At 51.7% G+C, this 57,671-nt stretch carries 52 protein-coding genes and 3 pseudogenes (1 of these 55 only partly in view); 25 read left to right on the top strand and 30 right to left on the bottom strand.

Annotated elements, in window-relative coordinates; genetic code table 11:
* Window positions 1-314: 314 nt before the first annotated feature.
* From GJ746_RS05360 to GJ746_RS25340, 8 genes and pseudogenes are all read left to right on the top strand, one after another.
* Window positions 315-575, top strand: a complete 261-nt coding sequence (locus GJ746_RS05360) for a helix-turn-helix transcriptional regulator (protein ID WP_046669769.1) — start codon at window positions 315-317, stop codon at window positions 573-575.
* Window positions 572-907 (top strand): annotated as a pseudogene (locus GJ746_RS25490) (ash family protein); the annotation flags it as partial. The gene GJ746_RS05360 and the pseudogene GJ746_RS25490, both read left to right, overlap by 4 nt.
* A gap of 27 nt (window positions 908-934) precedes the next feature.
* The gene (locus GJ746_RS25485; protein ID WP_264766564.1) at window positions 935-1,129 is read left to right on the top strand and encodes a host cell division inhibitor Icd-like protein; all 195 of its coding nucleotides are present in this window, start codon (window positions 935-937) and stop codon (window positions 1,127-1,129) included.
* Entirely contained in the window at window positions 1,126-1,347 is a 222-nt protein-coding gene (locus GJ746_RS05350) for a hypothetical protein (RefSeq protein WP_001071227.1), read from the top strand. The genes GJ746_RS25485 and GJ746_RS05350 overlap by 4 nt, the downstream gene beginning before the upstream one ends.
* A complete protein-coding gene (locus GJ746_RS05345; RefSeq protein ID WP_154679253.1) occupies window positions 1,347-1,670 on the top strand; it encodes a DUF5375 family protein in 324 nt (107 codons plus the stop codon). Before GJ746_RS05350 ends, GJ746_RS05345 begins: the two co-directional genes overlap by 1 nt.
* Window positions 1,671-1,683: 13 nt before the next feature.
* A complete protein-coding gene (locus tag GJ746_RS05340; protein ID WP_154679252.1) occupies window positions 1,684-4,005 on the top strand; it encodes a primase-helicase zinc-binding domain-containing protein in 2,322 nt (773 codons plus the stop codon).
* A gap of 105 nt (window positions 4,006-4,110) precedes the next feature.
* Window positions 4,111-5,208, top strand: coding sequence for a hypothetical protein (locus GJ746_RS05335; protein WP_154679251.1), 1,098 nt, complete (start codon window positions 4,111-4,113; stop codon window positions 5,206-5,208).
* Window positions 5,209-5,760: 552 nt separating this feature from the next.
* Window positions 5,761-5,989 (top strand): annotated as a pseudogene (locus GJ746_RS25340) (Arm DNA-binding domain-containing protein); the annotation flags it as partial.
* Between the two features lie 525 nt (window positions 5,990-6,514).
* On the opposite strand, the gene GJ746_RS05330 reads toward GJ746_RS25340, so the two are convergent.
* The 8 genes from GJ746_RS05330 to GJ746_RS05295 all read right to left on the bottom strand — a co-directional run bounded on the left by GJ746_RS05330 (window position 6,515) and on the right by GJ746_RS05295 (window position 15,237).
* Entirely contained in the window at window positions 6,515-6,808 is a 294-nt protein-coding gene (locus GJ746_RS05330) for a LysR family transcriptional regulator (RefSeq protein ID WP_154679250.1), read from the bottom strand.
* A 233-nt stretch (window positions 6,809-7,041) separates the two neighbouring features.
* Window positions 7,042-7,602 carry a hypothetical protein gene (locus tag GJ746_RS05325; protein ID WP_154679249.1) on the bottom strand — a complete coding sequence of 187 codons (561 nt, stop codon included), beginning with the start codon at window positions 7,600-7,602 and terminating at the stop codon, window positions 7,042-7,044.
* Between the two features lie 922 nt (window positions 7,603-8,524).
* Window positions 8,525-9,256: a fimbria/pilus periplasmic chaperone gene (locus GJ746_RS05320; protein ID WP_154679248.1), complete on the bottom strand. Its 732-nt coding sequence runs from the start codon at window positions 9,254-9,256 to the stop codon at window positions 8,525-8,527.
* Window positions 9,222-10,568, bottom strand: coding sequence for a fimbrial usher protein StbD (gene stbD / locus GJ746_RS05315; protein WP_154679247.1), 1,347 nt, complete (start codon window positions 10,566-10,568; stop codon window positions 9,222-9,224). The genes GJ746_RS05320 and stbD overlap by 35 nt, the downstream gene beginning before the upstream one ends.
* Before the next feature lie 4 nt (window positions 10,569-10,572).
* Window positions 10,573-13,137, bottom strand: a complete 2,565-nt coding sequence (locus GJ746_RS05310; RefSeq protein WP_195908839.1) for a fimbrial outer membrane usher protein — start codon at window positions 13,135-13,137, stop codon at window positions 10,573-10,575.
* Entirely contained in the window at window positions 13,124-13,873 is a 750-nt protein-coding gene (locus tag GJ746_RS05305) for a fimbria/pilus periplasmic chaperone (RefSeq protein WP_195908799.1), read from the bottom strand. The genes GJ746_RS05310 and GJ746_RS05305 overlap by 14 nt, the downstream gene beginning before the upstream one ends.
* Window positions 13,874-13,928: 55 nt before the next feature.
* Window positions 13,929-14,465 carry a fimbrial protein gene (locus tag GJ746_RS05300; protein ID WP_154679244.1) on the bottom strand — a complete coding sequence of 179 codons (537 nt, stop codon included), beginning with the start codon at window positions 14,463-14,465 and terminating at the stop codon, window positions 13,929-13,931.
* Between the two features lie 226 nt (window positions 14,466-14,691).
* A complete protein-coding gene (locus GJ746_RS05295; RefSeq protein ID WP_154679243.1) occupies window positions 14,692-15,237 on the bottom strand; it encodes a hypothetical protein in 546 nt (181 codons plus the stop codon).
* Window positions 15,238-16,400: 1,163 nt separating this feature from the next.
* On the opposite strand from GJ746_RS05295, the gene GJ746_RS05290 reads away from it, so the two are divergent.
* The 4 genes from GJ746_RS05290 (at window position 16,401) to GJ746_RS05275 (ending at window position 20,742) form a co-directional block, all read left to right on the top strand.
* On the top strand, window positions 16,401-17,444 hold the full coding sequence (locus GJ746_RS05290; protein WP_154679242.1) for a TRAP transporter substrate-binding protein: 1,044 nt from the start codon (window positions 16,401-16,403) through the stop codon (window positions 17,442-17,444).
* Between the two features lie 71 nt (window positions 17,445-17,515).
* Window positions 17,516-19,390: a TRAP transporter large permease subunit gene (locus tag GJ746_RS05285; RefSeq protein WP_154679241.1), complete on the top strand. Its 1,875-nt coding sequence runs from the start codon at window positions 17,516-17,518 to the stop codon at window positions 19,388-19,390.
* Window positions 19,391-19,509: 119 nt separating this feature from the next.
* Window positions 19,510-20,274, top strand: a complete 765-nt coding sequence (locus GJ746_RS05280; RefSeq protein WP_154682649.1) for an SDR family NAD(P)-dependent oxidoreductase — start codon at window positions 19,510-19,512, stop codon at window positions 20,272-20,274.
* A gap of 48 nt (window positions 20,275-20,322) precedes the next feature.
* A complete protein-coding gene (locus GJ746_RS05275; protein WP_154679240.1) occupies window positions 20,323-20,742 on the top strand; it encodes an RbsD/FucU family protein in 420 nt (139 codons plus the stop codon).
* Window positions 20,743-20,785: 43 nt separating this feature from the next.
* Here GJ746_RS05275 and GJ746_RS05270 read toward each other — a convergent pair whose 3' ends face one another.
* Window positions 20,786-21,832: a LacI family DNA-binding transcriptional regulator gene (locus tag GJ746_RS05270; protein WP_154679239.1), complete on the bottom strand. Its 1,047-nt coding sequence runs from the start codon at window positions 21,830-21,832 to the stop codon at window positions 20,786-20,788.
* Between the two features lie 405 nt (window positions 21,833-22,237).
* Between GJ746_RS05270 and GJ746_RS05265 the strand changes: the two genes are divergently transcribed.
* The 4 genes from GJ746_RS05265 (at window position 22,238) to GJ746_RS05250 (ending at window position 27,478) form a co-directional block, all read left to right on the top strand.
* Complete coding sequence (locus GJ746_RS05265) at window positions 22,238-23,464, top strand: cytochrome P450 (protein ID WP_154679238.1); 1,227 nt, start codon at window positions 22,238-22,240, stop codon at window positions 23,462-23,464.
* A gap of 333 nt (window positions 23,465-23,797) precedes the next feature.
* A complete protein-coding gene (locus GJ746_RS05260; RefSeq protein WP_227852754.1) occupies window positions 23,798-24,985 on the top strand; it encodes an ROK family transcriptional regulator in 1,188 nt (395 codons plus the stop codon).
* Window positions 24,986-25,020: 35 nt separating this feature from the next.
* Entirely contained in the window at window positions 25,021-26,298 is a 1,278-nt protein-coding gene (locus tag GJ746_RS05255; RefSeq protein WP_154679237.1) for a hypothetical protein, read from the top strand.
* A gap of 16 nt (window positions 26,299-26,314) precedes the next feature.
* Complete coding sequence (locus GJ746_RS05250; RefSeq protein ID WP_154679236.1) at window positions 26,315-27,478, top strand: MFS transporter; 1,164 nt, start codon at window positions 26,315-26,317, stop codon at window positions 27,476-27,478.
* 51 nt (window positions 27,479-27,529) lie between these two features.
* Here the strand turns inward: GJ746_RS05250 and GJ746_RS25335 are convergent, their stop codons facing one another.
* The 4 genes and pseudogenes from GJ746_RS25335 to GJ746_RS05235 all read right to left on the bottom strand — a co-directional run bounded on the left by GJ746_RS25335 (window position 27,530) and on the right by GJ746_RS05235 (window position 29,995).
* A complete protein-coding gene (locus GJ746_RS25335; protein WP_227852790.1) occupies window positions 27,530-28,276 on the bottom strand; it encodes an SAM-dependent methyltransferase in 747 nt (248 codons plus the stop codon).
* A gap of 351 nt (window positions 28,277-28,627) precedes the next feature.
* A pseudogene (locus tag GJ746_RS25330) lies at window positions 28,628-29,062 on the bottom strand (class I SAM-dependent methyltransferase); the annotation flags it as partial.
* Between the two features lie 113 nt (window positions 29,063-29,175).
* Window positions 29,176-29,727, bottom strand: a complete 552-nt coding sequence (locus GJ746_RS05240; protein ID WP_154679234.1) for a GNAT family N-acetyltransferase — start codon at window positions 29,725-29,727, stop codon at window positions 29,176-29,178.
* Between the two features lie 10 nt (window positions 29,728-29,737).
* A complete protein-coding gene (locus tag GJ746_RS05235; RefSeq protein WP_154679233.1) occupies window positions 29,738-29,995 on the bottom strand; it encodes a YjhX family toxin in 258 nt (85 codons plus the stop codon).
* A gap of 583 nt (window positions 29,996-30,578) precedes the next feature.
* Between GJ746_RS05235 and uxuA the strand changes: the two genes are divergently transcribed.
* The 5 genes from uxuA (at window position 30,579) to foxA (ending at window position 37,594) form a co-directional block, all read left to right on the top strand.
* A complete protein-coding gene (uxuA, locus tag GJ746_RS05230) occupies window positions 30,579-31,763 on the top strand; it encodes a mannonate dehydratase (RefSeq protein WP_154679232.1) in 1,185 nt (394 codons plus the stop codon).
* Window positions 31,764-31,836: 73 nt separating this feature from the next.
* A complete protein-coding gene (locus GJ746_RS05225; RefSeq protein WP_154679231.1) occupies window positions 31,837-33,312 on the top strand; it encodes a fructuronate reductase in 1,476 nt (491 codons plus the stop codon).
* Between the two features lie 136 nt (window positions 33,313-33,448).
* Window positions 33,449-34,225, top strand: coding sequence for a Uxu operon transcriptional regulator (gene uxuR / locus GJ746_RS05220; RefSeq protein WP_154679230.1), 777 nt, complete (start codon window positions 33,449-33,451; stop codon window positions 34,223-34,225).
* Between the two features lie 152 nt (window positions 34,226-34,377).
* On the top strand, window positions 34,378-35,364 hold the full coding sequence (locus GJ746_RS05215; RefSeq protein WP_154679229.1) for a helix-turn-helix transcriptional regulator: 987 nt from the start codon (window positions 34,378-34,380) through the stop codon (window positions 35,362-35,364).
* Between the two features lie 121 nt (window positions 35,365-35,485).
* Window positions 35,486-37,594, top strand: a complete 2,109-nt coding sequence (foxA, locus tag GJ746_RS05210) for a ferrioxamine B receptor FoxA (protein ID WP_154679228.1) — start codon at window positions 35,486-35,488, stop codon at window positions 37,592-37,594.
* 41 nt (window positions 37,595-37,635) lie between these two features.
* On the opposite strand, the gene GJ746_RS05205 is transcribed toward foxA, so the two are convergent.
* A complete protein-coding gene (locus tag GJ746_RS05205) occupies window positions 37,636-37,887 on the bottom strand; it encodes a zinc ribbon domain-containing protein (RefSeq protein ID WP_154679227.1) in 252 nt (83 codons plus the stop codon).
* A gap of 253 nt (window positions 37,888-38,140) precedes the next feature.
* Between GJ746_RS05205 and gabD the strand changes: the two genes are divergently transcribed.
* Window positions 38,141-39,589: an NADP-dependent succinate-semialdehyde dehydrogenase gene (gene gabD / locus GJ746_RS05200; protein WP_154679226.1), complete on the top strand. Its 1,449-nt coding sequence runs from the start codon at window positions 38,141-38,143 to the stop codon at window positions 39,587-39,589.
* Between the two features lie 118 nt (window positions 39,590-39,707).
* Here the strand turns inward: gabD and crl are convergent, their stop codons facing one another.
* The 3 genes from crl to gpt form a co-directional block, all read right to left on the bottom strand.
* A complete protein-coding gene (gene crl / locus GJ746_RS05195; protein ID WP_154679225.1) occupies window positions 39,708-40,106 on the bottom strand; it encodes a sigma factor-binding protein Crl in 399 nt (132 codons plus the stop codon).
* 57 nt (window positions 40,107-40,163) lie between these two features.
* Window positions 40,164-41,408: an esterase FrsA gene (gene frsA / locus GJ746_RS05190; protein ID WP_154679224.1), complete on the bottom strand. Its 1,245-nt coding sequence runs from the start codon at window positions 41,406-41,408 to the stop codon at window positions 40,164-40,166.
* Window positions 41,409-41,514: 106 nt separating this feature from the next.
* Window positions 41,515-41,973: a xanthine phosphoribosyltransferase gene (gpt, locus tag GJ746_RS05185; protein WP_154679223.1), complete on the bottom strand. Its 459-nt coding sequence runs from the start codon at window positions 41,971-41,973 to the stop codon at window positions 41,515-41,517.
* Between the two features lie 257 nt (window positions 41,974-42,230).
* Between gpt and pepD the strand changes: the two genes are divergently transcribed.
* Complete coding sequence (pepD, locus tag GJ746_RS05180; protein WP_154679222.1) at window positions 42,231-43,688, top strand: cytosol nonspecific dipeptidase; 1,458 nt, start codon at window positions 42,231-42,233, stop codon at window positions 43,686-43,688.
* A gap of 58 nt (window positions 43,689-43,746) precedes the next feature.
* Here the strand turns inward: pepD and prfH are convergent, their stop codons facing one another.
* From prfH to GJ746_RS05125, 11 genes are all read right to left on the bottom strand, one after another.
* Window positions 43,747-44,346 (bottom strand): peptide chain release factor H, encoded by a 600-nt coding sequence (prfH, locus tag GJ746_RS05175; protein WP_154679221.1) that lies wholly within the window; start codon window positions 44,344-44,346, stop codon window positions 43,747-43,749.
* On the bottom strand, window positions 44,343-45,482 hold the full coding sequence (locus tag GJ746_RS05170; RefSeq protein WP_154679220.1) for an RNA ligase RtcB family protein: 1,140 nt from the start codon (window positions 45,480-45,482) through the stop codon (window positions 44,343-44,345). Before GJ746_RS05170 ends, prfH begins: the two co-directional genes overlap by 4 nt.
* 191 nt (window positions 45,483-45,673) lie before the next feature.
* A complete protein-coding gene (locus tag GJ746_RS05165) occupies window positions 45,674-46,114 on the bottom strand; it encodes a GNAT family N-acetyltransferase (RefSeq protein ID WP_154679219.1) in 441 nt (146 codons plus the stop codon).
* Window positions 46,115-46,116: 2 nt separating this feature from the next.
* On the bottom strand, window positions 46,117-47,172 hold the full coding sequence (gene dinB, locus GJ746_RS05160; RefSeq protein ID WP_154679218.1) for a DNA polymerase IV: 1,056 nt from the start codon (window positions 47,170-47,172) through the stop codon (window positions 46,117-46,119).
* 143 nt (window positions 47,173-47,315) lie between these two features.
* The gene (gene nqrM, locus GJ746_RS05155; RefSeq protein ID WP_195908838.1) at window positions 47,316-47,531 is read right to left on the bottom strand and encodes a (Na+)-NQR maturation NqrM; all 216 of its coding nucleotides are present in this window, start codon (window positions 47,529-47,531) and stop codon (window positions 47,316-47,318) included.
* 2 nt (window positions 47,532-47,533) lie between these two features.
* On the bottom strand, window positions 47,534-48,757 hold the full coding sequence (nqrF, locus tag GJ746_RS05150; RefSeq protein ID WP_154679216.1) for an NADH:ubiquinone reductase (Na(+)-transporting) subunit F: 1,224 nt from the start codon (window positions 48,755-48,757) through the stop codon (window positions 47,534-47,536).
* Between the two features lie 11 nt (window positions 48,758-48,768).
* Window positions 48,769-49,365, bottom strand: a complete 597-nt coding sequence (gene nqrE, locus GJ746_RS05145) for an NADH:ubiquinone reductase (Na(+)-transporting) subunit E (protein ID WP_154679215.1) — start codon at window positions 49,363-49,365, stop codon at window positions 48,769-48,771.
* 6 nt (window positions 49,366-49,371) lie between these two features.
* Window positions 49,372-50,010 carry an NADH:ubiquinone reductase (Na(+)-transporting) subunit D gene (locus tag GJ746_RS05140; protein ID WP_154679214.1) on the bottom strand — a complete coding sequence of 213 codons (639 nt, stop codon included), beginning with the start codon at window positions 50,008-50,010 and terminating at the stop codon, window positions 49,372-49,374.
* Window positions 50,003-50,797, bottom strand: coding sequence for a Na(+)-translocating NADH-quinone reductase subunit C (locus GJ746_RS05135; RefSeq protein WP_154679213.1), 795 nt, complete (start codon window positions 50,795-50,797; stop codon window positions 50,003-50,005). Before GJ746_RS05135 ends, GJ746_RS05140 begins: the two co-directional genes overlap by 8 nt.
* Complete coding sequence (locus GJ746_RS05130; protein WP_154679212.1) at window positions 50,790-52,028, bottom strand: NADH:ubiquinone reductase (Na(+)-transporting) subunit B; 1,239 nt, start codon at window positions 52,026-52,028, stop codon at window positions 50,790-50,792. The genes GJ746_RS05135 and GJ746_RS05130 overlap by 8 nt, the downstream gene beginning before the upstream one ends.
* Window positions 52,029-52,031: 3 nt before the next feature.
* The gene (locus GJ746_RS05125; RefSeq protein WP_154679211.1) at window positions 52,032-53,375 is read right to left on the bottom strand and encodes a Na(+)-translocating NADH-quinone reductase subunit A; all 1,344 of its coding nucleotides are present in this window, start codon (window positions 53,373-53,375) and stop codon (window positions 52,032-52,034) included.
* A gap of 413 nt (window positions 53,376-53,788) precedes the next feature.
* Here GJ746_RS05125 and dpaA point away from each other — a divergent pair, with 413 nt between their 5' ends.
* Window positions 53,789-54,529, top strand: a complete 741-nt coding sequence (gene dpaA, locus GJ746_RS05120) for a peptidoglycan meso-diaminopimelic acid protein amidase (protein ID WP_154679210.1) — start codon at window positions 53,789-53,791, stop codon at window positions 54,527-54,529.
* Here the strand turns inward: dpaA and GJ746_RS05115 are convergent.
* Window positions 54,500-55,267, bottom strand: coding sequence for a class II glutamine amidotransferase (locus GJ746_RS05115; protein WP_154679209.1), 768 nt, complete (start codon window positions 55,265-55,267; stop codon window positions 54,500-54,502). The genes dpaA and GJ746_RS05115 overlap by 30 nt on opposite strands.
* A 209-nt stretch (window positions 55,268-55,476) precedes the next feature.
* Window positions 55,477-56,058: a D-sedoheptulose 7-phosphate isomerase gene (gene lpcA / locus GJ746_RS05110; protein WP_004133848.1), complete on the bottom strand. Its 582-nt coding sequence runs from the start codon at window positions 56,056-56,058 to the stop codon at window positions 55,477-55,479.
* Window positions 56,059-56,296: 238 nt separating this feature from the next.
* Here lpcA and fadE point away from each other — a divergent pair, with 238 nt between their 5' ends.
* Window positions 56,297-57,671, top strand: partial view of an acyl-CoA dehydrogenase FadE gene (gene fadE / locus GJ746_RS05105; RefSeq protein ID WP_154679208.1) — the 5' portion only. 1,070 nt of this gene lie beyond the right edge of the window; the window shows 1,375 of its 2,445 coding nt (coding positions 1-1,375); it begins with the start codon at window positions 56,297-56,299; the stop codon falls past the right edge of the window.

Raw genomic sequence — 57,671 nt, 5'->3', positions numbered from 1 at the left:
GTAAAGCCTCGTGTAGAAGTTGTTCTACCTTGCTGTATTGGCGGTGGGCCAGCACTATCAGGTGCAATGTCCCATGGGGTAGTAAACCCTGGATGAATGGTAGTTCCTATTAATGCTCCTGTATTTATAGCCCGCAGGCATGATGTTTATTATGTCGTTTTATATGGTTTGATCGGGTTTTAAGTTCCATAAAATCAATGTGTGACGCTAAATAAATAATGCGTGCGCAAGCGAGCTATATATACATAATAAGGAACTACCTGAATCCGGATGAATTCATCCGGACTGTTGTGGAAATTAAAGAGGGTAGATAAATGCGTAATATTTCAGTGTCTGCGCCAGCTCCTGCTGCGCCATTATTTCCTGTTCCGAACCAGCATGAGCGATTTTTACGCCTGCCTGAGGTGATGCACTTATGCGGGTTGTCCCGTTCGACCGTTTACGACCTGATCAGCCGTGATGCGTTTCCGAAGCAGATCCCGCTTGGTGGTAAAAATGTCGCCTGGGCACAGTCTGAGGTCAGCGCATGGATGGCGGACCGTATCAGCGCCCGTGGGCGGGGATGTGATGCATGATGATACCTGAACACATTAAATACCTTTTTTCTGGCTTGCTTACTGTCGTCATTTCCAGGTATAGTTTTTCCGCTGTCGCAAAATCGGCAGCCGGAATTGGCGTTCCGTATAACTTATTGGCGACAATTGACGCGCCTTGCGTCTTTTTTTACGTCGTAGCTCAGGCACACCCATTTTCAGGGCTGTGGTGTTTATGTGTACACCGTGGTTCTATCAAGATAATGGCAGTCCGGGCGGGGCAGCCTTCGGGCTGGCCGGTTTCCAATAAGGCCGGTTACGCCAACCCCGTTCGGGCTGCCACCAGTGAAATTGGCGTTTCCGGTGGTAGCAATAACCGCTACTTATTGGAGGCTGCCATCATGGCTACAATCCTCACCCCGTCACACCCGCAATATGTCTTTGTGTTTGCCGCAATCCGTCGAGCTGATACTCAACTCCGCATCTGTATGCTTCGCACTGTCGCCTGCGATGAGCGTTCCGCGCGCCGTTCGCTAGTCCGAGATTATGTACTTTCCCTTTCTGCACGACTGCCTGCCGGAGAGGTGACGCTATGAACCAGTTTGAGATCTCCTACGACGATGTTGTAAGGCTGAAGCATTTACGCAATGTGGGTGAATATGTAACCGGCATGGCTGCCTTGCAGGACTGTTACGAAAAGCCTGCAGGTGCTCAATGCGAACAACTGGTTTCACTCATCTATCTGATGACAGAGCAGCTGGATGGAGTGGTGCAACGTTGCCATGACGACCTGATGAATGCGGAGGTGGCCTGATGAAATCCTGTGAATCTCATCTGGCACTTCGTGCCGCTCTGTATCGACGTGCCGTAGCCTGTGCCTGGCTGACTCTCAGCAGTCAGCAGGAACGTTATTCCGGCCTGACACTCGCTGAACTTGAAGATGCAATCGCCCGCGAGCTGGAAGGGTTCTATCTGCGCCAGCATGGGCAACAAAGAGGGCTGGAAATTGCCTGCGCCCTGCTTTCGGATCTGATGGAGTCGGGGCCGCTTAAGGCCTGTCCGGTTCTCTCACTGCTCGGAGTGACGGTAATGGATGAACTTTGCTCCCGTCACCTCATTAAACCAGCGTTGCACTAAGGAGGGCCACACAATGTCAGGAATGAAAGTTAGCCAGGCTGAGAAAGCAGCTCGTGGTCACTGGTCAAGAATTTTACCTGCGCTGGGTGTAAACGTACTGAAAAATCGACACCAGCCCTGTCCGGTCTGTGCCGGGAAAGACCGCTTTCGATTTGATGACCAGGAAGGGCGGGGAACGTGGTTCTGTAACCAGTGCGGGGCAGGTGATGGCCTGGCGCTTGTAAGTAAAGTACTGGATGTGGGCATTGGTGAAGCAGCTGACAGAATAAACGGCATTACCGGCAATCTGCCACCCGTATCTCAGGAAATGCTTGAATCTGATTCTCTTGAAAAAGAGGCCGGGAAAAAAGCTGCAGCAGTTCTGGCGGCCCGTTTGTTTGAGAAATCCCGTCAGACTACTGGCAATACCTATCTGGCGGGTAAAGGGCTTTCTGCACTGCCTTGCCGGGAATTAACCGCCATGCATAAAGTTGGGGGTGTGGCATTTCGCGCGGGAGATCTTATCGTTCCATTGTATGCAGATGGAGAGCTGGTAAATCTGCAATTAATTAACGCTGATGGGGGAAAATGCTTCCTTAAAGGCGGTCAGGTTAAGAATGCCTTTTACCTAGTTGAAGGTACTGCCAAAGCAGCCAAACGGCTCTGGATAGCGGAAGGCTATGCCACTGCACTCACTATCAACCATCTGACTGGCGATGCTGTCATGGTTGCGTTTTCGTCCGTCAATTTCCTTTCCCTGGCGAGCGTTGCCTTTAGCCAGTACCCAACGCACCAGATAATTATTGCTGCTGACCGCGATCTCAACGGTGCGGGGCAAACAAGGGGCGTAGCTGCTGCCAGGGCCTGCAATTGCACAATGGCGCTCCCACCTGTGTTTGGTGACTGGAACGATGCATTCACGCATAACGGCGAAGAAGCCACCCGGCAGGCAATTTATGAAGTAATAAAACCAGCGATTGCCAGCCCTTTCGACACAATGAGCGAAGCTGAATTTACCGCGCTGAGCGTCAGCGAAAAAGCGCAGAGGGTAGTGGATCACTATAAAAATGCGTTGGCAGTAGACCCAAATGGGCAGCTCCTTTCACGCTATGAGGCAGGGGCCTGGAAAGTTATCTCTTACGCAGACTTTGCCCGTGATGTGGCAGCACTGTTTCAGCGCCTTGGTGCCCCTTTTTCATCCGGGAAAATTGCCTCTCTCGTTGAAACCCTCAAACTGATCGTTTCGCAACAACAGAATCCGGCGCGGCAGTTGATCGGTTTCCGCAACGGCGTGCTCGACACCCGAACGGGATTGTTCAGCCTGCACGATAAGAAGCACTGGTTACGTACGCTGTGTGAGGTGGATTACACACAGCCCGTTGACGGTGAGGCCCTGGAAACCCATGCCCCGGCATTCTGGCGCTGGCTGGATCGTGCCGCAGGTTACAAACCTGAAAAGCGAGACATTATTCTGGCAGCATTATTTATGGTGCTGGCTAACCGCTACGACTGGCAGTTGTTTCTGGAGGTCACTGGCCCCGGTGGAAGCGGTAAGAGTATCCTGGCTGAAATCGCAACCATGCTGGCAGGTGAGGATAATGCAACTTCGGCAACGATAGAAATGCTTGAATCACCGAGAGAACGAGCCGCATTAATAGGTTTTTCACTGATTCGCCTTCCCGACCAAGAGAAGTGGAGCGGTGACGGGGCCGGACTAAAAGCCATCACTGGCGGCGATGCAGTATCGGTTGATCCCAAGTACCAGAACGCTTATTCGACCCACATTCCGGCGGTCATCCTGGCTGTGAACAATAATCCGATGCGTTTCACTGATCGTAGTGGTGGAGTTTCACGCCGAAGGGTGATCCTGCATTTCCCCGACCAGATAGCCCCGGAGGAACGCGATACCCAGCTGAAAGAAAAAATTGCCAGCGAGCTGGCTGTGATTGTTCGCCAGCTTATGCAACGTTTCAGCGACCCAATGAGCGCCAGGGCATTACTTCAGTCGCAGCAAAATTCCGATGAAGCGCTCACCATCAAACGTGATGCTGATTCTGCGTTTGATTTTTGTGGCTACCTTGAAGTCTTACCTGACACTACGGGAATGTTTATGGGGAACGCTAACATTGTCCCACGTCAGCCTCGTACATACCTTTACCATGCCTACCTGGTCTACATGGAAGCCAACGGCTATAAAAATACGCTCAGTCTGACCATGTTTGGCAAGGGGCTGCCGTTAATGCTGAAAGAGTATGGGCTGCAGTACGAGAAGCGGCGGACCAATCAGGGAATGCAGACCAATCTGGCTCTCAGAGAGGAAAGCAATGCAGATTGGTTGCCAAAGTGCAGTGTCTAAATCACAAAATAGGTTTTTAAACCGGCGGCAGCCGGTTTTTTCTTGACATCTGAATAACCTAATCTTCAAATATCTGACCGCAGAATATAATTTAAGAGGTTATGGATGAAAACTGTATTTGTGCTTGGCGCTGGGTTTTCAAAAGAAGCTGGCGCTCCTATGCAGGCAGAAATAATGGGTGAGATATTTAAAATACACCAAGAGAATCCAAACGATTTTGATGCTTCAGATTTTCTGCTTTTTGAAAGCTTACTTACTGAACAATTATATTATAAACGTGAGCAATTTAAAGATGTTCAGATTGAAGATATGTTCACTCCTTTAGACCGGTGCTTAGCGGATAATATCCAGTTTAGAGGTCTATCTATTGAGCAAATGACAAAGACAAGGGATGCTATTTTTAATATCATTGGCGTAGCCATTAGAAGGATATTAAAAAGAAAAGGGAATAGCAAGGAGTATATTGACCACTTTGCTGAGTATTTAGTGAGGAAGTGTAGTGAGAGACTGGGTGGTAATTATAGACAGCATGATCCTGTAAGCGTTATTAGTACCAACTGGGATATTCTATTGGATAATTCATTGTATGATTATATCCAGAAAAACTATCAAGGACATGCAGTTGTAGATTATTGCTGTTATATAAGCTCATTAGAGGAAAGGGACGAAACGGTAAAGCCGGGTCTAGAGATGTTAGGAGCAGGTGGTTTTAATGTGAAACTGCTGAAGATACATGGTTCGCTTAACTGGCTACAATGTTCGCGATGCATGCGTCTTTATGTCGGATTTAATGAGAAAATAGGGGTTATTAGAGGGGCAACATGCAGGCATTGCGATAAAAATCATGACGCAACAAATAAAGAAAACAGATTGATATCAAATCTTATTATGCCTACCTTTCTAAAGGATCTATCAAATCCTCAATACAAAATAATTTGGCAAAATGCTGGTATTGAATTATCTGAAGCTGACAGAATAATCTTCATAGGATATTCGTTGCCGAGTGCTGATTTTGAAATGAGACAGCTTTTATCTCGAATGATTAAACGAAGTGTTAAAATTGAAGTCGTAACATATGAAAGAGATAAAGAAAAAGAAGAGGATATAAAAAAATATTGGCAGGCGTTTTTTGGAGAGCGCGAGGTCAAAGTTCATTTATGTGGTGCCAGTCAGTTTATTGAGCGATCCTTATATCTTCAATAAATCCTATAGGTTACGGATGGGGCTAACTTCACAGTCCTGTTCTAATGGAATAGGTTAAAATTTAGGAATAGATAGCCTAAACCTATCACTAGTTTGTTAAGAGTGGACCACCAACCCGGCGAATGCCGGGTTTTTTATTGTCTAAGACCAAATGTAGAGTTTGCTGTTCACTCTTCACTTAACGGTTAACCTCTATTGAATTGATATTTAATGTAAAAAAATGACTGTGAACACTGTGTACGCTTTTCTTAAGAAAAAGTATTTTGTTGGGTGTGGAGGTGAGTGATTTTTGAACGCCCACGCCAATGTGTATAGACATGTGTATAGAATTATTTGTCGATATTAATAATTCGATTAAAAACAATCATTTGTGGTGTGTTATTTGTTCCTATTATCGCACCATTTCAACTTCCCCAAATGTCCCTGTTCATCCATAAACCTACTGATTTATAAAACATTTTCTAATTTTTTGTCCGCGCCCGTCAGCGATTAGCCTGTAAAATCAAGTTTGATATGTATATATGTTCCTGTTCGAACCTGATTCCTGGGCATATTTCTTTAAACGATATGCAGATTCGCCTCGTTAAGCCAGAAGTTAAAGCCTGTACAAGGGCTATCACTACTTGTAGAACCTGATGGAAACAAGAGCCGACGGTTGCGCTATCGATTTCCGGTAAACCCAGCATGATCTCGCCTGGAGTTTATCCGACAGTCCTCCTTGCTGATACCCGTTCCCGTCGCGGTAACACCCACAAGCTGGTCGCGGAAGGAAAGACCCCTGTGAGGTACGCCAAGAGTAAAAGCTCGCTTGATACCGGCCTCCCGACCGCTCTCCTTAACTGTTCACCCAGTTTCAATCGATTAATCACGCTAATAATCTGATAGGCAATAAAACAGGCTCTGTGAATAGCGATCTTCTTCACTGACAGAGTGAGTATGCCGAAAGCTCTCTAGATCTGAAGGTACGATGATGCGGGCTACTTGCATTTTCAATAAAGATATACTTCTGATTGTCAGGCGCTTCACTAAGTATGTCGCGGTATTCTGGAAAATAGTCATTTTCTCAACCTGTTCTGCCAGCTGGCGATTGAGACGGGTACTTACAGCGGTAAGTTCATATTCACGGTAAGAAGAGGAGTCTATTTGGTTGAAACCGACCCCGAAAGTAATAATCTCCTACAAGATACTAAATAAATCTATTTTATTAAAACCCTTACAATAAATCAGGCTATCATCCTTGCGTTAACCTTTTTATTATTCATAAAAATCAATTGATTAGCTAAATATCTTTTACATAAAATAATTATTAACCAGAGCCATCTGGATTCTTAAGGAATATTTTCTCGTTAATTAATTCAATGGGTTGTTTAATATTGTAATATAGCAAACAGGCCTGAGGGGTGGGGATTATATTTCTTCCCTGACGAGAGAATAACTCATAACCTAACACCTTTTTTAACCGAGTTAAAGCAAAGCTAACCCCTGGCTGCGATAGTTTTAGTTTTTTTGCCGCACGAGTAACATTTTTTTCCTGCATTACCATATAAAATATCACAAGCAAATTCAAATCTATTTTTCGTAAGGAATCCAGGTTTTCCATATCCGCCCCTGATAATATGATTACTTATTTACGCCGCGTTATAAAAATGAGAATAAATTTAAACAATGAACTTATTTTGCTACTTACACATTAGATTTAATTATTTTAACCATACAGAAACCAGGGCACAGCAGCCGGACACAACCTTACTTAAAAAAATATAACTGCATGATATATCAGGAATAAACACCTGAGACATTCTAATAAGCTTTAACAACTCTGGCTTCCAAAAATTAGCCGAATATATTCCTGAGCAATAATAACCCATGAATACCAGCCAATCCACCAGCCTGTTGCATCACTTTGTCTCGCAAATTACATATTGTCTTTGGTGATAAGCCAAGGTTTATTGATAACTCACCTACTGAAACACCTTCGCTCAGTTTCTTAATTATATAAATATCATTTTTACAAGGTGTTATTTTATTTACACGTTCACTGTTTTTTATATGTTTTATAAACTCATGGTTATTTAACGTGGACGGAAGAATAAAAACAGAATACTTAGAGGAACAAGCATCACCTCTGGAAAATACGTTTTTATTCGTCATCAGAAAAATTTCAGCTTCCGTTTTTTTTAAATTCTTAAGCAATGATTTTAAGCAGTTATTATTAGCAAGGCAAATGATTACATATCGCGGATTGCTATTTTTTAGTTTAAAAAAAACAATTTCACTATTCTTCTCACTCATGAAAGAAATAGACACCTTAGTTCTGAAGCCAAACTCTCTTTTTATTAACTCGGAAACACCATATAAGAAATAGTAGTTATCAGATATAATACTAAATTCCATATAATTTCATCCATTTAACGAAAGTAAGATAAAGGCTCTCAAAAGACTAAAATGAGAAACAAAAATATTTTGCTTCTCTTGCCACTTCTCCCTCACCAGTAAAACATAGTGAAATAGCACTTATATAAAACCAACCACGATAAAACATGAACTATGAAATAATAATAAAACCGGCAAACTATTTTAGATATAAAAACGGAGTAATAATTTATAAAAGCCATTACTAAACTTTTATAATAAACAATCAATAACCCATATTAGAATTAGCTAACACAGGCACAAAACCAGTTTTCAAAAAAATATTGATGTACTAACCATTCGATTTATATAAAAACAATAAAGCATTCAAAAACATTATGCAACATATTTATATTGTGAAAACGTCTTATTTTTCATTATATTAAGCACCCATTCCATTGCATTCACAGAATAAATATCCGCTCAAAATAACCTTACAACAAAAGAGGATTTAAATTATCATTACATATTGAATAGCATAGGTATTTTTTATAATTCCATTTCTGGCCATATGATAGCTGCTGCTTAACATAAATAAAAAGCATGTTTTTTTACACCGCAATACTCAGAGGCAAAATATTAAAGTGATAGAGTCATCTTGTTACTGCTGAGTTGTGAGTAAGTTGGTTCATGACTGTTATACGGCCACTAAATCGTTGGCAAAAAAAGCTTATGGAATCTGCCCGCTGGCTACCACTCTGATAATTCATATGATTTTCCTTAGAAACTATCCCTCCCCCCGGTGAGTTTTTATGGAATGCTTCACACAGAGGAATTTTCATATGATAAAAATGCAGATTAGAGCATGACCTGTATAATGCTCGGAATATTTTCTCATCATCAATGATTAAGCACTTCAACTGCTCCAGTATGCTGATAAACCTTTTCCACCACAGCCACGGCTTTACCTGATTATCTGACGGGAATAATGCCATTGATGCCCCGTATCATTTATCACGGCGTAGTCCACCCTCGGACAACGTCCGTCCGCTTGACTTAATGGCATCAGAAAGGTGCTTTCAGGCGAGACCACCACTCCGCTGGCCCGGCTGCTGCCGCAAGACAGCATGGCCAGACTCATATGCCAGGGCGTCGGATTCTGCACTTTCAGCTGCCCGTTATCCAGTGTAAAAATCAGCTTTTCTCCATCAGCCTGGGTCAGCGGCATCACGCCATCCGGCCGGATAAACAGTTTCATCCGGATGCGCAAAGGCAGTATAACCATCTGTTTACCCTCTTTTTTATCCGGCGTAGCCGCCGGAGGGATCTGATAGATATTCAGCCAGTACAGGGTCTCAAGCCTCCGCGATAAGCTGCCGCGGTCGGTTAATAAAATCCTGACTTCCCGCATTTCACCGGGCTGCATGCGAAAAACGGGAGGCAGGATAACAACCGGAGTCTGCACCCGATCCGGTGAGATAGCCGGATCGCCCGTATCCACCCATACCTGCACCAGCGCCGGCCGTTGCTCATCGTTCAGCAAAGGCAAAGAGACGCTTTTATCACCGGCGTTAAGCACGACACGGGTGGCATCCACATTCACCACCGCCTGTACCGACAGGGTATATAGTGCGAAAAACAGGCCCAGACCGCAGCCCCGTTTACTGAAAGCTGACCACCACCTGAAGCTGTGCATATACGGATCCTTGCGTTACTGTCTGTCCTGGGATCGCTTCCAGTGAAGCGACAAATTCGCCCGTGTACATCTCTGTCGTATCGGCTGAGACCTGCTCCGTCAGCGTCTGATAACCATACCATCCCCCGTTATTGCCTGTGGCGGTTATCGCAGTGCCCGCCAGCAGGTTAATCGGCTGCCCTGAAAGCTGGTTGCTGTAGAGACGAATCCCCACCCCGGAGGCAACGCCAGCGGCGCCATAGTTATTATCCAGAAGCCAGGTATAGGCTCCACCGGACGTCATCAATCCCAGTTCGCGCGCCTTGCTGGCCGCCGTGGCATTGTTAACCAGAAATCCCATTGCCACCACTGGCCCGGAGGTGGTGGAGGCTTCCGTACCGGAAATAGCCCCGGACTCACATTCGACGCTGACAGAGAACGGCATCTCGCTGGCTGCCCCCTGCAGTAGCTCAGAAGTACTTATTGCTGGCAGGTACACCTGGGCCGGGTAGTCAGAAATCCGGCAGGCCGCCCCTCTGATATAAAGCGTTCCCTGACCGGCCAGGCTCCAGGCGCCGGGCCAGTGTGATCCATAGCCCACGTTTTGCAGCGATATATCACCGCCGGGCGTGGCGTTAGGGGTCAACCCTCCCCCTTTAAACGCCACATGCCCATTTGCGGCCCACCCGGTTGCCACATTTACATTCATAAAACTGGCATCATTAAACATGCCATAACTGGCATTATCCACTCTCAGCAGTTCAACATAGACATCGCTGAATGCGCTGGCCGGGATGTAGATATACGTCCCGTCGTTGAACACATCCTCTTCGGGAATCGGACGACGCTTCCAGTAACGGGAATAATACTCCCCGGTTCTCTGATTGGTCAGCCGCACCGCCACGTTTTTTACGGCGGTATAATAGGCCTCATCGAGCCCAGGGACGACAATCCTCCCGCCCCACTGTTCCGCAGCGCTGGTTGCGTAATACTCATCAATACTGCCCAGCTCCGCTACATCACAGCGAAACAGCACCTGATTCGCCGGATAGCCGCCCAGTATGCCGGATGAGAGAAATGTTGCGCTGGCGCTTGCCAACAGCGTGCCCTCCGGCTGGAAAGTAGCGCTTCCCCCCAGGTGGATCACAGGAGGCAACCCCAGAATTCCCCGGGTATTACCGGGATTGACAGTCCAGCTCTTCGCCGTATAGCCCGCATCCAGCGCGGCCTGAGACAGCTGTGTTGTTAATGTCACTCTCTGACACTCTGCGGATGCTGACGCCGGCAACAGGCTCACCAGCAGCAGAGCGCCGCAGGTTAATCGGATAATCATAGGGTTACTCCTGACGACATGGCAGCGTTAACTGGTGGAGTCCGGTAGCAGGAGACTGCCCCGGCAGCTGATAATAGACCCGGCAGCTCTGGGCGCGGCTTTTCCCCCAGCTGACATACAGAACGCCCGATTGCGCTGGCAGGCGGGCATAAATCTGTCCACCCTGGCCCACCATACCGACCTGCGCGCCCTCGGAATCAGCCACATCGGCTCCCATGGGAGGAGTGCTACCATCCGGTAATAGGGTATTAATTAACGCGGCCTCGCCGCTAACCGTGGCAAACGAGACGCGGCTGATTGCCCCAGCATAAGGAACCACGCGTAAACTCCCCCCCTGCAGCTCAACGCTGCTGTCCATATCACGAATATCGAGACTGACCGGGTTGTAGCGGTATGGCGTCATGGAGGGCAACAGCGCGTAGCCAAAACGGTCCACGGTTGCCCCCTGACCATTACGTACTGTCGCTCCCTGTGCTCCCGGTGCTGAAATCAGGGCAAACGTATCGCTGGTATAGGGTCCTGCCGTCACGCCTCCACTGTGCAGGAGTACGGTGCCCGATGCGCCCAGTCCGAACTGACGATAATCATGTCCCCGCGATGCGGAAGCCCGAAATGTTCCTACTGAAGAGCGCTGTTCGAGGCTGCCCCCCACTGTCGTCTGGTTCCCCTCCTGCCGCAGATGGTCCATTCCAGCATAGGCTGAATAGGAGACGCGACGCTGCTCTCCCAGAGTACCGCTTATTCCGGTCAGAGCGCCGCTGCTGTTGCGGTTCTTATTCATATCAAACGTCGCCTGAGCCCGGTTCTGGCCAAAATCCAGCGGCACGGAGAAACTGAGAGAGAAGGTATTTTCGGTATAACGACGCCAGCTGCCTTGGTTATCGTCCAGTGCGTCATAATAGCCTTGCGGTGAATACACGCTACGCTGACGGGCTGCGTTCAGATTTATGTTAATGAATTTCCAGCGGGTACTGTAACCAAGCTGAAACTGCGTGTTACGGGAGGAGTCGCCGTAGTAATCTGCAGTACTGGCGTTCAGGCTCAGCTGTCCCCAGTCATTCAGACTCTGGCTGAGGGTGGCAGAAAAACTGTTACGCTGGTGCAGAGTATCTGAGTAGTAGGCCACGTTGTCCTGCTCCTGGCGGCGTACGCCAAGCACATCCTGCAGATCGCGGTAGCCTTTAGTTGAATAACGATAGGCGGCCAGCATCAGATTAGTCCCCGTGGTGAACGTTTTACTGTAGCTGGCTTCCAGACGCCACCCCTGCTCCAGTTCGCCACGCTCGGCCTCCGCGCGTGAGTACACCGCATTAAAGCCCAGCGCGCCGACGGGCGTCGAGACGACTCCGCCCAACAACCCAGCCTGATAATCATCAGCGAGACGAGCGCCCACGTTTGTGGTCAGGGAATTATTCACCCCTCTCTGCAGCACACCCTCAAAAAACTTATTTTCCTGGTTGTAGTAATGACGAACGTATCCTAGCGCCAGTTCATAGCTCCAGTTCCCCGGACGGACGGAATCCGGCACGGAAGAATAAGGAACGGTAAACGTGGAGACCTGACCATCCGCCTCGGTCACGCTCACCTGCAAATCCCCCTGGCTGTGGGTATTGTACAGGTCGTTAATGACAAAGGCCCCGGGTGAGACCGTGGTTTCATAGATAACGCGTCCCTGCTGGAATACCGTCACGCGGGCCGTGGTGTTAGCCACGCCGCGCACTTCCGGAGCATAGCCGCGTTTACCCTGTGGCCACATGCGTGGGTCGGTTCCCAGCCGAATACCGTTAAAAGACAGGCCGCCAAACAGCGTGTTATTGGTCTGATTATCACCAAGGTAGAGCATGCTTTCGATTTCCGGCACAGGACGCTGCATCCATGTTCTGACGGCACTGTAGCGGTAATGGGCACCGTTTACGTTGTTATCAGCGTATCGCAGGTTCCCCTGGTGACGGAACTGCCAGAGCCCGAGATTCAGGCCGGAATTAATATTGCTCCACAGATAATCATAACGATAGTCAGAGGAGGTGTTTTCCGTGTGATAGAGATTGGTGTTATGCCGTAGAAAAAGGGCCGTTGTCCCCCTATCCCATTCCGTAACGGGAATATACCCGCGCGGATGATGCCAGAGCCCGGCCTGGGGAACGGTCATGTCCAGGCGCAGGCCGGCAGTATTCACCTGCCAGGTTATCTGTGATGAGAGCTCGCCGATAAACCGGCACTCTGAAGCCGTGACCGACTTTTCATCATGCTGCTTTACGCGAATAGCGCTGGCCTCGATCAGCGAGGCAGACAGGCACGGCTCAGTCCGCTCCGGGTGTGTCGGTGACTCCGTGAATTTAATCTTTTCACGTCCTCTCACCAGTTGACCATTCAGGTACACATCCAGGACATACTCGCCGGCCGGCAGCATATCTTCGGCCTGGTTGAAACGGGACAGATCTACCATTTTACCGTAGCCCGTTCCCTGTAACAGAGCCGGGTCAAAGTAGTACCCGGCTGAGACCGGGAATGACAGGATAAGGGAAACGCTCAGAGCCAGCGGAGTTATCGTGCTGTTACAGTGGGTAATTTTCACTGATCCTGGCTCCCTGATCGTTAATCAGCGTAATACGGACCCCTTTATCAACAGAGCGGGCCTTGCCTGATAATAAAAAATCTTGTTGGCCAAAAGGGGGGATAATCGTATCTGTTTCCTGCGCACGAATACTGGCGTTATCGGTCAAATGCACGGCGGACACGGTGACATGATAAGGCTGGTTGTTTGTGACGGAGATGCTGGTCTTTCCCTGCCGGGGCACAGCATGAACCTGCAGATTCTGCAGCATTTTCTGCGGGTCGCCTTCTATGCCCGCCGGACGATAGAAAAACTTGATGCGGTTGCGTAACATCACCAGGATGCCGTTTTGTCGCTCCCCGGACGCGTCACCCGCCACGTTTGCAGGCGGCATTTGCATAAAATTAAAATAAAACAGCGACTCTCTGTCCTGCGGCAAAGCGCGGGCGCCGGTGTATACAACACGAACGATCTGACCACCTTCGGGCTGAATGCGAAACACCGGAGGAGTGGCAATAAAAGGTACGGAAGAGCCCTGTTCAGGCCCGTTATCGATATGACCATCATCAAACCAGGTCGAGATAACATAGGGGAAACGGTCTTTATTTTTTAACTGGATATCAGTGGATTTCGCTGCACCATTATATATGATTCGTGTACCCGTCATTGTCACACTGGCAGCCGCCGACCCGCACCAGAGCAGGCCGACAAAAAAACTGAGTAACAACACTCTACTGGGGTATTTTTTCATCCGACACTCCATGACGGTATTGGCGGGGAAATTCCCCGCCAGCGTTAACTGCTAATTACGGATACGTTACTGCGTACTGCATAGAGCCCTGGACGGTACCCACGGTCGCAACGCCAGTTGCATAATACTGAGCGGAGTAAGTCGCGGAGGCCGATGTATCACCGACTGCCAGAGTCAGGGCATTGCTGCCGGTATAGCCGCCGGTCAGGTCGATAGCGTTATCGCTTGGATCAAGCAGCTGAATCTCAACGTTCTGTGCAGTGCCGGTATTGCCGAGATGGCCAGTACCGGTGACGTTATTGCCCAGGAAACGAACGCTAATATTCGTCGCTTCTGTGGCCGCGGTGCAGCCAGACAGCCCTAAGTCAAATGTGGTGACACCAGTGGTGCTGCCATTTGTAGCCAGATCGGCGGCTGCAGCTGTAGGCATCAGAACGACCGGCGCGGCGCTAACTCCATTGATCGTCACATCGCAAGTCTGATCGGCAACCTCACCGATAAACGTCACGGTATTGTCTGAAACAGCCGACGCGCCTGCAGAAGCCAGTACAGAGGAAACGGCAGCAGCCATAAGCAGTTGATTTAATTTCATCGAAAAAACTCCATTTTTTATTTATTACAAAGAAGCCAGTCTGACTCAACCGGCAATAACATTGCCTTTTAATCAGAAGATAAAAAGCAAATGAATTTCATAGCCCACGGACACCAACATTATATTGAGAGTGACATAAATTAATTTAAAGCAACTCACCACTACTCGATAAAATAACGCTTCACCTATTTTTATTTATTAGGGTGAGCCTTGCAAAATTATCTGGCTACATTATTTTCATGGCGTCCCGGCACAGCAGCACTGAATGCGCTTTCCCGCCTTCAATACCATATTTACTCAATACCGCCCGCTTCATGGCATACAGACTCTTCTTCGGTAAGCGCATTTTCTGCTGCACCTGCTCGATACTCAGACCTGTCGCCATATAACGAAACAGACGTAGTTCGGAATGACTATGACGCCGCGATACCAGAGGAGAGCTCTGCGCCGAATGAAGTTTCCGTTTCAGCATGTCCGGACTAATATTACATGGCAGTATCCATGGAAAATGCTGCTGGCTGTTATTCTGAACAATAAAAGGAGGCTCCAGCAACATAATCACCCGGCATGCAGCGATGTCTGGACAGCTGGTAATATATCGTCGTAAACCGACATCAGCAATATTAAGTATCACCACATCACCTGGCTCAGGCATTGTGTATTTTTCAATATTACGGGTATGAAGATAAATTACGTTGATATACTCATCAGGAATAAAGCTCCGGACGCCCAGGAGGAAGTAGGAGCAATCAGATAAAAAATGCCATGCCATAACTGTATCCGTCCCTGGTGAATGAACCGTGAAAATTCGTCCTGAAAATATTATGAAAATAATTTCACCGGTATCCTGAATAATCTCATCCCGTATTACGTGATTGTTTATACCAACGAAGTGACAAATCCTCAAAATAGTTTAAAACGATCGATAACTTAAAAAATAAAAGACAAAATCTATCAATAATATTTAATCGATCGTCATTTCCGATCAAATGAATAGCGTTTTATTACCCTTAAAAACCAGAAAATATATATTAATTGATTATATATTTCATTGCGTTATTATCTAAGCCAATGAAATAAAACAATAATTAATAAAAAACCTGGCTATATCGATTATCTCTTACTAACTAAATATAAAATTTAAAATCATTTCAATGAAACTAGTTTAGTTGATTGATTAATTTGCAGTGTCGTCATTTTTTTCCAGAATGAGCGTTTTTTTAGGACTATCGGAACGACAATAGGGCTAAAATGTGAATCGCTTCACTCCAGTCATCAACAAACTTATAAGATTTTTCTTCAATAGCATTTTAGCTGTAATGATCCCATTCAGGCTGTCTACCGATCGCTTTCATTCCAGAAATCATTTTTGAACAGCCCAACTCCCCCATTCCTGCGAAAGCTCATTACCTCAGGACATCCGGAAGCAGCGCGTTGTACCGGTAAAGCTCATAGTGGGGGCAATCACGTCAGCGATCCGGTGGCTCTCATTCTCTTCCTCTAGCAAAGATATCCCCCTCCGCACCGAAATAAAAAATTATTAAAATCAAAAATATAAATAAAAAACCGAGGTTCTATATCAACGTTCAGGCAACTATCGAAATCTTGTTCGCTTGTTGATCCCAGATGATGAATCCCTTGCTGCCAGGATAATCCGCAGACCCGCTCAACTAAACAGTGACTAAACAGCGAAAGCCTCGTTTCCATTTTGTAACACGCACCGAAAAATTAGCGATACCCGCCACAAAATTCACATATCAGTCCCAATGATAAAGCAAGCGTCTTGCATTTGCAGAATGAGTCAGATAGCTTCTGTAACGTTACACTAAAACGTTACAGAAAACAGAAACAGCAAATTTTTGGTTAAACATGCTGGCTAAATCAGCCATGCCAGATGGCCTTATCGCGACCCCTACACTGTGAGAAAGGATAATCATGATGAAAACAAGACCGTTCCGTTCCGCCAGACTTTTTCTGGCTTTCGCCTGCCTCGGCACCGCGCTGATTGCAGGTAGCGCCCTCACCGCTTCAGCGCAAGCAGCGCTCAACTTTCGTGTTTACTCTTCTTTGCCGGGCGATGATTCTTCCGCGCACTATATTTGGTTCAACCGCTTCCAGGAAAATATCAATAAAAACGAGAAGTTAAAGGGTCAAATCAAGCTTAATTATTTTGCAAACGCGATGCTGGGAAAGGAAGCCGATGCCACTCAGCAGGTACGTATCGGCGCCATTAACATGATGATTTCAGGTACCTCAATCTGGGCCACGCTGGTACCGGAAATTGGCGTTCTGGATTTAGGGTACCTGTTTAAGGATTACGATCAGGTCGGTAAAGCGCTGGATGGCAAAATCGGTGACAAGCTTTCCAGCCTCATGATGGATAAAGCAAACGTGATGGTGCTGGGATATGGCTATAACCTCGGCGCGCGTAACGTCTATACCAAAAAGGCGATTGAGAAACCGGAAGATTTAAAAAACCTGAAAATCCGCGTACTGCCGGTCCCCAACTTTATCGCCACGCTGAATCATATGGGAGCCGTCGCCATTCCGATGCCGGGCGGGGAAGTATACTCCAGCCTGCAAATGGGCGTTATCGACGGCGTTGAACACGATGCCCCAACCATTTACGCCAGCAAATACTATGAAATCATCAAGAATGGCACTCTGACTCGCCATAGCTATAACCCGCTGATGATTGCCATGAACAAAAAGAGCTTCGAGCAAATTCCGCAACCATTGCGCGCCGACGTGCTGGCTGCAGCAAAAGAAGCAACGGAATATGAACGCCAGCAGGCCAGCCAAAAAGAGCTGGAAGCGATTAAAAACCTTGAGGCCAAAGGTGTGACCTTCCGGGAAACCGATCGTGCTTACTTTGCGCAGGCCGTACAGCCGGTGTGGAAAGCATTCCTTGATAAATATCCTGATTTAAAACCGATGATGAACGAGCTCAGCGCTACGGATTCGGGCGCTAAACCATAAGTCGGGAATCGTCGGCCCGCAGATTTCTGCCGGGTCGGCGATGTAGCCAAAAACCATCTAAGGAGTTCATCATGGCTGATATCGCTATGAAAACAAAGGATGAAAATACTTTGTTGTCGCTCTTGGGGCGGCTGAGCAAGTTCTTAACCAGCTTAACCTCATGGGCCGGGGCGCTCGTGTTGTTTATCAACGTGCTGGTGGTATTCGCCTCGGTTATCTGGCGCTATGCGCTGCATTCGCCGATCCACTGGGCGGAAGAGGTGGCGCGTGCGCTGATGATTGCGCTGGTCTTTTTTGGTGTCGCGACCTCAACAGGCAGAGGAGGACATATTGGCGTCGATCTGTTCCTGCGCTTTCTCCCCGATGCCGTTCGACCGTATGTCGTGCATGCCAGTCGCTGGATCCTGTTCCTGGTCTCGGTAGGTCTGGTCGTATCAAGCTACGATCTCGTCCAGGCCGCACGGCTGCAAACTACAGAAACGGGCTTACCGCAAACTATCTATGTGATCCCGGTATTGATCGGCTCCGTGGTGATGATGGTGGCGGCGCTTGAGCATGCTCTGCATGAACGTGCTAAGATCGTTTTGCTCAGCGGCGCGGGGATCCTGGTGCTGGCGGCGCTGGGCTATCTGAAACTCTCGCTAATGGCCGATCCGGCCAGCGCGGCGGCCGGATTAATGCTGATTTGCTTTGTGTTAGGCATTCTGGCCGGCGTGCCAATTGCCTTCACGCTCGGCATGTCGGCCATGGTGTTTTTTATCTGCGACCCTTCCCTGCCGTTTGTGTTCTTTTCTCAACAGGTCGCCGCAGGCGTTGACCACTTTGTTCTGCTGGCTATTCCATTCTTTTTACTTGCCGGCGCGGCGATGGAAATCAACGGCATGTCAACGCGTCTGGTTGAACTTATCGTGCGCGGCATGGGACGATTTCGCGGCGGTCTGAATATGACAACCGTACTGTCGATGGCCTTTTTCTCCGGCATTTCGGGTTCTAAACTCGCGGATGTGGCAGCGGTAGGCGGCGTCTTAATGCCGGCGGTGCGCAGGGCGAAACAGGATGGCGAAGAAGCTGCCGGAGTCTTTGCTGCCTCTGCGGTCATGGCTGAAACCATTCCTCCCTGCGTGAACCTGATTGTCATGGGTTTTGTCGCCAACATTTCTATCGGTGCGCTGTTTATCGCTGGCCTGGTGCCTGCGGCATGCCTGTTAGTGCTGTTAATGGTGGCCGCCAACCGCTTCGGCGGAAAAATCAACGTCAATGAAGCCTATCCGGTATTACGCCCGCGTACTCAGCTTTATCTCGGCGCCGCCGTTGGCCTGGTCATGATCTTTATGATCGGCCGTGGGGTGATGATGGGCATTGCCACTTCGACGGAGATTTCCGCCTTTGCCGTGATTTACGCCATCGTGGTGGGCCGTCTGGCGTTTCGTGAGCTGACCCTGAAAGCGACAATAAAAATGTTCGTTGATATTGCGGCGATGTCCGGAGTCTTGCTGTTCATCGTGGCCTGCGCAACCAGCCTGTCCTATGCCCTGACTATCCAGATGATCCCGCAGCAGATTGCGGAATTGCTGGTCGGAATCGGTGTGGAGCAAGGAGCCTGGCTATTCCTGATGCTCACCATTGTTATTTTGATCATCTTTGGTGCGGTACTGGAAGGCGCGCCGGCGCTGATTATCTTCGCCCCCATTCTGGTACCGATTGCCATTCAGCTTGGTTTTAATCCATTGCACTTTGGCATTGTGATGATCATGGCGATGGGCTTTGGTCTGTTTTCTCCGCCGATTGGCCTGGGGTTATATACCACCTGCGCCATTTGCGGCGTGGAAATGAAACACGTGATCAAACCGATGGCGAAATATCTGGCGGTGGTTTTTGTCGGCATCATTATTGTCGCCATGGCGCCTCCTTTAACAACCTGGCTGCCAGGACTCGCTGGCTATTAATTATTAAGTCCTGCTATTTGCCACATTCAGATGGCAGGGATATCCACGCGCAAAAAACGGTAACACGATGCCTGCTAAAAAGACTGGCGCCGTTTAATGCTGAATAACGGGAGTATATGATGGGGTTATTAACGGGTAAAAAAGTGTTTATTACTGGTGCCGAACAGGGTATCGGGAAAGAAAGCGCGAGAAAACTGATCGAAGCTGGATGTGATATCTATATTCATTATTTCAGCGGCGAAGAGGGGCCACGGGAATTAATGGCCTTAGCCGAACAGCGTGGCTCCCGCGCGGCCTGCGGTTTCGCTGATTTAACCAATGAAGAAGATGCCGCACGCTGCGTGGCGGATGCTGCGAAGTTTTTAGGGGGCATCGATATTCTGATCAATAACGTCGGCGGTATTATTGCCCGTAAATGGCTGGGAGATATTGACCCGCATTTCTGGCGAACGGTTATCGACGTGAATATGACGACGATGATGAATGTTACTCAACAGGCGCTCCCCTGGCTGAAAGCCTCAGCGGAAGGCGCAAGTATTGTTAACCTGGCTTCATTAGCCGGACGTTCTGGCGGACATGCTGGCTCTCTGGTGTACTCCACCACCAAAGGCGCCGTGCTCACCTGGACGCGCTCGCTGGCCGCGGAACTGGGTGAACACGGTATCCGCGTCAATGCCGTTGCGCCGGGGCTGATTCTGGGAACGCGTTTTCATAACCAGCATACTACCCAGGCTTCAGCCGATGAGACAATCCAGGCGATTCCTTTAGGCAGAGCGGGTACCCCGGAAGATGTGGCAAGGGTGATTTGTTTCCTCGCATCCGAATATGATGGTTTTGTTTCCGGCGCGACTATCGATATCAATGGCGGTATTTACCGGGCGTAAAAAACGTGGCGGGTTATTCTACCCGCCAGCTTTTAAAAGGTGTGGAATATGATTAAGTCCGATATTATTCATCCGGATTTATTACAGGCGCTGGCACAGTGTGGGCATAAGGCAAATATTTTACTTACTGATGCTAATTACTCTTTTTTAAGCAATACCTCACCGCAGGCACGTATTATCTGGCTTAATTTATCTCCGGGACTGATTGGCAGCGTGGTTATCCTCGAAAAAATACTCCGCTATATAAACGTGGAAAAGGCAACGTTGATGAATAGCCCTGCCGAGTTCGATAATACTATCGAACGTGAGTACCGGAGTCTGCTGGGAGAGACAGTCGAATTTGAACATGTTGAGCGCAACGCTTTCTATTCACTGGCGAAATCACCGGACACGATCCTGGTCATCGCTTCCGGTGAAACGCGTCGTTTCGCCAATATTCTGCTAACCGTAGCCCCAACGCTGATATGAAATAAAGAGAAGAACAGGCTGTTCTTCTCCTGCCGCGCCGGGATCAGGCGTCCGGACTACGCACCGATTGCCGGGAAACCAGCGATGGCGGGAACAGAAACTCCTCAGGAGGAATCGATGGGTTCTCTGTACGCTCAATCAGCCTGTCAACCATCACCCGTGCCATCTCTTTCAGCGGCGGCATGATTGACGTCAGGCCGGGGAATACCAGCCCGGAAAGAGAGATATTATCGATACCTACAATGGAAATACGTTGTGGCACATTGATTCCCGCCTGGTGCAGGCCGGTCATCAATCCAATGCCCAGCGCATCGTTAATCGCAACAATGCCATCCGGGAGCGTGGAGTGCTGGCTGATTTTTGACGCCAGCGCCCGTCCCAGCTCGGTCATTTCGGTGTCGCCATAGGCCGCTATCGCCTGGCCTTCAACGATCATTTCCTCCCGATAAAGCCCATGCTCCTTCACCGCACTGAGAAACCCTTCTATTTTGTGGGCACGGCTGGGCGTCATTCCTGCCACGGTGGCAAACGCCAGACGACGACAGCCCTGCGCGATTAGGTGTTCGGCAGCCATTCGGCCCGCTTCAATGTTATCCATTGAAACGCTGTCCAGCGAGAAATTATCCGACTGCGCCCGGGCGGGCATACGGCCATCATAGTTCACCATCACCATGCCCTGCTCCGCCGCACGGGCAAAATGCGGCTTTTCGATATCGCAAGCAGCCACGATAATGCCCCGCACGCCATGGGAGAACATATCATCCAGAAAGGCTTCTTCTTCTTCGATTTGCCGGTAGGTGTTGCCAATCAGCACCCGGTAATGACGCTCTTTCGCCGCAAGGTCAACTTCACGCGCCAGCGCGGCAAAGCTGGGATTGACAATTGACGGCACCAGCAGGCCAATCATTTTCGCCTGACCGGTCTTCAGCTGCTGCGCTACGCGATTCGGAAAGTAATTCAGCGTCTGCATACTCTGCTGGATGCGCGTCAGCGTTTCAGCCCGCATTTGATCGGTTCGCCCGTTAAGCACATTGGATACGGTGCTCACGGAAACCCCAGCGTGTTTTGCGACATCACGAATATTCGCCATACATCTCCTTTGCGGCAATTGATGAATGGCGTCAGGTATGGACAATCAGCATCGCCATCTTCATTAAAATAATGAACTACAACGGTTTAGTGTAACGTTACAGGCGACGCTGTCAATGCTGTTGCCGGAGCGCCCGAAAAGTTGTGTAACGCCGGGTAGCCCTGGGCTTGCCAGATATTTCACATCAGGCCGGCGGGATATAAACCCAGAAAATGTGTTCGAACATTCCTGCTTCCTGCCGCCCCCATTAATAAACTTATTCATAGCAAACGCGTATGTGCATTTTCCGTCGATTAAGACCAGGATCGATCGGTCAGTCGCGCTTCGCGCCGCAACAGAAATATTTGAAGTGAAACATATCCCTGCTTTACTCAAAGGATATTCATCCTGTGATGGGGTTCTCATATGGCATATGTCGATAAAGCACTTCGGTTTAATCCTTCTTCACCCACTTTTCAGGAAAATCTTCATAACGTTTATCACCACATGCGAAACCACCAGCCGGTGGCGCGCATCGGTAAGACATGGATACTTACCCGCTATCGCGATGTGTATCAAGCGCTAAGAGAACGCGCCTTCGTGTCTTCAGGGATCCCGGAAGATCTACATGCTGAGCTGGAAAAGCAGAGTCTCTGCCTCTCCCCGGCGCTGCGGAACCTTTTGTACGGCATCGTTCTGTTTGAAGATGGCGGCGTTCATCGGGATCACCGTCAGGCGTTACAGGCCCTGTTTACAGGCGAATCCTGGACGGCCTTAACCGACATCATTTCACGCGAGGCCGGCGAGTTGGTTACCGGGCTGACGGAAAGCCGCGCCTTTGACGGCATTAGTCAGGTCGCGGCACCGCTCTGGGGCAGGCTTTTTACCGCCTGGCTTAACCTGCCCGAAGAGCAGCAGCGGGTGGTTGAGCAGGAGAAAAATGCCATTCGGTTATTACTCGACCCCAGCGCAATTGACCGGCAAGGGCTGGAAAGACTGCTGCAAGCGCTTTCCCATCTGGATAAAAGTTTTAATCAGCTGGCGCACAGAGAGGGCTATGACTCCCTGTTTTATCGCAGCCTGTTGAAAGGCTATGGCGGTGATAAACAGGCTCTTGCAGAGCGATTCAGTACCGATTGCGTCACGATGCTGATTGGCGGCAGCGAAACCAGCGAAGCGCTGACCGGAAATATGCTGCTGATGCTTGCCCGGCATCCTGAGCTTCAGGAACGCGTTGGTAATAACTCTCTACGCATGAAAGAAATCGTTAGCGAAACCATGCGCTTTGAATCGCCTCTGCAGATGAGCCGACGGAGGGTGGTGGCCCCAGTGACGTTTCTTGGTCGCGATCTCAAAGCCGGGGATAATATTCTGCTCTGTCTTGGTTCGGCTAACAGGGATGAAACCGTTTTTGACGATGCAGAATGCTTTATTCCGGGGCGTAAGAATGCGCAAAAACAGCTGGGATTTGGTGCCGGAGCGCACCAGTGTATAGGCCAGTTACTGGCGCAGTTTCAGGCGGAAAACCTGGCCGCGGCGTTGAGTCAAAGAGGTGTTATCGCTATGGAGGGTGATGCGCAGTGGTCTAAAAGAAGCCTGATTCTGAGAACGCTGGATTCGTTGCCTTTACGAATTGATGCGCTAACAAGCTGATTTACATCACTTCATTACGTTAGGCGTGCTTGTAGAGGCAGAGGGGTACCCAGGCTGGGGCTCCTCTGCCAGATACGCTCATCCGTTTCAGGCGGTAGTAATTTGCAGATAAGTCAAAGCCTTGCCTGGCCTTAATCCGCTGCTTTCACATCCTCGTAACCCTCACCCTCTTCCTCCATTTTGTGATCGCATCCATAAAATATATAAAACAAACTATATGATCAAAAATAACGCTTTATACGCCGTTAAAAAAAGCGTTAATGTATTTTAAACCCGTTTTTAAAGCATCTTACCAATTAATTAGTTTAGTTTACAAACTAAAGGAATGGCACTTTGAAGCTGAATGTTCCCAACACCTTAAGACAGATGAACGCCTCCGTGGTCCTCAACGTTATCCGCGAGAACTCGCCTCTTTCTCGCGCCCAGATAGCCAAGGCTACCGGCATAACGAAAGCAACCATTTCAGAAATCGTGAGCGACCTGCTGGAAGAGAAAATTATCTATGAAAGCGGCGTCAGCGAAGAAGGCGGCCTCGGACGAAAAGGCATCCTGGTTAACTTCGATCCCAACCATGGGCTCGGCATCGGGATTGATTTAGGTGGAACCAAAATCACCTTCTCGCTGTTTAATCTCAATGTGGAACTGCTGGCCCAGCATCAGGAGCCGACCTATAACGTCACAACCCGGCAGGAATTTCTCGAACTGTTCAGCGCCAGCATTGAGGCATTTATCGAACAGCAGCAGATCCCTCGCGATAAGCTAAAAGTCATCGGCGTCGCTACGCCGGGTATCGTTGATTACCGCAGCGGAACGGTTCTTGAGGGCTCACCCAACCTCCCGGAGTGGGACAACATTCCGCTAGCCGACGAGCTGAATGCGCGTCTGAATATCAGAGTGGTACTGGAAAATGATATCCGTGCTGCGCTGATTGGCGAAATGTGGAAAGGAAAATGTCGGCACGTCCATAGCGCGGCGCTTATTGGAATTGGCACCGGGCTGGGCTCGGCGCTGCTGATGGATGGAAAGATCATCCGGGGGATCAATAATGCTGCCGGTGAAATCGGTTATATGCTGTTTGAACGCAACCATCTGAATCAGAACTGGAAAAATAAAGGCTGTTTCGAAAATTACTGCTCCGGCTCCGGACTGAAAGAGAGAATGTCCGCGCTGAGCAGCCAGAGTATGAACGCCCATGAAATTCTTATCGCCGCCGCCCAGGGTGAAACGCTACCCACCATGCTGCTGGAAGAGATGGCGGATTACTTAACCATCGGCATTCTCAACATGGTGACGATAGCTAACCTTGAGAAAGTCATTCTTACCGGCGGCGTCTCTCAATCCGCTGAGCTCTTTCTGCCACGAGTACAGGACAATCTCGACAGGCATCTGTTTGCCAATACCAGGGTATCCGTCGAACTTTCCGAATTAAAAGAAAAAGCGCCGCTGTATGGAATGGCGATGCTGGCGCTCCATGCGGTCTATCCATCGATTCAATTTATGCCCGACACGCAGCTTATCTAATACACACCAGCAGCCAGAACAAAAAGGAGCCCCTAATGGCCGGTATCCATATACACCCGCACGATATTCTTGATGAAGGCGTCGACTCGATACTTGAACGCATCGGTAAAATGAACGCCGTCTATAGCCTCTTTGTTGAAGTTAACACCATTTTTGAACGTAATCCCTACCCTACGGGCTGCCTGCCGCACAATCCGAAGCATGAGTTTGTGCAAGGTACCGCCACGCTGCATGTCAAACTCGATATGCCGCCCCTGCGCCTGAATCAGCGCGTCGATCCTACGATTCTTGCAGGTGCCGATCCCCTGCGCGATCTGCAGCAGGCCACCAAAAGCGGCCCGTATAAAGTGATCCCCTGGGTAAATATTCTCAACGGCGATTTTGCCGGGCAGATCGAAAACAATCAGGTGATCGATTTTCGCGGCAACCCGGTTGAACACTGGCTGTGCCCTAACGGCCCGGACGTTATTGAACTCTGGATCGCCACGTTCAGCGCGATCAAGGCCCAGTATGGTTATTCCACGTTCCTGATCGACCGCATCCGTTATCCCGACTGGGCAGGCAAGAGCGTCAGCCCCAGAGGGCTGTTTACCTGCTTCTGTCCGCACTGTCAGCGCGAAATGACCCGGACGGGCATCGACGTCGATGCGGTACGCGCGCGCCTGAAAACGCTGGCGGAGCACATGCACGCCGGCCAGTATGAGGCGACGGTCGATGCATTATTAAATGATCAGCTCCTGCAGCGCTGGATGGCGTTTCGCCAGCATAGCGTCTCCCGCTTCGTGCAGAACCTGCTGGCCGGAATCAGCAGCCAGGATGGTGGTGAGAACGAGCTATGGCTCGATCTCTGGCCACCAGCCTACGCCTGGGTTTTAGGCCAGGACTATCAGGCCCTTACCCGCTCTTCGAAAGCCCTGAAGCACTTTCCTTACCATAAGCTCGGCGGCGGTGCGGACGTGCAGGGGCTCATTGAACATTTCGCCAAAGATGACGCCCAGCGCGAAAATGCTTTCCGCGCCTTTATGCGCCTGTTCAGCCTGCCCTACGACATCAGCTATCAGCGGTTTAAAGCGGAAGGCTTCCCGATCGAATTTGTCAAACAGCAAAACAATCTGGTGCGGGAAAAATCGCAGCCAGGCACCTTTATTTACAGCGGGATCCAGATGTGGAACCTGTCTGCGGAGGCGCTGCTGGAAGCCATTAATGCAGCAGAACAGAGCGACTGCGACGACCTGCTCTATTACTGCTACGGCTGGGCGGAACAGTCGCTTTTCGATGCCGCAGGCAACCATTACCAAAAGCCCATTTGCTAACACGGGGAAATCAACAATGGCTAACCAACAAAAATGGAAAGTATTTTTCCTGCTGTTCGTCACCATGTTCCTTCTTGGCGGCATACAGAACACAAAAGGCCTGATACTCGAGCAGGTCCAGCACGATATCAATCTCAACATGGGGCAGATCGGTACGCTGATCATGTTCTTCCAGATAGGCTTTCTGGTCGCCAGCCTGCTCACCGGCTACTTTACCGATAAGAAAGGGCTGAAGATCATGATGCTGATTGGCTCGCTGATGATGGCCGTCGGTCTGGTCGGTACCAGCCTGGCGTTCAGCGTGCTGCTGTTTTTCGGCTTCTATCTGATTGTCGGTCTGGGAATCGGTTCGATGCTGGTATCGATCATTACCGTCATCCCGACCTTCTACAAAGAAAAGGCCGGCATGATGTTCAACGTGTCTAACGCCATGTTCGGCGTGGGGATGATCGCCACCCCGCTGATTTTACAGCAGCTTTTTTCAAATCACGTCTCCTGGCGCCTGTTCTACGTTGGGATTGCCATTATTGTGGCGATCATCATTCTGGTACTCAGCAGCCTGAAACTGGAAAAAGCCCAGGGTATGGACATGAAGCTCTCTGATTTTGTCCATATCCTTGGGCAAAAACGCCTGATGCTGGTGATTGGCTTTATCCTGTTCTACGTCGCTGCCGAAGCCGCGTTCCTGAACTTTTTCCCCATCTTCTACAGCTCGCTGGATGTTGCTGGCGCTTCGGCGGAAGACAAAATGGTCACGGCGGCCTACGTCATTTCCAGTTTTGCCATGCTGTTCACCGTCGGTCGGTTTATTGGCGGCTTTATCAATCTCAAGCTGGGCGATCGCAAAACCTTGATCCTGTTTTCCCTGTTCTCGCTGATTGCCATTATTGCCAGCCGCTACTTCGCCAGCCAGTTTGTCTGGCTGTTTATGGTATTTGGTTTTGCGATGTCGGTGCTGTTCCCTACAGCCTCCGCTGTGGCGACAAAACTCACCGATAAAAGCGGATCGACGATGGGGCTGATTTACGTCGCTTCTGGAATGGGCGGAGCCTTTGCAGGCTGGCTTATTGGACAGGTATCGCAGATGTACGGCGTCTCGCTGGGCTTCAATTTGATTATCGGTTTTGTGGCAATTTTCTTCGTTCTGACTTTATTTGTTAAAGAGAACCCGGAAAATTAAACCCTGTCGTTTGTCCCGGCATAGCCTGAAGGCTATGCCGGGGAGTTGCTGTTAACGTGCAATCAATGCAAATACGCCCCAGCCGAAGTATTCACGCGTATAGGTAGCATGGCGTTTGGGCGCAATCGTCAGCTCCGCCCGTACCTCTGGCGCAAAGTCATCATCAGGGTTTTCCTCTAACCAGCGGCGCATGGTCAGCCATTTTGCCGCTTCGTAGCGATCCCAGCCCTCCTGGTCCGCCAGCACCATTTCGACGAGGTCGTAGCCAGATGCATCGAAAGAGGCAACCAGTTCGGGGAGAGTCAGAAAATCCGCGAGCGAAGAGACTCCACAGGCTTGCGCCAGCTCTTCCGTTGCCGGTACCCGCCGCCAGTACGGTTCGCCGATCAGCAGCATCCCGCCGGGCTTGAGACTTTTGTTCAGCAGTTCGATAGTCCCGGCGACGCCGCCGCCGATCCAGGTCGCGCCGACGCAGGCGGCGATATCGCACTTTTCATCGGCGATATAGCCGGCAGCATCCTGATGAATAAACGCCACGCGGTCGGCAACGCCGAGCTCTTGTGCACGTTGTTCAGCCTGCTGGCTGAACAGCTCACTCATATCAACGCCGATACCGCTGACGCCGTGGTCGCGCGCCCAGGTACAGAGCATTTCCCCGGAACCGCTGCCGAGATCGAGTATCCTCGTTCCCGGCTTCATGCGTAACACGCGGCCAAGCGTGGCGTATTTTTCCGGCGTAAAGGGATTATGAATACGGTGAGCGCTTTCACTAATAGTAAAAATACGTGGGATATCCAATGCTTGAATTCCTTTTATTGGTTTGGCAGTAAGAGAATTAGGAACATTTTTTTCGGCCAGCAGCGCGTATAGCTTGCCTGCAAAGGTTTCGCTGACCGGCCATTGCGCCTCACCCGGGCGAGTAATTGTGGTTAAACCCGCCGTGCGCAGCAGATCGAGATAAGCTTCATCGTGCCACGCGGTCATTTGGCTGCCGAAGCGCGTCACCTTGCCGCTCTCTTCAATCGCCATAAACAGCGTTGAGCTGGTTTGCGCCGCCGGATCCCAGGCGTGTTCGGTCAGCAGCAGATGCGGAACGCCCAGAAACAGCCCCTGCGGGCAACGCTGCCAGCCGGGCTCGGCCATTCCCTGACGCTTAACTTCATCATAGGTATGAACTTCGATCAGCAGCTTTCCCCAGGGAACCAGCCACTGCGCGCAGCGGTTAATCAGCGAGCGTGCGTCCGTCGCGCTGAACACGTTCAGTTCACCAAAGGTCATCATGATGAAATCGAACTGTCCATCCGGTTCGTAGTGGCGAACATCATGCTGATGATAGGTAATATCAAGTCCGTCCGCCTCTGCCTGCTGGCGGGCCCAGGCGATTGAAGCCGGAGAAAAATCGACGCCCGTACAGTGAAAACCGCGCTTCGCCAACAGGCGAGTGTATAAGCCTGGACCGCAGCCAAGGTCCAGAATGCGGGCGTTATCAGGCAGTTGCCCGGTAATCCACTCGACCTGTTGTTCAATAACGGCCAGCTTGCGGCTGGCCCAGTCGTGTTCCTGCGACAAATGGTTCTCCAGCATACGCTGGCTAAAAGCCGGATCATTCCAGGGAATTTTGCGCTCCCCGGATGACAACGCGATGTGCCTGGAACCGGTAATAATCGTGCCAATAGTCATCATCATTTCCTTATTGATTACTCACGCCAATGCTCGGGCTTCATCAATGCGCGGGCGCACTGTATCTGACCCGTTCTCCCCAGCGGTTGGGCCGAAAGCGGTTGCAGCATCCAGCAGGCTTTATGTTCCTCCGGGATGGGATAAGGCGCCGGATAGCCTTTATCTCCGGCGCAAGGTTCAAAGCCATGCCGCGGATAATAAGTGGCATGCCCCAGAACGAATACCGCCAGGCTCCCCATCGCCTTCAGATGTTCAATACCGTTTTGGATAAGCCATCCGCCAACCCCCATGCCCTGGTATTCCGGGATAACCGCCAGGGGAGCAAGAATGTGCATTAGCGGGGAGTCAGACTCCCCTTTGAACGTCGCCCGGCTAAATAAAATATGCCCAACCGCCTTTCCGTTATGCCTGGCCAGCAGAGATAACATCGGGCAAGCGCTCTCATCGTTGAGCAAATCGGCCACCAGCTCAGCCTCCTTGCTAAAACCGAACGCTCGGGTTTCGACCTCGCAAATATCACCGGCGTCACATTCGGTAGTGATATGAAAAGTGAAGTTGTGGTTTGTCATCAGATGCTCCTTAGCGATTATCCAGCTGGGCGCGGACGTTGTTCAGCCCGGTAGTATTGATACGGTAGGGTTGTCCGTTGACGGACTTGATCAGCTTTTTGGTTTTGAGTTTTTTGAAAACGGCGAGCGTACAGTCGCTGAGCAGAAGCCCTTCGCGGCTGTAGCATTCAACGGAGGTAATGCGGCCTGACGCATCGCGAACGTGCGCGATCCGGCCACCTTTAGCGAGAACGTGTAAGGTACGTTGTTCCTGACGGGATAGATTCATACTGAAGAAACCTGTTAATCATCATGCGTAAAACGAGCCAACACCCGCAGGTGTTCGCGTAAAGTTTAAGCGCAGCGATAACCAGTCCGGCCTGGGAAGGTCGGGAAGCTGATTATCTAATGATTACATTCTCCAGCATCAAAGCCTCGGTGAGAGTTGAAAAGGTATTTACCAGCGAAATGATAACACGTGGTTTTTATATGGAAATAGTTATAATAAAAAAATGTGATCTGCAGCGAGTGCATCCGCTTTCTGGCGGTAATCCATCCTCCTGGTCGATATGTTGCCACCACTGGTTAACCATTTAATACACATTTCTTCCCGCTGAGCCGGACTTTTCTGGTTGTTTAAGCAGATAAAATTCCGCTTTATGACCAGCTACAGGCTTAAAACTCGCCCCATTAGCCAATCCTCATCACATTTTGGTTTACCAATTATACTTTCACGGTTGACATGTTTGACCAATTGGAGGAATTTATACGCCATATCGTCTGGTTTCACTCCGTTACGATGGTTGACCGGAACCGACGCTCCCATCAAAGCAGTGGCCTGAAGCAGGTCAATAACGTGAAAGAGGTTAAGCATGGAACAGACATGGCGCTGGTATGGCCCTAACGATCCGGTCACTTTAGCTGACGTCCGTCAGGCGGGCGCTACCGGAGTGGTTACCGCCCTGCACCATATCCCGAACGGCGAAGTGTGGACGGTTGAAGAGATCCTCAAGCGTAAAGCCATCGTGGAAGAAGCCGGGCTGGTATGGTCAGTGGTCGAAAGCGTACCGATTCACGAAGAGATTAAAACCCATACCGGCAACTACGCGCAGTGGATCGCTAACTATCAGCAAAGCCTGCGCAATCTGGCCCAGTGCGGGATTCGTACCGTGTGCTACAACTTTATGCCGGTACTCGACTGGACCCGTACCGACCTGGAATATGTCCTGCCGGATGGCTCCAAAGCCCTGCGTTTCGACCAGATTGAATTCGCCGCCTTTGAGCTGCACATCCTCAAGCGTCCGGGAGCGGAAGCAGATTACACCGCCGAAGAGATTGCCCAGGCGAACCAACGTTTTGCCTCTATGAGCGAGGAAGATAAAGCGCGCCTGACGCGTAATATCATCGCCGGTCTGCCGGGCGCGGAAGAGGGATATACTCTTGAGCAATTCCGCCAGCATCTGGCTACCTACAAAGATATCGATAAAGCCGCCCTGCGCGAGAATTTCGCCGTCTTCCTGAAAGCGATTATTCCGGTTGCCGAAGAGGCTGGCGTGCGGATGGCGGTGCACCCGGACGATCCGCCGCGCCCTATTCTCGGCCTGCCGCGCATCGTCTCTACCATTGAGGATATGCAGTGGATGGTTGATACGGTGAACAGCACGGCTAACGGCTTCACCATGTGCACCGGCTCTTACGGAGTTCGCGCCGACAACGATCTGGTTGATATGATTAAGAAGTTCGGTCCGCGCATTTACTTTACCCACCTGCGCTCGACTCTGCGGGAAGAGAATCCGAAAACGTTCCACGAAGCGGCGCACCTGTACGGCGACGTGGACATGTACGAAGTCGTGAAAGCGATAGTCGAAGAAGAACATCGTCGTAAAGCTGAAGGCAAAGAGGACCTTATCCCAATGCGTCCTGACCACGGCCACCAGATGCTCGACGATCTGAAAAAGAAAACTAACCCCGGTTATTCCGCCATTGGCCGCCTGAAAGGCCTGGCTGAAGTTCGCGGCGTCGAGCTGGCGATTCAGCGCGCTTTTTTTAGCCGCTAATTCCTGACAGGCGGGACCGTGCGTCCCGCCTTTCCCCTTTGGTCGCCTTTTGCGACCCACTCTGGAGTTTGCTATGACTGCAACCATTGCCGACAGCAACCTGCCGGTTACACGCCCCGCGTGGGATCGTTCTCGTCTGGAATCCCGTATCGTGCATCTGGGCTGCGGTGCGTTTCACCGCGCGCATCAGGCGCTTTATACTCATCATCTGCTGGAAACCAGCGACAGCGACTGGGGCATCTGCGAAGTCAACCTGATGCCGGGTAACGACCGCATCCTGATAGAAAATCTGAAAAATCAGCAGTTGCTCTATACGGTAGCGGAAAAAGGCGCAGACAGCACCGCGCTGAAAATTATCGCTGCAATGAAAGAGGCGCTGCATCCGGAAATCGACGGCTGTGACGCTATTCTGCGCGCCATGACGCGTCCGCAAACGGCGATTGTCTCCCTGACGGTGACGGAAAAAGGCTACTGCACCGATGCGGCCAGCGGACAGCTCGATCTCAATAACGCACTGATTCAGCACGATCTCGCTAATCCGGCGACGCCGAAATCCGCCATCGGCTACATTGTCGAAGCGCTGCGCCTGCGCCGCGAACAGGGGCTGCCGGCCTTTACGGTGATGTCCTGCGATAACGTCCGCGAGAATGGTCACGTGGCGAAAGTGGCGGTGCTTGGCCTCGCACAAGCGCGCGACCCGCAGCTGGCGACGTGGATTGAAGCCCATGCCACCTTCCCCTGCACCATGGTTGACCGCATCGTACCCGCGGCAACGCCTGAAACGCTGCAGGAGATTGCCGACCAGCTGGGCGTCTACGATCCATGCGCTATCGCCTGCGAACCGTTTCGTCAGTGGGTGATTGAAGATAGTTTTGTTAATGGTCGACCGGAGTGGGACAAAGTCGGCGCGCAGTTCGTTGAAGACGTGGTGCCGTTTGAAATGATGAAGCTGCGCATGCTCAACGGCAGCCACTCTTTCCTCGCCTATCTTGGCTACCTTGGCGGCTATGAAACCATCGCCGACACCATGACCAACCCGGCGTACCGCAAAGCCGCTTTCGCCCTGATGATGCAGGAACAGGCGCCTACGCTCTCCATGCCGGAAGGTACCGACTTACAGGCATACGCCACGCTGCTGATAGCCCGTTTCAGCAACCCCTCTCTGCGCCACCGCACCTGGCAAATCGCCATGGACGGCAGCCAGAAGCTGCCGCAGCGCCTGCTGGATCCAATCCGTCTGCATCTACAAAACGGCAGCAGCTGGCGTCATCTGGCGCTCGGAGTCGCAGGCTGGATGCGCTACACCCAGGGGATCGACGAACAGGGGCAGCCCATTGATGTCGTCGACCCGCTGCTGGCGGAGATCCAACAGATCAACCAGCGTTATCAGGGCGCGGAGCGCGTCGCCGCCCTACTGGCCTTAAGCGGAATTTTTGCCCACGATCTACCGGACAATAGCGATTTCGTGGCGGCAGTGACGCAGGCGTACCAACAGCTGTGCGAACGCGGCGCCCGCGAATGCGTCGCGGCGGTCAGCGCCATCCTGTAATCACCTCCCCTGACACGGGTCAACTGAATGGTAATTTGGTTGACCCGTTTTCTCTGTTTCAGCGGAGAGAGATGCTAACCCTCCGGCCAAATGCTATAGTCAGCCACCGGGCTATCGCATCTCACAACATAACATCATGAAATCACAAATATCTCAGCACAGACCCTATCAGGAAGTTGGCGCGTTGATTCGCGATCTCATCGTCCAGACGCCCTATAACCCCGGCGATCGTTTGCCACCGGAGCGCGAGATCGCCGAGATGCTGGACGTGACCCGCACCGTGGTCCGTGAAGCGCTGATCATGCTGGAGATCAAAGGGCTGGTCGAAGTGCGCCGCGGCGCCGGGATCTACGTGCTTGATAGCGCCGCTGGAGAAAGCGCGGCGGAGAACACGGATATCAATCATTGCAATGACGCCGGTCCGTTTGAACTGCTACAGGCCCGCCAGCTGCTGGAAAGCAATATTGCCGAATTTGCCGCTCTGCAGGCAACCCGGGAAGATATCATCAAAATGCGCCAGGCTTTACAGCTGGAAGAGCGAGAGCTGGCCAGTAGCGCGCCGGGTGGCACCGAAAGCGGCGATATGCAGTTTCATCTGGCTATCGCCGAAGCGACGCATAACAGTATGCTGGTGGAGCTGTTCCGTCAGTCATGGCAGTGGCGGGAAAACAATCCTATGTGGATCCAGCTACATCGTCATCTTAGTGATACCCACTACCGCCAGGAGTGGCTGGTGGATCATAAACGGATCCTCGCCGCCTTAATTAAAAAAGACGCCCGGGCGGCAAAGCTCGCCATGTGGCAGCATCTGGAGAACGTCAAACGTCGGCTCCTTGAGTTCTCCAACGTTGATGATATTTACTTCGACGGCTACCTGTTTGACTCCTGGCCGCTGGACAACGCCGACGCCTGATCCCTGATACAGCCGCGTGGACACCTCCTGTCCGCGCCACCTCCTGCAACATCGCCAACATTGATAATGATTCTCATTCTATTGTCGCCCAGCCCGCACAATGGTAAGGTTACCCCATCCGATGACGCTCCATTTCCAGCGCTGACAACCGCATGAACAATTCAACTACGCAGAACGAGCCCGCCCGCCACGCCCTGAGAAAAATCTTCTCCGTCAGCGAGTTTCTGGCGTTTGGTGAACGGTATGGTATCGACTACCGCTTTCCGCAACTGCTGCAAAAGCCATCGCACGCCAGCCCGGTACTGCGAGGAGAAGTGGAAGAGATGACGTTGCCCTGCGGAATGTGCGTGACCCATTCCGATGTTCAGGTATTACAGCCCTACGAGACAACCTCGCGGCATAGTAGCCCTCTCTATATGCTGGTAGTGCTGGAAGGCTGCGTTGCTCTGACCCTCAACGGAGAGCAGCACCTCGTGCGCTCCGGGATGGCTTTTACCTCGCGTCTTAGCGAACATCAGGTCATGTGCGCTCGCCACGATGCCGACTGCCGGCTTCGCACGCTCTCCCTCGGACTCTACCCGGACGGCGCGCGGCGCGACGGACTACTTGATTCATTAATGCGCGAATGGGAAAGGTGCCAGACGCCAACGCTTATCTGGCAGATTCCGGGTTTTCTGCTGAGCGGTCTCCAGTACGCGCAGCAGAGCGCGCTTAGTCGCGTTTCTCGTCAGCTAATGCTCGAGGGACTTATTCTGCAGCTGTTCGGCCACAGGCTGAGCGTGTGCCAGAACGAAAGCGCGCAACACTTCGCGCCAGCGGACGGCGTACAGCAGCGGCTGGAGAGGGTTCGCCGCCTGCTGGAGCAGGCTCCGGAAAAGGACTACACCCTTAACGAGCTGGCCCAGCGGGCGGCAATGAGCTCGAGCAGCTTGCGCAGTAAATTTCGTCAGGCTTACGGTTGTTCAGTTTTTGACTATCTGCGCGATTGTCGGCTGGAGCGGGCGAGAAGCTATCTGCTTGAAGGATATAGCGTACAGCAAGCGGCATGGATGTCGGGCTATCAGCACGCCACCAACTTCTCTACCGCCTTTCGTCGGCGCTACGGCATCTCACCCTGCGATGTGCAAAAGCCGGGCTAATCCATTTTTTATATTTTCGCGAAGAATACTTAGCGGCTTTGGCAGCGCGCATACGCATCCTGGCATTGCGCATAGCTATAGAAAGCGCCAAAAAGGTAATAATTCTTATTAACAATTAGAAATGCCTTTGGAGATGTTCATGTTTGCGAAAACTCGCCTGGCGCTGCTGGCAGGATGGGTGACCGGCGGCGTCGCTTTCCCGCTGCTGGCCCAGGAAACAACAAAAAACGAAACTATCGTAGTCACTTCGCAGATGCAGAGCGGCGCGACCAAAATTGCCACGCCGGATATTGAGACTCCGCAGTCGGTATCCATTATCACCCGCGAGCAGTTTGAAGAACAGGGTGCGATCAGCGTACGCCAGGCCGTGAGCTATACGCCGGGCGTTTATAGCAATCAGATTGGCGCTTCTAACCGCTTTGATTACATCGTCCTGCGCGGATTCTCGGACGGCAGCCTGGATAACGTCTATCTCGACGGTCTGAAAATGATGGGCGACACCAACTCGCACAGTTCGCTGGTGGTCGATCCGTGGTTCCTGGAGAATATCGAAGTGGTGCGCGGTCCGGCCTCGGTACTGTATGGCCGTTCTTCGCCCGGCGGCATCGTCGCTCTCACCTCGCGTAAACCCTCATTCGATCCCGGCGGAGAGATCAAGCTGTTTGCTGGTAATAACAACCAGCGCGGAGCAGCGTTTGACGTCACCGGCGCGCTGGACGATAACGACCGGGTGGCGGCGCGGTTAAGCGGCATGACCCGCTATGCGGACTCCCAGTTTGATACCTTAAAAGAGCAGCGCTACGCGATTATGCCCAGCCTGACCTGGCGCATCACCGACCAGACGCGCCTTGATTTAATGGCCTATCTGCATCGCGACCCGGAGGGCGGCAGCCACTCAGGCCTCCCCTATGAAGGTACCGTGGTTCCCCACTATGGTAAGAAAATAGCTAACACCTTCTTTGAGGGTGAAGATGATTACGACAAATATGACCGTCGCGAAAATATGGTCGGCTACAATTTCGAACACATGTTTGATAGCGGCTGGTCGGTGCGGCAGAAGCTGCGTTACCTGCATACCAAAGTTGAGCTGAACCAGGTCTATGCCGCGGGCTGGCTCAATGAAACCGAGCTAAACCGCGGTTACTCCGGCTCGGACGAAAAGATGAACGCCATCACGCTTGATAATCAGCTCGACGGTAGCGTCGATACCTGGGCCGTGAACCATCGTCTGCTGATAGGGATCGACTATCAGGACCGCAGCAACAACACCACCGGCTACTACGGCGCATTCCCGGCCATCGACGCTTTTAACCCGGTCTATGGCGCGAAGCCGGATTACATCACTATGTACAGCCGCGAAAAACACAAGCTGCGCCAGACCGGCTACTATCTGCAGGACCAGATGTCCTGGGACCGCTGGCGCTTCACTCTGGGCGGACGCTACGACCAGGTCAGCGTGTCAAATATCGATAAGCTCAACGGTTCGCGCAGCGATCTGGATAAAAACAACTTCAGCAGCCGCGCCGCGCTGCTGTATCTGTTCGATAACGGTTTAGCTCCGTATATCAGCTACTCTACCGCTTTTACGCCCACCAGCTTCGCCGATGAAAACGGCAACCTGCTCGATCCGATGAAAGGCAAGCAGTGGGAAGCCGGGCTGAAGTATGAGCCGGAAGGAATGAACAGCCAGTTCAGCGCCTCGGTATTCCGCATCAACCAGACCAATATCGCCACCAAAGAAGAGCCGACCGATCCGTACCGCTCGATTGGTGAAATTGAGTCAAAAGGGGTGGAACTGGAAGCGATCGGTCAGCTAACGGACAGCTTCCGCCTGCAGGCAGCCTATACGTACACCGACATTCGCTATAAGAAAAGCAGCCCGGAAGAGCAAGGCAAACGTGCCGTTTACGCGCCGCGCAACCAGGCCAGCGCCTGGCTGAGCTATGATGTGAAAAGCGGTCCGCTGGATGGCCTGATGCTCGGCTCCGGGGTGCGCTATGTCAACGGCATTACCAGCGATCGTCTGAATACGCATACCCTCCCATCCTATACGCTGGTGGATATGGCGATTGGCTATGACCTGTCGAAGGTAGGAATTAAAGGCCTCAGCACGCAGCTTAACGTCAATAACCTGACCGATAAGAACTATATTGCCGCCTGTAACTCGCTCTCCTACTGCTACTTTGGCGCAGAGCGCAGCATCGTCGGCAGCGTTTCCTGGAAGTTCTGATCGCATTAAAAATGCCCGGAGTTTTTGCTCCGGGCTGCAGGTTAATCTTCCGCTTTATGGGCCCACGCGGGCATTGCCGTCAAATAGCGCATCGCTCGTTTGCGCGACTCCGCGGGCCCGACCTTCTGCCAGGAATCGAGAAACTCAGCCAGGCCGGAAACGGCGTCTTCCCAGGACTTAAGCTTCCCCTCGCTATCGCAACACCAGGCGCAGTAATCGTCGCTTGCGCCTTTCGCATCTTCAGCAGACATCGGCATCCCGCAGGCCTGACAATAGCGTTCTTGCTGTGACATGGAGCACTCCTTTCTTGCGAATTGAGCAGAAAAAATACAGCATCTTTTGCCCAATAACGTCCCGTCAGTTCAAATATCCGTAAATAAATGAGGGTTAATGTTGTAACGCGCTCCTCCGCGCCCGGCTTCCTGAAGGCGTTCGTCTACACTTAACAGGGACGGGTGTTGAAAGTCACTCCGTCTACCGGAAGCAGTAATAAAGAACAGACTCAGCTCATTCAAGGCTTAAAACGGACCGAGACAGGACGCAAACATGCAACTTAACGACCCTACCCTTTTTCGCCAGCAGGCATTCATTGACGGACGCTGGCGCGACGCCAAAACCAAAGAAACCATTGCAGTAAGCAACCCCGCCAACGGCCAACAGCTGGGCAGCGTGCCCAAAATGGGTGCTGAAGAAACCCGCGAGGCTATTGATGCCGCCGCCCGCGCCCTGCCCGCCTGGCGCGCACTTACCGCCAAAGAGCGGGCCAATATCCTGCGCCGCTGGTTTGATTTGATGATGGAGCATCAGGACGATTTAGCACGACTGATGACTCTGGAACAAGGCAAGCCGCTGGCGGAAGCAAAAGGCGAAATCAGCTACGCGGCCTCCTTTATTGAGTGGTTTGCCGAAGAGGGCAAACGCATCTATGGCGACACCATTCCCGGCCATCAGGCCGATAAGCGGCTGCTGGTGATTAAACAACCGATTGGTGTGACCGCCGCTATTACCCCGTGGAATTTCCCCTCAGCGATGATCACCCGCAAGGCGGGCCCGGCGCTGGCCGCAGGCTGTACAATGGTGCTCAAACCCGCCAGCCAGACGCCGTTCTCCGCGCTGGCGCTGGCGGAGCTCGCCAACCGCGCCGGGATCCCGGAGGGGGTGTTTAACGTAGTCACCGGTTCAGCCAGCGAGGTCGGCAACGAACTCACCGGTAACCCACTGGTGCGCAAACTCTCCTTTACCGGTTCGACGGAAATAGGTCGCCAGCTGATGGAGCAGTGCGCGAAAGATATCAAGAAGGTCTCGCTGGAGCTGGGCGGCAACGCGCCGTTTATTGTTTTTGACGACGCCGATCTTGATAAAGCCGTCGAAGGCGCATTGGCTTCCAAGTTTCGCAACGCCGGGCAAACCTGCGTCTGCGCCAATCGTCTGTACGTCCAGGAAGGGGTCTACGATCGCTTCGCGGAAAAACTGCAGCAGGCAGTCAGCAAGCTGCAGATCGGCGATGGCCTGCAGCCGAACGTCACCATTGGGCCGCTGATTGACGACAAAGCTATCGCTAAAGTAGAGGAACATATCGCCGATGCGCTGGACAAAGGCGCACGGGTGGTATCTGGCGGGAAAGCCCATGAGCTGGGCGGTAATTTCTTTCAGCCAACGATTCTGGTGGACGTTCCCAGCGATGCAAAAGTGGCGAGAGAAGAAACCTTTGGCCCCCTCGCCCCGCTATTCCGCTTTAAAGATGAGGCTGATGTCATTGCTCAGGCCAACGATACCGAATTTGGCCTGGCGGCTTATTTCTACGCCCGCGATTTAGGCCGCGTCTTTCGCGTTGGCGAAGCGCTGGAATACGGAATTATCGGCATTAACACCGGCCTTATCTCCACTGAGGTTGCCCCCTTCGGCGGCGTGAAATCTTCCGGGCTTGGCCGTGAAGGCTCGAAGTACGGGATAGAAGATTATTTAGAAATCAAATACATGTGTATTGGAGTTTAGCCGCTTATATTCACAACAAGGGAATTGAGCCTTAAGTATGTTGTAACTATATACTTTATAAAAAAATCCACGCTGCCATGGCGTGGATTGTTCTGCTGCCGATGAGCTGCAGGGCAGATTAAGCCCTCAGCTTAACCGGTTCGCTAAAATCATCGGCTGGCTCCAGCTTAAGGCTGAAGGTTGCCAATAATGCTTCTGCGCGTTCGTGAAAATCACGTAGCGTCTTTTCGAGCTTTTCAGTGACTTCGGGATCGTCAATAGCGACCGGACGCCAGACCCCTTCTTTGTCGAATAATCCGAACTGATAGCTATAGGTAAAGCGCGAAGCCTGCGCTTCCATCTCCATCCACCATCCCCAGAACTCGCGTTTTTCTGGCGCGGGTTTTACGTTGACGCAAACTGCCAGGCAATCGAAAAAGAAGCGGTTGTCTTCACATTGCTCCTCACGGATATAAGGGCCAAGAGCCGTGAATTTCTTAATCAGCTTACTCTTCAGGTGTCCACTCGGTAACGTCATTGCGATCTCCTTTAGTGATGCTATGACGTTACCAAATCAATAGAATTTAGCAATATATTAACTAAATCTCTGACTAATCCAGCGGGCGATCTGCCGAAGAGCATGATCGAAGTTACGATAGACCGGGTTGAATGGAATCTCCAGCAGCTTGCCGTTAGAGGAAGACGAAGTAATCAAACGCGACTCTTCTTCCGAACTAAACGGATCGTCTTTCCAGTAGCCGGAAAGCATCGGCGTGGGGCAGCGACGTCCCAGCAGCCCCTGTACCTTCAGGGAATAACGATTAAGCTCAACGCGCAGCGCTTCATCGGAGGCATCATGCATGCCCAGACGCGAAGCCAGAACGTCGAGATACATTTCCGGCACCCGCCCCTGATGCAGAGGATCCACTAGCAGGCCGTGTACCACTGGTCCCAGACAAGCGACTGCTTTCAGGCGCTGGGATTCAAGATAGCCCAGGCGCACGGCAATGTTGGCCCCGAAACGGAAACCAAATGCGGCAACGCGGGTATGATCGACCCAGGGAACATTCGCCAGATGCTGCAGCACATACTGGTGCAGCATACTGGTATCCTGAGTCAGCTTACATTTTGATGAGAAACCAATGGAAGGCATATCCACAGTCAGCATGGCGATACCCAGTGGCGCAAAATAGTTCTCATACAGGATGTAATAATCGGTCTGTAACGCATCCAGCCCGCCGCACATCAGCACCGTCGGGAACGGACCATCGCCCGGCGGCATATGTAAGAAACCGGTGATCGGCGCTGCACCGGGGATGGAGAACTCCAGTTCGCGCAGTTTGCCTGGCAAGCGCTGAGCCGCTTCTTCGTAAGCACGGTATGCCAGCACCTGCGCCTGTTCCGCCAGCTCATCGCCCTTTATATGCGGATAAGCAGCAATGCTATATAGATTTGCAGCATGGAGCCAGTGACGACCGCTAACGAGGAGATCTTCTTCCTGACCGGCCTGCTGCTGCCAGCTCATCGCCTGTTTAGACCACTCAAAAATCCAGTTACCACCGCGATAGCCAACGACCGTATCGTAAAGCTCCGGGTCGGTGCGCTCCGCGTCGCTCATGACGATACGCGCCTGGACGTCGAGGATTTCCTGCGGCGTCACGCCACGCCAGATCCACATCAGGCGGTTAATCAATCGATACCAGTGATCAACGTGATTGCCGCTAAGCGCGGACTGGATCGGTTGTTGCGCTCCGGTATTAAACCGACGCACCAGCGTAGAGGTTTCCGGATGTTTGAATCGGGGTTTAAACAGCGTTTCGCTAAGGTTAGCCTGGGACATGTGCAGCCTCCATCATGTTGCCACTGAAACTATTGTAACCTGCACAAGGGTAAAAAAAACCACGCCCGGCAAAACCGGGCGTGGTAATTAGCATTTATGCTGAAAATTAACGACCTGCGATAGGCGGAACGAATACCACGCCCATATCCCAGGGTTGTTCAATCCAGGTATCCTGCGGAATATCAACGATATAATCGTCTACCAGCGGGCGACCAGCCGGTTTAGCGAAAATAGTGACAAAATGCGCTTTAGGATACATTTCACGGATAGCGACGGCGGTACCGCCGGTATCAACCAGGTCATCAATAACAATAAAGCCTTCGCCATCGCCTTCAGCGCGTTTAAGAACCGTTAACTCACGCTGGTTATCATGGTCATAGCTTGAGATGCAAACGGTGTCTACATGACGAATACCCAGTTCACGCGCCAGTAGGGCTCCCGGTACCAGACCGCCACGGCTGACGGCAATAATGCCTTTCCACTGCTCAACCGGCAGCAAACGGGTTGCCAGTTTGCGGGCGTGAATCTGCAACATGTCCCAGGTGACGACGTATTTTTCGCTCATGTGAAGTGTCCCAGCCTGTGTAATACGGCTTAAATAATGTTCGAGGGGGAAAATGGTTGCGCGAGATTATAGAGATCTGACGGGCTAAAAACCAGCGTTAAGCGGCCACGACGACTCTTTTTACGTGGTTTACACTACCAGAGTACACGGAAAGTGGTATTCTCAACCCCATCGCGCAAGCCCTGCTTGTAGTGTATTTGATTGCTAACCCCTCGATCTGCAAACGACTTTTGCAGGTGATTGTAAGGAGACTCATCGTGTCTGAACTGTCTCAATTATCCCCGCAGCCGCTGTGGGATATTTTTGCCAAAATCTGCTCTATCCCTCACCCCTCATACCACGAAGAACAGCTCGCTGAGCACATTATGGGCTGGGCAAAAGAAAAAGGCTTACACGCGGAACGCGACCAGGTTGGCAACATTCTGATTCGTAAAGGCGCCACTGCCGGTATGGAAAACCGCAAACCGGTGGTGCTGCAGGCGCACCTTGATATGGTGCCACAGAAAAACAACGATACCGTTCACGACTTTACTAAAGATCCGATTCAGCCGTACATCGACGGCGAGTGGGTCAAAGCGCGCGGCACTACGCTTGGCGCCGATAACGGTATCGGCATGGCTTCCGCGCTGGCGGTGCTGGCTGACGATAACGTGGTTCACGGCCCGCTTGAAGTGCTGCTGACCATGACGGAAGAAGCCGGTATGGACGGCGCGTTTGGCCTGCAGGCCAACTGGCTGCAGGCGGATATCCTGATCAACACCGACTCTGAAGAAGAAGGTGAAATTTACATGGGCTGCGCGGGTGGAATCGACTTCACCTCTGACCTGGCGCTAACTCGTGAAGCCGTTCCGGCCGGTTTCCAGAGCTTTAAGCTGACTCTGAAAGGGTTAAAAGGCGGTCACTCCGGCGGAGAAATTCACGTCGGTTTAGGCAATGCCAACAAACTGCTGGCGCGCTTCCTGGCAGGCCATGCTGAAGAGCTGGATCTACGTCTGGTCGATTTTAACGGCGGCACCCTGCGTAACGCCATCCCGCGTGAAGCGTTCGCTACCGTAGCCGTTGCCGCAGATAAAGCGGATTTGCTGAAAGCGCTGACCAATAAGTATCAGGAGATCCTGAAGAACGAACTGGCGGCCAGGGAGAAAAACCTGGCCGTTCTGCTGGAATCTGTTGAAAACGACCAGCCAGCGCTGACGGTACAGTCCCGCGATACCTTTGTACGCCTGCTTAATGCCACGCCGAACGGCGTCATTCGTAACTCTGATGTGGCAAAAGGCGTGGTGGAGACCTCTCTGAACGTTGGCGTAGTGACCATGACCAGCGATAACGTGCAGATTCACTGCCTGATTCGTTCTCTGATCGACAGTGGAAAAGATTATGTCGTGAGCATGCTGGATTCCTTAGGCAAACTGGCGGGTGCGAAAACCGAAGCTAAAGGCGCGTATCCGGGCTGGCAGCCGGACGCCAATTCGCCGGTAATGCATCTGGTGCGTGAAACCTATCAGCGTCTGTTCAACAAGACGCCAAATATCCAGATTATCCACGCGGGCCTGGAATGCGGTCTGTTCAAAAAACCGTATCCGGAAATGGACATGGTTTCTATCGGGCCAACCATCACCGGTCCTCACTCTCCGGATGAGCAGGTTCACATTGAAAGCGTTGGCCAGTACTGGACGCTGCTGACCGAACTGCTGAAAGCTATTCCGGCTAAATAAATCGCCACAGGCCCATTCCCGACGGAATGGGCCTTTTTCTTTAATAACGAATAGCCGGTTAACGCCCGCTAAACGTTCGCCGTGGATTACCGCGTTCAATCTGATGATGAAACATTCTGCGTTCAGATCTCAATGCCGTGCTATCGTCCTGCCGCTGCTGCTCCAGCTTCCACGCAATCAACAAACGGGCCAGCCGTTTATTAGCATGCTGACTCCGTTCCGACTGAACCTTCACGCTAATCCCACTTGCCAGATGAGTGGCACGTACCGCTGAGTCGGTTTTATTCACGTGCTGCCCGCCGGGACCGGAAGAGCGTAGCGTTTCAAAGCGGATCTCGCTGGACAGCTTCTGTTCGTCGCAAGAAAAGCGCCCGACGCCAACATACCAGTTTTTACGTCCATGATGCGGTCTGAACGGGCTGGGAAAAATCCATTGCAGGGTACCGCACCAGCTTTCGCTAAAGGAAAACGCATTGTCGCCATCAAGCGAAATCATGGCTGAACGCAGCGTGCCGGAACGCCAGCCCGGTTCGCTTTCCAACAGCGTAACAGCCACCCTCTGCTCTGCGGCTTCTTGTATTAAGCAATCCAATGAAAGTTTCACCGCCAGACAGCATTCATCTGGCCCCTGTGCGGAAGAGAGTTGCAGTAAAATCATGCGCCTTTCCCTCCGCTGGTTTTCAGCGTCAGCAGCGGACGCAGGCGGGCGATCGGTTCAACCAACCCGGCCTGCACCAGGCAGTCCACTACGCTCTCGACCGATTTATACGCCTGCGGCGCTTCTTCATAGATCAGCTGGCGATCCCGGCAGATCACCCTGCTTCCCAGTTCAGTGCGGGACAGCTGCGCAGGAGTGTACTTGCCTGACAATCTTCCTTTGCACTCAGTACGCATCCACTTACGCCCGGCTCCGTGAGCCAGAGAATGTAGTGCTTCCTCATTGACCACGGGCTGAACCAGCCAGCTATAATCGCCGCGAGATCCAGGGATAATCACCGGACCACGGTTGTCCGGTGTCGCCCCTTTGCGATGCAGCCAGCCCATACGTCCGTTGACAGAGCAGGGTTCAACAAAATTATGCGCAATATCCAGCACGCTATGTCCATCGGCCCGTACCTGTTGCAGGATTCGGGTGGCTATCAGCTGCCGGTTTACGCGGGCAAAAGCCAGCGCATCGTTATGCGCTGCCAGATAGTCCGCAGCTGCGGCGCTACCTTCAGCCAGACCATGGTGTGAAAAAGCCGTAATATGGCGTTGCAGAATAGATTGCCCCAGGCCACGCGAACCGCTGTGTGCCAAAAGAAGCAGATGCTGAGAATCAAGACCAGCCTGCTGGAAACGCCTGTTATCAACAATCCGATCCACCTGCTGCAGTTCAGCGAAGTGGTTGCCGCCGCCAATTGAACCCAGAGCGCTACGCCAGGAATGGGCTAACAGCGCTTCCGGCAGGTAGTCATCCAGCCAACCTTCTTGCGCAGCATCATCCATAGCGGACAATTTCTTCTCATACTTGTCGGCATTGTATTTTCGCCCGTGGATATCCGTTTGCCACAGCACCATGCCGCAGCCGATATCGTTGCCAACCAGAGCCGGATAGAGATGACCAATAGAAAAGAAAGCCGCGCCGATCGGGTAGCCGCGCCCGGGATGCAAATCTGGCATTCCCACTACACGATGCATGTGGGGTAAATTTGCCGTTGTGTGTAATTGTTGGATCGCTAAACCTTCGATCCACAGATCGTCTGACGTAATATAAGAAATAGCGTCAGACGTATAATGAACATTATTGCCCATATACCAATCCATATAAAAAATAAATCAAGGATATGGCAGACGTTACCAGGGCAAAAAAAGAGTGTTATTCCTGGGAAGGCCTGCAAAGTGCGTTCTGAGAATCTATTTTCATGATGAACCTCCTTTGCAGTTAATTTATTTGCTGAAATCGGGCGTATAATAATCAGGCAAAATCTTTATTGCAAGCCGATTCATCGCCGCATCCGATAATTAAGAAATCGCTCACCGCGCGCTTCTACTTGCTGTTGTTCAATAACATGGAAGCCATGACGTTGAAAAAAAGGCTTTGCCGTAATACTGGCTTCTACCGTAAAAACGCGTTCAGGATGCTGAAGGAGCAGCGCCTTGAGTAAGGCGCTGGCTACTCCCTGACGGCTATGGTCGGGAGAAACAAACAATAAGTCGATATAGTCATCCACGGCGGTAATAAACCCGACGAGGACTGTATCTTTTTCCGCAACTATTACCCGTGAAGCCGCTATTTTTTGTCGCCAGCGCTCCTCATCAACCTGAGCCCAGGCGGCAATTTGGCGGGCAGAATAATCGGCGCTTGCCGTCTCTTTAATAGCCCGTAAAAATATAGTGCAAAGCGTGGGAAAATCATGCTGTTCATACGCTCTTATTTTTAGCATTGTTATAATCCCAGAACTAATTGTCTTTCCAGCTGTGGGTCGAGTAGCGTCACGTGTAGGCCAACAAGCCTTACCCCCCGGCCTCCACGCCGTTCATGCCAGGCTTTATGCGCCGTGGTGATTAAATCATCTTTATTTAAACGGGGCCAGACATGCTCCTGGGTAGTAAGTTGAAAATCATTAAACTTCAGCTTGATCCCCTGACGGGCAATCAGCAAATCTGGTTTTACCTTCGCCAGGCGTCGCTCCAGTTCCGGATAGAGATTCTCTATAATTGACTCACATTCGGCCCATTCATGGATATCTTCTATCAGGGTGCGCTCAACGCCAACCGATTTGCGCAGGCGCTCACTGCTGATCTCGCGTTCATCAATCCCCTGGCTGCGCTCCCAGAGTATTCTGCCGAATTTACCAAATCGCTTGAGCAATAGCGCCAGATCGCTGTTTTGCACATCTTCACAGGTTCTCAACCCCATGCTTTCCAGCTTCGCGGCAGAAACTTTTCCGACGCCCGGGATTTTTGATAACGGCAACGTTTTGACAAACTCAGCAACCTGATGCGGCGCAATGACAAACTGGCCGTTGGGTTTATTAAGATCCGAGGCGATCTTGGCAAGAAATTTTACCGGGGCAATTCCTGCGGAGGCTGTCAGGTTTAGCTCGCGATGGATGGTTTCGCGAATTTCCTGCGCCATCAGCGTTGCCGACCCCTGGCAGTGAACGCTGTCGCTAACGTCAAGATAGGCTTCATCCAGTGATAATGGTTCAATTAAAGAGGTATAGCGGGAAAAAATCTCCCGGATATGGTTTGACGCCTCTTTGTAAGCATCAAAACGGCCGGGAAGCAGGGTTAAATGGGGGCAAAGTTTGAGGGCCGTGGCGGTAGGCATAGCGCTGCGCACGCCAAACTTACGTGCCGGATAGTTGGCCGTACTGATGACACCGCGCTCTACCCTGCTGCCGCCAATCGCAATAGGGATATCTCGTAGCGCCGGGTTGTCACGCATTTCAACCGCCGCGAAGAAGCAGTCCATATCAACATGGATGATTTTGCGCATCGTTAGCCCTCACTTACAACTGGACAAGTATACAGTATAAGTCAGGTTATTGAGAAGAGAAACGCTGTAAGAGACGATGAATATTGTGATAAAGAATAACCCGGCGTTGCTGTGCTCGGCCGGGTCAGGTGGACAGGAGAAAACTAGAGGATACGATTTTGCTGGCGCTGGGCCTCTCTGGCCATACGCTTTTTACGCGCATCGCAGGGCTCAGGACAGTCGCACACCTTTTCCATCCCCAGCGAGGAGATCCCGCCGCAGCTTCCCTGGAGACTTTTACGCTTGATCAGGTACCCCAGCGACATCCCTAAAATCACCAGCGCGAAAATAACAAAGGTCGCCACAAATACCGTCAGCATCATCAGCCTCCAAAATCGTCCAGCATGATGTTTTCATCTTCCACGCCAAGATCTTTGAGCATTTTAATAACCGCGGCGTTCATTACCGGCGGCCCGCACATGTAAAACTCGCAGTCCTCCGGCGCCGGGTGATCGCGTAGATAGTTTTCATACAGCACGTTGTGAATAAAGCCAGTATGCCCTGTCCAGTTGTCTTCCGGCTGCGGATCGGAGAGCGCCACGTGGAAAGTGAAGTTAGGGTTCTCACGGGCCAGCTGCTCGAATTCGTCATCATAGAACATTTCTCGCAAAGAACGCGCACCGTACCAGAAACTGATTTTACGTTTACTGTGTAGCCGCTTGAGCTGGTCGAAAATATGCGAACGCATCGGCGCCATTCCCGCTCCGCCGCCGATAAATACCATTTCAGCTTCCGTTTCTTTAGCGAAGAACTCCCCAAAAGGACCGGAAATCGTTACTTTATCGCCCGGCTTCAGCGACCAGATATACGAGGACATGATCCCCGGAGGCGCATCAGGCACCTGCGGTGGCGGCGTTGCTATACGCACGTTGAGCATGATGATGCCCTTCTCTTCCGGATAGTTAGCCATAGAGTAGGCGCGTAAAGTCGGCTCCTTCACGTCAGAGACATAGCGGAAAAGATTAAACTTGTCCCAGTCGCCGCGATACTCATCCGGGATGTCAAAGTCGGCATAAGCCACCTTGTGTGATGGACATTCGATCTGAATATACCCACCGGCGCGGAACGGAACCACGTCGCCATCCGGCACGCGCAGCTTCAGCTCCTTGATGAAAGTGGCTTTGTTATCGTTGGAGATAACCTCACACTCCCACTTCTTGACGCCAAAAATCTCCTCCGGCAGCTCAATTTTCATGTTCTGCTTCACCGCAACCTGGCAGGCCAGACGGCAGCCCTCTCTCGCCTCACGCTTGGTAATATGAGAAAGTTCGGTAGGCAGGATATCACCGCCGCCCTCTTTCACCGTTACCCGGCATTGACCACAGGAGCCGCCTCCGCCGCAGGCGGACGAGACGAAAATACCGTTGCTCGAGAGCGTATTCAGCAGCTTATCGCCCGCCGGAGTACGAATCTGTTTATCCGCTTCATTATTAATTTCAATGACCACGTCGCCCGCATTCACTAGTTTCGAACGCGCGGCCAGTATCAGCCCCGATAGCACCAGGACGATCAGCGTGAACATCACTACGCCAAGAATAATTTCCATACTTTCCGCCCTTATAGCTGCACACCGGAGAATGACATAAAGCCCAGCGCCATCAGCCCCGTGGTAATAAAGGTGATCCCTAGCCCGCGCAAACCTACAGGCACGTTTGCATATTTCATTTTTTCACGGATGCCTGCCAGCGCCACAATCGCCAGCAGCCAGCCAATGCCGGAGCCGAAACCGTAAACGATGGATTCAGTGAAGTTATAGTCACGCTGCACCATGAAGGAGACCCCGCCAAAAATCGCACAGTTAACGGCAATCAGCGGCAAGAAGATCCCCAGCGCGTTATAGAGCGTTGGGAAATACTTATCGAGGATCATCTCAAGGATTTGTACCAGCGCGGCAATAACGCCAATGAAGGTGATAAAGTTCAGAAAGCTTAAGTCAACGCCCTCTACCAGCGCGCTATCGCGTAGCACCAGGTTATACACCAGATTATTGATAGGTACTGCCAGCCCAAGCACGACGGTTACCGCAACGCCGAGCCCAAAAGCGGTCGAAACCTTTTTCGATACCGCCAGGAAGGTACACATCCCAAGGAAGAAGGCCAGCGCCATGTTTTCAACAAACACGGCACGGACAAACAGGCTAATGTAATGAGCCATAATCGGTTACTCCTTTTCCTGCTGTTCAGGCTTCCAGCTGCGTACGGCCCAAATCAACAAACCGATAATGAAGAACGCACTTGGCGCGAGGAGAAACAGGCCATTTGGTTGATACCAGCCGCCGTTCTGTACTGTTTCCATTACCGTGATACCAAACAGTTTGCCGCTGCCAATAAGCTCTCGCAGGAAACCAACAATCAACAGAATCGCGCCATATCCCAGACCGTTGCCGATACCGTCCATAAAGCTCGCCAGCGGCGGGGACTTCATGGCATAGGCTTCCGCCCTCCCCATCACGATACAGTTAGTGATGATCAGCCCGACAAACACCGATAGCTGTTTGGAGGTTTCATATGCAAAAGCGCGCAGCAGCTGGTCAACCACGATAACCAGCGAAGCGATAATCGCCATCTGTACGATGATACGCACGCTATTAGGAATATGATGGCGAATCATGGAGATAAACATGCTGGAGAAGGCCGTCACCAGTGTTACCGCGACGGTCATTACGAAAGCGGTCTCCAGCTTGGTCGTCACCGCCAGCGCGGAACAAACGCCCAGAACCTGCAGAGTGATAGGGTTATTAGCGATAAGCGGCCCCACCAGCACACGCTTCATTTCTTTCATGTCGCCCAAATCAGCCATTATTCAGCTCCCCTTCACGCACCTTATGCAGGAATGGACCAAAACCCAGTTCGCCCATCCAGAAATCAAAGCTATGCTGTACGCCGTTTGACGTCAGCGTTGCGCCAGATAGCCCATCAACGGCATGGAGATCGCCTGGACGCGCCCCGCCTTTAACGATTCTCAGCGCTGGCATACCTTTATCGTCGAACACCTGTTTACCGACAAACTGCTGACGCCAGTTAGGGTTTTCGATTTCGCCACCCAGCCCCGGCGTTTCGCCATGATCGTAATACGTAATCCCTTTGACCGTGCGGCCATCGGTTTCCAGGGCAACAAAAGCGTACATTACTGACCACAGGCCGTTGCCGTAAATTGGCAGCACAACTTCCTGAATCTGCTGCTTTTCATCACGCACCAGATAAATTTCGGCAATATTGCTGCGGCGTTTGATGCCAGCCGGGTCCTGACTGACTTCCAGCGGTATGCTCTGCTGGGGATCTTTCAGAGCCTGGGCCTGATTAAACTTGCCCGGGTCTTTATCCAGCAGCTCACCGCTGGCTAAATCGACCAATCGAGGAGAGATACGGGCCTTGAAGGTATCAGCCACTTCATCAGCACTCATCCCCTGCTTCATCAAACCGGCAACCGCCAGGATATTGCGCTGTTTATCCAGAGCGCGCTGCTCCTGCTGGCGCGATTTTAGCCCCACGGCAGAACCGGCGACTACAATTGAGCAGACCAGGCAAAGCACCAGCACCACCAGCAGCGTTTTGCCGATGCTATCGTTACTTTTATTCTCAGCCACGCGACTTCCTCCGCTTAATATTGGCCCGCACCACCAGGTAATCGAACAGCGGCGCGAAGAGGTTGGCGAAGAGGATCGCCAGCATCATCCCTTCCGGATAGGCCGGGTTAACCACGCGAATCAGTACGCACATCACGCCGATCAGCAGGCCATAGCTCCATTTACCTTTATCCGTAAACGACGCGGACACCGGGTCCGTCGCCATAAACATCATGCCGAAGGCAAAACCGCCGAGAACCAGATGCCAGTACCACGGCATGGCAAACATCGGGTTGGTATCAGAACCAATGAGATTAAACAGCATTGCGGTAGCAACCATACCGATAAAAACCCCGGCGACAATGCGCCACGAGGCGACTCGACCAAAGATAATGATTGCACCGCCGATCAGAATCATCAACGTCGAGACTTCACCAATCGAGCCTGGAATATTACCGAGAAAGGCATCCATCCAGCTTACCGGCAGGCCGGTAGTGACGTTAACCAGCGATTCACCGCCGCCGCTTGCCCACTGGGATAACGGGGTCGCGCCGGAGAAGCCGTCCGCCGCGGTCCATACCAGGTCGCCGGAAATTTGTGCCGGATAGGCAAAGAATAAAAACGCACGTCCTGCCAGCGCCGGGTTGAGAAAGTTACGCCCGGTACCGCCAAAAATCTCTTTAGCAATGACTACGCCAAAAGTGATCCCGAGAGCGGCCTGCCACAGCGGCAGAGTGGGCGGCACTATCAGCGCAAACAGAATCGAAGTAACGAAGAACCCTTCGTTAACTTCATGCTTACGAACGATAGAAAATAGTACTTCCCAGAACCCACCGACCAGAAATACGGTGATGTAGATAGGCAGGAAAAATACCGCCCCCAGCGTCATCATGCTTAGCCAGCCGGCATCAGCGCTGAAGTTCACCCCAAGCCACTGTGCGATACTGTAGTGCCAGTTTCCGGCAATAACCTGCTGCAGCTGTTCAGCAGCGTATAATTTATGCAGTGCCGGAATAGTCTGCAGGCCGACGTTATACATTCCCCAGAACATCGCCGGAAAAACCGCGAACCACACCAGAATCATCATTCGCTTAAGGTCGATAGCATCTCTGACATGCGCCGCCCCGCGCGTCACCTGGCCGGGAGTATAGAACAGCGTCGCCGTCGCCTCGAACAACGGGTAGTATTTTTCCAGCTTGCCGCCGTGCGTAAAGTGCGGCTCAAGTTTTTCAAACAGTTGCTTTAAGCCCATCACTTATCCTTCCTGCTCTATCTGGGTTAACACGCTGCGCAGTGCCGGGCCGTATTCATACTTGCCGGGACATACGTAGGTGCAAAGCGCCAGGTCTTCTTCATCCAGTTCCAGACAGCCCAGCGCCTGCGCGCTGTCGGTATCGCCCGCCAGTAAATCCCGCAGCAGCATCGTGGGCAAAATATCCAGCGGCATGACTCGCTCATAGTTGCCAATTGGCACCATAGCCCGCTCGCCGCCATTGGTATCCGTCGAGAAATTGAAAAGCTTACGCTTCATAAAGTGACCGAGCGTGGTACGGGTAATAGAGTATTTATCTTTCCCCGGCATGACCCAGCCGAACAGCTCTTTTTCACGCCCCTCTTTCACGACGCTTACCTGTAAATGAAAGCGTCCAAGGAATGCATGAGGGCCACTGGCGCGCGTCCCGCTGAGGACCGAACCGGAAATAATACGATTTTCACCATCAAGCAGTTCATCTATCAGTAGTTCATCAAGACTGGCGCCCAGGCAAGTCTTTAGCAGACGCGGCTCTTTCACCTGCGGACCGCCAAGAGCAATGATGCGTTCGCTATACAATTCTCCTTCAAGGAATAATTTGCCAACGGCAATAACATCCTGATAGTTAAGATGCCAGACCTGCTTTTTCAGACTAACCGGCTCAAGAAAATGGATATGGGTCCCTGGCAGCCCGGCCGGATGCGGCCCGGTAAACTGATTGAAAGTAACCTGTCCAATGGGATGCCCGCCAAGCTTACCGCCGCTGGCCTGGCAAACGTGGACTTTACCGTCGGTTAAGCGCGTCAGCAGCGTCAAACCGGCGTCAAAGGCATCGCGCTGTGCCAGTATGAGTGGCTGCGGATCGGCCGCCAGCGGATTAGTATCTATCGCGGTCACGAAAATGGCCGCAGGAACGCTGCCCGGCGCAGGTATTTTGCTGAAAGGGCGGGTGCGAAAGGCCGTCCACATCCCAGACTCCAGCAGCTGTTGCTGCACAGCCTCACGCGGCAACCCGGCAAGATCGGCTAATTCATAGCGGGAAAAATGAACGGCATCTTCGCCATCCACATCAATCACCACCGATTGCAGAACACGACGCTCACCGCGATGAATGGCGCTGATGGTTCCACTCGCAGAGGCAGTAAAACGCACGCCTGGATTTTTTTTATCTTCAAACAGAAGTTGACCTTTTTGCACCCGGTCACCTTCACGTACCGCCATCGAAGGGCGCATACCAATATACTCTTCACCCAACAGCGCAACGCGCTTGACCGCAGTCTTCGAAAAAATCTGCTGTGATGGCATGCCAGCTATGGGCAAATTCAGCCCTTTCGTGATTTTAATCATATCGTTAGCAGGTATCCGTTACTTAAACCCCGGTATCAGGCCGAGGCCAGCATAATTGATGGAAAATAAGAAGAAGAAAGGAACATCATAGCCCTGATGGTTCGCAAGACGGGAGAGAAGCATCCTTTCTTACCCTGATCATTAAGCAGACCAAGTGTAACATTTCGTGAGCTACGCCTGTAGACAAACTGCCATTAAGTCGTTCTAAAATGCGAGCTATTACGCAAAGTTCTGACTGTATTTTGCTGAAAGGTTCGCTATAACGGAAAACTAAGACTAAAACGTGGCACGTCGTGCTTGCGAAAAACTGCCGTGATGCTAATGTGAGCGCTCTAAATCCAGAAAACTCTGATTTTGGGTCTCTCTTGCCGTCCTGGCAATGTGGTTATTTGTTTTATCAAGGAACAAGTAGTATGCGCAAAATCGCATTATTTATTGCGATGCTTCTGTTGCCGTGCGTTTCATTCGCAGGGCTACTTAGCAGTAATAGCTCGACAACGCCGATGAGCAAAGAGTTTAAGCAGCAGTTAATGGGCTCACCGGTCTACATTGAGATCTTTAAAGAAGAGCGCATGCTCGATCTTTACGTCAAGATGGGCGAAACCTACCAGCTTCTCGACAGCTACCGGATCTGTAACTACTCCGGCGGGCTCGGTCCCAAGCAGCGCCAGGGCGATTTCAAAAGCCCGGAAGGTTTCTATAACGTTTCCCGCAATCAGCTTAAACCTGACAGCCGTTTCTATAAGGCTATCAATATCGGCTTCCCTAATGCTTACGATCGCGCGCACGGCTATGAAGGCAAGTATCTGATGATTCACGGCGCCTGCGTATCGGTTGGCTGTTACGCTATGACCGATACCGGCATTGATGAAATCTTCCAGTTCGTCACCGGCGCATTAGTCTTTGGTCAGCCCAGCGTTCAGGTGAGCATTTACCCCTTCCGCATGACCGATGCCAACATGGCGCGTCATAAATATTCCTATTTCTCTGATTTCTGGAAACAGCTCAAACCTGGGTACGACTATTTCCAGCAGACGCGTAAGCCGCCGGTAGTTTCAGTGGCGGATGGCCGCTACGTGGTCAGCAAACCGCTCAGCCACGAAGTTGTTCAGCCGCAGCTCGCCTCAAACTACACGGTCCCCGAGGCAAAATAGCGCCCACTCCCCTGGCATAATTTTATTCCAGGTTTCGTTGCCGGTAAGCGGCTGAGTAGCGATAACGGAGACCACATCATTCGGTGTGGTCTCGCGTTGAAAATCAATTTCTACATCCTGATCCAGCAGCGTCGCTACGCCAAACGGTGCTCGTCGCGTAATCCAGTACAAATTAGTCGAGCAAAAGGCCATCACATAGCGCCCGTCGGAGAGCAGCATGTTGAATACGCCTTTCTCACGTAGCTCACCGGCAAGCGTGGCGATGAATCGGAATACCTCAACCATATCGCCCGGCATTTCCGGATAGCGATCGGTGATGCGGTGCAGAAGCCAGCAGAACGCTTTTTCGCTATCCGTTTCCCCAACAGGATGCAGAGTTCCCGTCTCGAGGGACTCATAGCCCTCCAGTTGACCGTTATGCGCATAGGTCCAGTTGCGCCCCCACAGTTCTCGGGTGAAAGGGTGCGTGTTTTCCAGCGCTACGATACCCCGGTTGGCCTGACGAATATGAGCAATGACCGAGCAGGACTTAATAGGATATTCCTGCACCAGCTTAGCGATCGGCGACTGAAAGCTGGGTTGCGGATCTTTAAATGTGCGACAGCCCTTACCTTCATAGAAAGTAATGCCCCAGCCGTCTTTATGTGGCCCGGTTCCGCCACCGCGCTGAACCAGCCCGGTGAAGCTGAAGCAAATATCTGTGGGCACATTCGCGCTCATCCCGAGCAATTCGCACATAGATCACCTCATACCACTCACTGAAACATAAAAGGCGTTATTGGTGCAGTCAGTTTGGACACGGCCAGCGCGCAGAAACCGAAACGTACTTCATGTACGTGAGGATGATTCGCTACGCTTACCCTTCGGGCCGCCCTAAAGGGCGTTCAAAACTCGGTGAGTTTTGTCTGGGCACTGTCCGGATTCCAATGGCTTACAAACCTGGCCTGTTAAGCTTTAACCATCTCTTTTTCGATCAGCATAATCAGGATATGAATCACTTTAATATGGATTTCCTGAATACGGTCAGCGTAGCCAAAATGCGGTACGCGAATTTCTACATCCGCCGACCCCGCCATTTTACCGCCATCTTTACCGGTCAGAGTAATGACTTTCATCCCCTGAGCCCGGGCGGCTTCAATCGCTTTGATAACGTTACCGGAGTTACCAGAAGTAGAGATCCCCAGTAATACGTCGCCCGTACGGCCCACCGACTCAACATAGCGAGAGAAAACATATTCATAGCCAAAATCATTGCTGACGCAAGAGAGATGGCTCACGTCTGAAATCGCAATTGCCGGATAGCCAGGGCGATTCTCACGATAACGCCCGGTCAGCTCTTCCGCAAAATGCATCGCATCGCAATGCGAACCGCCATTACCGCAGGAAAGCACTTTGCCGCCAGCTTTAAAGCTATCCGCCAGCAGCACCGCGGCACGCTGAATCGCATGAATATTGGCTTCGTCCTGCAGAAAATTCGCCAGAGTTTCGGCGGCTTCATTCAGTTCGTTACGAATAAGATCCTGGTACATGAGGAAAATCCTTCAGTATTTGTGGGATAACCCAGGCAGTTTACCGGATAGCCGCCGCAGCGAGAAGCAGCACACGATGTAAACCCCGGTGCTTTTGATTTTATGTGCCGCATTTCCGTACAACAATGTGAGCAAGGTTGTAATTATTTTGTAAACACATTGATAAAACAAATTACATCCACTACAACCATATCATCACAAGTGGTCAGACCTCCTACAAGACAGGGAGCATTTCTCTATGATGATTTTGAGTATTGTTGCAACCGTTGTTTTACTCGGTGCGCTCTTCTATCACCGAATCAATCTGCTGCTTAGCAGCGCGATTTTGCTTGTCTGGACCGCCGCCCTCGGCGCTGCGGGACTGTGGAATATCTGGCTGCTGGTTCCGCTGGCGATCATTTTGCTGCCGTTCAACTTTGCGCCGATGCGTAAATCTATGATTTCAGTTCCGGCATTCCGTGCTTTCCGTAAGGTCATGCCGCCGATGTCGCGCACCGAGAAAGAGGCGATTGACGCTGGTACGACGTGGTGGGAAGGCGACCTGTTCCGCGGTAATCCGGACTGGCAGAAACTGCACAACTATCCGCAGCCGCGCCTGACCGCGGAAGAACAAGCCTTTATTGATGGCCCGGTCGAAGAAGCCTGCCGCATGGCAAATGATTTCGAAATTACCCACGAAATGGCCGATCTACCGCCAGAGCTGTGGGCTTATCTGAAAGAACATCGTTTCTTCGCGATGATCATTAAAAAAGAGTACGGCGGTCTGGAGTTCTCCGCTTACGCTCAGGCACGGGTACTGCAAAAACTGTCGGGCGTCTCAGGTATCCTGGCGATTACCGTCGGCGTACCTAACTCATTAGGCCCGGGCGAGCTGTTGCAACATTACGGTACCGAAGAACAAAAAAACCACTATTTGCCACGTCTGGCTCGCGGTCAGGAAATTCCTTGCTTCGCGTTGACCAGTCCGGAGGCGGGTTCCGATGCCGGCGCGATTCCGGATACCGGCGTAGTCTGCATGGGCGAGTGGCAGGGCCAGCAGGTGCTGGGCATGCGCCTGACCTGGAACAAGCGCTATATCACGCTTGCGCCTATCGCCACCGTGCTGGGACTGGCGTTCAAACTCTCTGACCCCGATCGTCTGCTGGGCGGCGAAGAAGAGCTGGGCATTACCTGCGCGCTTATCCCAACCACCACACCAGGCGTGGAAATCGGTCGCCGCCATTTCCCGCTGAACGTTCCGTTCCAGAACGGCCCGACACAGGGCAAAGATATTTTCGTTCCTATTGACTACATTATTGGCGGCCCGTCAATGGCCGGTCAGGGGTGGCGGATGCTCGTCGAGTGTTTATCCGTTGGTCGCGGCATCACCCTGCCCTCAAACGCCACCGGCGGCCTGAAATCTGTCGCCATGGCCACCGGCGCATACGCGCACATCCGCCGCCAGTTCAAAATCTCTATCGGTAAAATGGAAGGGATTGAAGAACCGCTGGCGCGTATTGCAGGCAACGCCTACGTGATGGATGCCGCCGCTTCGCTGATCACCTACGGCATTATGCTCGGCGAAAAACCGGCGGTGCTGTCGGCGATTGTGAAATATCACTGTACCCACCGCG

The organism is Klebsiella oxytoca (assembly GCF_009707385.1).
GTDB classification, from domain to species: domain Bacteria; phylum Pseudomonadota; class Gammaproteobacteria; order Enterobacterales; family Enterobacteriaceae; genus Klebsiella; species Klebsiella oxytoca_C.
This window is presented reverse-complemented; position numbering and strand designations above follow the sequence as displayed.

Excerpts from the sequence above, each read along its gene's own strand:
- nqrF (WP_154679216.1), bottom strand. The coding sequence starts at position 48,757 with ATGGAAATTATTCTTGGCGTAGTGATGTTCACGCTGATCGTCCTGGTG.
- GJ746_RS05345 (WP_154679253.1), top strand. The coding sequence starts at position 1,347 with ATGAAATCCTGTGAATCTCATCTGGCACTTCGTGCCGCTCTGTATCGA.
- dinB (WP_154679218.1), bottom strand. The coding sequence starts at position 47,172 with ATGCGCAAAATCATCCATGTTGATATGGACTGCTTCTTCGCGGCGGTT.
- uxuR (WP_154679230.1), top strand. The coding sequence starts at position 33,449 with ATGAAATCACAAATATCTCAGCACAGACCCTATCAGGAAGTTGGCGCG.
- GJ746_RS05360 (WP_046669769.1), top strand. The coding sequence starts at position 315 with ATGCGTAATATTTCAGTGTCTGCGCCAGCTCCTGCTGCGCCATTATTT.
- GJ746_RS05285 (WP_154679241.1), top strand. The coding sequence starts at position 17,516 with ATGGCTGATATCGCTATGAAAACAAAGGATGAAAATACTTTGTTGTCG.
- GJ746_RS05240 (WP_154679234.1), bottom strand. The coding sequence starts at position 29,727 with ATGACAAACCACAACTTCACTTTTCATATCACTACCGAATGTGACGCC.
- foxA (WP_154679228.1), top strand. The coding sequence starts at position 35,486 with ATGCCTTTGGAGATGTTCATGTTTGCGAAAACTCGCCTGGCGCTGCTG.
- GJ746_RS05300 (WP_154679244.1), bottom strand. The coding sequence starts at position 14,465 with ATGAAATTAAATCAACTGCTTATGGCTGCTGCCGTTTCCTCTGTACTG.
- GJ746_RS05290 (WP_154679242.1), top strand. The coding sequence starts at position 16,401 with ATGATGAAAACAAGACCGTTCCGTTCCGCCAGACTTTTTCTGGCTTTC.
- GJ746_RS05165 (WP_154679219.1), bottom strand. The coding sequence starts at position 46,114 with ATGCTAAAAATAAGAGCGTATGAACAGCATGATTTTCCCACGCTTTGC.
- GJ746_RS05325 (WP_154679249.1), bottom strand. The coding sequence starts at position 7,602 with ATGGAATTTAGTATTATATCTGATAACTACTATTTCTTATATGGTGTT.
- GJ746_RS05215 (WP_154679229.1), top strand. The coding sequence starts at position 34,378 with ATGAACAATTCAACTACGCAGAACGAGCCCGCCCGCCACGCCCTGAGA.
- GJ746_RS05255 (WP_154679237.1), top strand. The coding sequence starts at position 25,021 with ATGGCCGGTATCCATATACACCCGCACGATATTCTTGATGAAGGCGTC.
- GJ746_RS05170 (WP_154679220.1), bottom strand. The coding sequence starts at position 45,482 with ATGGGCAATAATGTTCATTATACGTCTGACGCTATTTCTTATATTACG.
- nqrE (WP_154679215.1), bottom strand. The coding sequence starts at position 49,365 with ATGGCTCATTACATTAGCCTGTTTGTCCGTGCCGTGTTTGTTGAAAAC.
- nqrM (WP_195908838.1), bottom strand. The coding sequence starts at position 47,531 with ATGCTGACGGTATTTGTGGCGACCTTTGTTATTTTCGCGCTGGTGATT.
- GJ746_RS05225 (WP_154679231.1), top strand. The coding sequence starts at position 31,837 with ATGACTGCAACCATTGCCGACAGCAACCTGCCGGTTACACGCCCCGCG.
- GJ746_RS05140 (WP_154679214.1), bottom strand. The coding sequence starts at position 50,010 with ATGGCTGATTTGGGCGACATGAAAGAAATGAAGCGTGTGCTGGTGGGG.
- GJ746_RS05270 (WP_154679239.1), bottom strand. The coding sequence starts at position 21,832 with ATGGCGAATATTCGTGATGTCGCAAAACACGCTGGGGTTTCCGTGAGC.
- GJ746_RS05280 (WP_154682649.1), top strand. The coding sequence starts at position 19,510 with ATGGGGTTATTAACGGGTAAAAAAGTGTTTATTACTGGTGCCGAACAG.
- GJ746_RS05130 (WP_154679212.1), bottom strand. The coding sequence starts at position 52,028 with ATGGGCTTAAAGCAACTGTTTGAAAAACTTGAGCCGCACTTTACGCAC.
- dpaA (WP_154679210.1), top strand. The coding sequence starts at position 53,789 with ATGCGCAAAATCGCATTATTTATTGCGATGCTTCTGTTGCCGTGCGTT.
- lpcA (WP_004133848.1), bottom strand. The coding sequence starts at position 56,058 with ATGTACCAGGATCTTATTCGTAACGAACTGAATGAAGCCGCCGAAACT.
- GJ746_RS05320 (WP_154679248.1), bottom strand. The coding sequence starts at position 9,256 with ATGCACAGCTTCAGGTGGTGGTCAGCTTTCAGTAAACGGGGCTGCGGT.
- GJ746_RS05265 (WP_154679238.1), top strand. The coding sequence starts at position 22,238 with ATGGCATATGTCGATAAAGCACTTCGGTTTAATCCTTCTTCACCCACT.
- gabD (WP_154679226.1), top strand. The coding sequence starts at position 38,141 with ATGCAACTTAACGACCCTACCCTTTTTCGCCAGCAGGCATTCATTGAC.
- GJ746_RS05335 (WP_154679251.1), top strand. The coding sequence starts at position 4,111 with ATGAAAACTGTATTTGTGCTTGGCGCTGGGTTTTCAAAAGAAGCTGGC.
- gpt (WP_154679223.1), bottom strand. The coding sequence starts at position 41,973 with ATGAGCGAAAAATACGTCGTCACCTGGGACATGTTGCAGATTCACGCC.
- GJ746_RS05305 (WP_195908799.1), bottom strand. The coding sequence starts at position 13,873 with ATGAAAAAATACCCCAGTAGAGTGTTGTTACTCAGTTTTTTTGTCGGC.
- GJ746_RS25485 (WP_264766564.1), top strand. The coding sequence starts at position 935 with ATGGCTACAATCCTCACCCCGTCACACCCGCAATATGTCTTTGTGTTT.
- GJ746_RS05350 (WP_001071227.1), top strand. The coding sequence starts at position 1,126 with ATGAACCAGTTTGAGATCTCCTACGACGATGTTGTAAGGCTGAAGCAT.
- GJ746_RS05205 (WP_154679227.1), bottom strand. The coding sequence starts at position 37,887 with ATGTCACAGCAAGAACGCTATTGTCAGGCCTGCGGGATGCCGATGTCT.
- stbD (WP_154679247.1), bottom strand. The coding sequence starts at position 10,568 with ATGATTATCCGATTAACCTGCGGCGCTCTGCTGCTGGTGAGCCTGTTG.
- GJ746_RS05235 (WP_154679233.1), bottom strand. The coding sequence starts at position 29,995 with ATGAATCTATCCCGTCAGGAACAACGTACCTTACACGTTCTCGCTAAA.
- GJ746_RS05125 (WP_154679211.1), bottom strand. The coding sequence starts at position 53,375 with ATGATTAAAATCACGAAAGGGCTGAATTTGCCCATAGCTGGCATGCCA.
- GJ746_RS05295 (WP_154679243.1), bottom strand. The coding sequence starts at position 15,237 with ATGGCATGGCATTTTTTATCTGATTGCTCCTACTTCCTCCTGGGCGTC.
- uxuA (WP_154679232.1), top strand. The coding sequence starts at position 30,579 with ATGGAACAGACATGGCGCTGGTATGGCCCTAACGATCCGGTCACTTTA.
- GJ746_RS05250 (WP_154679236.1), top strand. The coding sequence starts at position 26,315 with ATGGCTAACCAACAAAAATGGAAAGTATTTTTCCTGCTGTTCGTCACC.
- GJ746_RS05340 (WP_154679252.1), top strand. The coding sequence starts at position 1,684 with ATGTCAGGAATGAAAGTTAGCCAGGCTGAGAAAGCAGCTCGTGGTCAC.
- GJ746_RS05115 (WP_154679209.1), bottom strand. The coding sequence starts at position 55,267 with ATGTGCGAATTGCTCGGGATGAGCGCGAATGTGCCCACAGATATTTGC.
- frsA (WP_154679224.1), bottom strand. The coding sequence starts at position 41,408 with ATGTCCCAGGCTAACCTTAGCGAAACGCTGTTTAAACCCCGATTCAAA.
- GJ746_RS05275 (WP_154679240.1), top strand. The coding sequence starts at position 20,323 with ATGATTAAGTCCGATATTATTCATCCGGATTTATTACAGGCGCTGGCA.
- prfH (WP_154679221.1), bottom strand. The coding sequence starts at position 44,346 with ATGATTTTACTGCAACTCTCTTCCGCACAGGGGCCAGATGAATGCTGT.
- GJ746_RS05330 (WP_154679250.1), bottom strand. The coding sequence starts at position 6,808 with ATGGAAAACCTGGATTCCTTACGAAAAATAGATTTGAATTTGCTTGTG.
- crl (WP_154679225.1), bottom strand. The coding sequence starts at position 40,106 with ATGACGTTACCGAGTGGACACCTGAAGAGTAAGCTGATTAAGAAATTC.